Origin of the sequence: Psychrobacter sp. JCM 18903 (assembly GCF_000586475.1) — a bacterium.
Lineage (GTDB): Bacteria > Pseudomonadota > Gammaproteobacteria > Pseudomonadales > Moraxellaceae > Psychrobacter.
The window spans coordinates 173,015-230,685 of the sequence record NZ_BAWJ01000002.1; the positions used below are offsets into that span (position 1 = coordinate 173,015).

30 protein-coding genes and 12 pseudogenes (1 of these 42 cut by a window edge) are annotated in these 57,671 nt (G+C 43.0%); 29 read left to right on the forward strand and 13 right to left on the reverse strand.

Annotated elements, in window-relative coordinates; all coding sequences use genetic code 11:
- On the forward strand, positions 1 to 316 hold the 3' end of the coding sequence (gene lpxA / locus TT12_RS02260) for an acyl-ACP--UDP-N-acetylglucosamine O-acyltransferase (RefSeq protein ID WP_045444992.1). Its footprint begins 464 nt before the window's first position; the window shows 316 of its 780 coding nt (coding positions 465-780); the start codon falls outside the window, past its left edge; its stop codon occupies positions 314 to 316.
- A 310-nt stretch (positions 317 to 626) separates the two neighbouring features.
- On the forward strand, positions 627 to 1,979 hold the full coding sequence (locus TT12_RS02265; protein WP_045451800.1) for a sodium-dependent transporter: 1,353 nt from the start codon (positions 627 to 629) through the stop codon (positions 1,977 to 1,979).
- Between the two features lie 95 nt (positions 1,980 to 2,074).
- On the opposite strand, the pseudogene tgt reads toward TT12_RS02265, so the two are convergent.
- Positions 2,075 to 3,129 (reverse strand): annotated as a pseudogene (tgt, locus tag TT12_RS02270) (tRNA guanosine(34) transglycosylase Tgt).
- A 330-nt stretch (positions 3,130 to 3,459) separates the two neighbouring features.
- Here tgt and TT12_RS02275 point away from each other — a divergent pair.
- The gene (locus tag TT12_RS02275; RefSeq protein WP_045451802.1) at positions 3,460 to 4,110 is read left to right on the forward strand and encodes an SOUL family heme-binding protein; all 651 of its coding nucleotides are present in this window, start codon (positions 3,460 to 3,462) and stop codon (positions 4,108 to 4,110) included.
- A 163-nt stretch (positions 4,111 to 4,273) separates the two neighbouring features.
- Here the strand turns inward: TT12_RS02275 and asd are convergent, their stop codons facing one another.
- Positions 4,274 to 5,407 (reverse strand): aspartate-semialdehyde dehydrogenase, encoded by a 1,134-nt coding sequence (asd, locus tag TT12_RS02280; RefSeq protein ID WP_045451803.1) that lies wholly within the window; start codon positions 5,405 to 5,407, stop codon positions 4,274 to 4,276.
- Positions 5,408 to 5,790: 383 nt separating this feature from the next.
- Between asd and TT12_RS02290 the strand changes: the two are divergent.
- A pseudogene (locus TT12_RS02290) lies at positions 5,791 to 6,912 on the forward strand (endonuclease/exonuclease/phosphatase family protein).
- Between the two features lie 495 nt (positions 6,913 to 7,407).
- On the opposite strand, the gene TT12_RS02295 reads toward TT12_RS02290, so the two are convergent.
- Complete coding sequence (locus TT12_RS02295) at positions 7,408 to 8,811, reverse strand: peptidylprolyl isomerase (RefSeq protein WP_045451809.1); 1,404 nt, start codon at positions 8,809 to 8,811, stop codon at positions 7,408 to 7,410.
- Positions 8,812 to 8,961: 150 nt separating this feature from the next.
- Positions 8,962 to 12,104: pseudogene (locus tag TT12_RS02300) on the reverse strand (LPS-assembly protein LptD).
- Between the two features lie 417 nt (positions 12,105 to 12,521).
- On the opposite strand from TT12_RS02300, the gene TT12_RS02305 reads away from it, so the two are divergent.
- Together TT12_RS02305 and murU are read left to right on the forward strand one after the other, a co-directional pair.
- A complete protein-coding gene (locus TT12_RS02305; protein ID WP_227678909.1) occupies positions 12,522 to 13,604 on the forward strand; it encodes an aminoglycoside phosphotransferase family protein in 1,083 nt (360 codons plus the stop codon).
- A gap of 133 nt (positions 13,605 to 13,737) precedes the next feature.
- The gene (gene murU, locus TT12_RS02310; protein ID WP_045451815.1) at positions 13,738 to 14,481 is read left to right on the forward strand and encodes an N-acetylmuramate alpha-1-phosphate uridylyltransferase MurU; all 744 of its coding nucleotides are present in this window, start codon (positions 13,738 to 13,740) and stop codon (positions 14,479 to 14,481) included.
- A gap of 118 nt (positions 14,482 to 14,599) precedes the next feature.
- On the opposite strand, the gene TT12_RS19240 is transcribed toward murU, so the two are convergent.
- From TT12_RS19240 to TT12_RS02340, 7 genes and pseudogenes are all read right to left on the reverse strand, one after another.
- Positions 14,600 to 14,716: a DUF2474 domain-containing protein gene (locus TT12_RS19240; RefSeq protein ID WP_372815413.1), complete on the reverse strand. Its 117-nt coding sequence runs from the start codon at positions 14,714 to 14,716 to the stop codon at positions 14,600 to 14,602.
- A 93-nt stretch (positions 14,717 to 14,809) separates the two neighbouring features.
- Positions 14,810 to 15,826: a cytochrome d ubiquinol oxidase subunit II gene (gene cydB / locus TT12_RS02315; protein ID WP_045445007.1), complete on the reverse strand. Its 1,017-nt coding sequence runs from the start codon at positions 15,824 to 15,826 to the stop codon at positions 14,810 to 14,812.
- A pseudogene (locus TT12_RS02320) lies at positions 15,826 to 17,320 on the reverse strand (cytochrome ubiquinol oxidase subunit I). Before TT12_RS02320 ends, cydB begins: the two are co-directional and overlap by 1 nt.
- Positions 17,321 to 17,823: 503 nt before the next feature.
- Positions 17,824 to 20,270, reverse strand: a pseudogene (locus TT12_RS02325) (esterase/lipase family protein).
- A 347-nt stretch (positions 20,271 to 20,617) separates the two neighbouring features.
- Positions 20,618 to 21,787: a hypothetical protein gene (locus TT12_RS02330; protein WP_045451818.1), complete on the reverse strand. Its 1,170-nt coding sequence runs from the start codon at positions 21,785 to 21,787 to the stop codon at positions 20,618 to 20,620.
- A 279-nt stretch (positions 21,788 to 22,066) separates the two neighbouring features.
- Positions 22,067 to 22,704 (reverse strand): annotated as a pseudogene (coq7, locus tag TT12_RS02335) (2-polyprenyl-3-methyl-6-methoxy-1,4-benzoquinone monooxygenase).
- Between the two features lie 198 nt (positions 22,705 to 22,902).
- Positions 22,903 to 24,232 (reverse strand): annotated as a pseudogene (locus TT12_RS02340) (MFS transporter).
- Between the two features lie 464 nt (positions 24,233 to 24,696).
- On the opposite strand from TT12_RS02340, the gene TT12_RS16210 reads away from it, so the two are divergent.
- The 3 genes and pseudogenes from TT12_RS16210 (at position 24,697) to TT12_RS19245 (ending at position 33,434) form a co-directional block, all read left to right on the forward strand.
- Entirely contained in the window at positions 24,697 to 24,891 is a 195-nt protein-coding gene (locus TT12_RS16210) for a hypothetical protein (RefSeq protein ID WP_045451824.1), read from the forward strand.
- A pseudogene (locus tag TT12_RS02355) lies at positions 24,855 to 28,276 on the forward strand (autotransporter assembly complex protein TamA). The gene TT12_RS16210 and the pseudogene TT12_RS02355 overlap by 37 nt, the downstream one beginning before the upstream one ends.
- A 165-nt stretch (positions 28,277 to 28,441) precedes the next feature.
- Positions 28,442 to 33,434, forward strand: a pseudogene (locus TT12_RS19245) (translocation/assembly module TamB domain-containing protein).
- 256 nt (positions 33,435 to 33,690) lie between these two features.
- Here TT12_RS19245 and hemP read toward each other — a convergent pair.
- Positions 33,691 to 33,849: a hemin uptake protein HemP gene (gene hemP / locus TT12_RS15155; protein WP_227672156.1), complete on the reverse strand. Its 159-nt coding sequence runs from the start codon at positions 33,847 to 33,849 to the stop codon at positions 33,691 to 33,693.
- A 296-nt stretch (positions 33,850 to 34,145) separates the two neighbouring features.
- Here hemP and TT12_RS02365 point away from each other — a divergent pair, with 296 nt between their 5' ends.
- The 20 genes and pseudogenes from TT12_RS02365 (at position 34,146) to TT12_RS02455 (ending at position 57,197) form a co-directional block, all read left to right on the forward strand.
- Entirely contained in the window at positions 34,146 to 35,249 is a 1,104-nt protein-coding gene (locus tag TT12_RS02365; protein WP_045451826.1) for an NUDIX domain-containing protein, read from the forward strand.
- A 440-nt stretch (positions 35,250 to 35,689) separates the two neighbouring features.
- The gene (locus tag TT12_RS15160) at positions 35,690 to 35,917 is read left to right on the forward strand and encodes a hypothetical protein (protein ID WP_207803964.1); all 228 of its coding nucleotides are present in this window, start codon (positions 35,690 to 35,692) and stop codon (positions 35,915 to 35,917) included.
- A 40-nt stretch (positions 35,918 to 35,957) separates the two neighbouring features.
- Positions 35,958 to 36,869 (forward strand): lipocalin family protein, encoded by a 912-nt coding sequence (locus TT12_RS02370; RefSeq protein WP_243443272.1) that lies wholly within the window; start codon positions 35,958 to 35,960, stop codon positions 36,867 to 36,869.
- Positions 36,870 to 37,208: 339 nt separating this feature from the next.
- Positions 37,209 to 38,654 carry a glyceraldehyde-3-phosphate dehydrogenase gene (locus tag TT12_RS02375; protein ID WP_045451829.1) on the forward strand — a complete coding sequence of 482 codons (1,446 nt, stop codon included), beginning with the start codon at positions 37,209 to 37,211 and terminating at the stop codon, positions 38,652 to 38,654.
- A 285-nt stretch (positions 38,655 to 38,939) separates the two neighbouring features.
- Positions 38,940 to 40,157, forward strand: a complete 1,218-nt coding sequence (gene cgtA, locus TT12_RS02380) for an Obg family GTPase CgtA (protein WP_045451832.1) — start codon at positions 38,940 to 38,942, stop codon at positions 40,155 to 40,157.
- 79 nt (positions 40,158 to 40,236) lie between these two features.
- Positions 40,237 to 41,409, forward strand: a complete 1,173-nt coding sequence (proB, locus tag TT12_RS02385) for a glutamate 5-kinase (protein ID WP_045445028.1) — start codon at positions 40,237 to 40,239, stop codon at positions 41,407 to 41,409.
- A gap of 293 nt (positions 41,410 to 41,702) precedes the next feature.
- A pseudogene (gene hemE / locus TT12_RS02390) lies at positions 41,703 to 42,838 on the forward strand (uroporphyrinogen decarboxylase).
- A 110-nt stretch (positions 42,839 to 42,948) separates the two neighbouring features.
- Positions 42,949 to 44,015: pseudogene (gene argC, locus TT12_RS02395) on the forward strand (N-acetyl-gamma-glutamyl-phosphate reductase).
- 101 nt (positions 44,016 to 44,116) lie between these two features.
- A complete protein-coding gene (locus TT12_RS02400) occupies positions 44,117 to 44,983 on the forward strand; it encodes a hypothetical protein (RefSeq protein WP_045451836.1) in 867 nt (288 codons plus the stop codon).
- Positions 44,984 to 45,085: 102 nt separating this feature from the next.
- A complete protein-coding gene (locus tag TT12_RS02405; RefSeq protein WP_087814601.1) occupies positions 45,086 to 45,493 on the forward strand; it encodes an ATP-dependent Clp protease adaptor ClpS in 408 nt (135 codons plus the stop codon).
- Positions 45,494 to 46,255: 762 nt separating this feature from the next.
- Positions 46,256 to 48,790, forward strand: coding sequence for an ATP-dependent Clp protease ATP-binding subunit ClpA (gene clpA, locus TT12_RS02410; protein ID WP_045451843.1), 2,535 nt, complete (start codon positions 46,256 to 46,258; stop codon positions 48,788 to 48,790).
- Positions 48,791 to 48,970: 180 nt separating this feature from the next.
- Positions 48,971 to 49,708, forward strand: coding sequence for a uracil-DNA glycosylase (locus TT12_RS02415; RefSeq protein WP_045451846.1), 738 nt, complete (start codon positions 48,971 to 48,973; stop codon positions 49,706 to 49,708).
- A gap of 12 nt (positions 49,709 to 49,720) precedes the next feature.
- Positions 49,721 to 50,296, forward strand: coding sequence for a tRNA adenosine(34) deaminase TadA (gene tadA, locus TT12_RS02420; protein WP_201605303.1), 576 nt, complete (start codon positions 49,721 to 49,723; stop codon positions 50,294 to 50,296).
- 171 nt (positions 50,297 to 50,467) lie between these two features.
- A complete protein-coding gene (gene cmk / locus TT12_RS02425) occupies positions 50,468 to 51,250 on the forward strand; it encodes a (d)CMP kinase (RefSeq protein ID WP_045451849.1) in 783 nt (260 codons plus the stop codon).
- 307 nt (positions 51,251 to 51,557) lie between these two features.
- Positions 51,558 to 53,250: pseudogene (rpsA, locus tag TT12_RS02430) on the forward strand (30S ribosomal protein S1).
- 325 nt (positions 53,251 to 53,575) lie between these two features.
- Entirely contained in the window at positions 53,576 to 53,881 is a 306-nt protein-coding gene (locus TT12_RS02435) for an integration host factor subunit beta (RefSeq protein ID WP_045445047.1), read from the forward strand.
- Between the two features lie 172 nt (positions 53,882 to 54,053).
- Positions 54,054 to 54,467: a lipopolysaccharide assembly protein LapA domain-containing protein gene (locus TT12_RS02440; protein WP_045451852.1), complete on the forward strand. Its 414-nt coding sequence runs from the start codon at positions 54,054 to 54,056 to the stop codon at positions 54,465 to 54,467.
- Between the two features lie 136 nt (positions 54,468 to 54,603).
- The gene (gene pyrF / locus TT12_RS02445; protein WP_502685160.1) at positions 54,604 to 55,239 is read left to right on the forward strand and encodes an orotidine-5'-phosphate decarboxylase; all 636 of its coding nucleotides are present in this window, start codon (positions 54,604 to 54,606) and stop codon (positions 55,237 to 55,239) included.
- A gap of 155 nt (positions 55,240 to 55,394) precedes the next feature.
- Entirely contained in the window at positions 55,395 to 56,156 is a 762-nt protein-coding gene (locus TT12_RS02450; RefSeq protein WP_243443274.1) for a metallophosphoesterase, read from the forward strand.
- 204 nt (positions 56,157 to 56,360) lie between these two features.
- On the forward strand, positions 56,361 to 57,197 hold the full coding sequence (locus tag TT12_RS02455) for a histidine phosphatase family protein (protein ID WP_045452015.1): 837 nt from the start codon (positions 56,361 to 56,363) through the stop codon (positions 57,195 to 57,197).
- 145 nt (positions 57,198 to 57,342) lie between these two features.
- On the opposite strand, the gene rpsT is transcribed toward TT12_RS02455, so the two are convergent.
- On the reverse strand, positions 57,343 to 57,609 hold the full coding sequence (gene rpsT / locus TT12_RS02460) for a 30S ribosomal protein S20 (protein WP_010200097.1): 267 nt from the start codon (positions 57,607 to 57,609) through the stop codon (positions 57,343 to 57,345).
- Positions 57,610 to 57,671 lie beyond the last annotated feature (62 nt).

Sequence of the window (57,671 nt, forward strand, 5' to 3'; positions counted from 1 at the left end):
TCATCAGTTTTGTACGGTCGATGACTATAGCTTGATTGGGGGCGCAAGTCTGATTCTAAAAGATGTAGCCGCCTTTACCATGGTATCTGGTAATCCAGCAACGACTCATGGTCTCAATGTGGAAGGCATGCGTCGTAAAGGATGGTCAAAAGAGACAATTGAGGTATTGCGTCAAGCTTATCGTATGATTTTTAGATCGGGTCTGACGACCGTGCAAGCGCTTGAAGTTTTGAATAATGAGCTGCTACCAAAAGAGCCGAAAATCCAGTTGCTCATTGATTCACTACAAAAAAGCCGTCGTGGTGTGGTGCGTTAGAACGGCGATTGGGTTTTGCTGAAAATCATATATAGTATGCCTTTTTTAATTAGCCAAACTCTTGTCAGTTATAGATAAAATTACCAGAAGCCATAACCAATTGTTATGGCTTTTTATGTTTATGAGCGCTTGACTTTTTTGGTGGCTTAGCAGAAACTGAGCCTTTACGATATTGTAAACAATTCTTTCTTAATGTTGCTGGACGCCTCACATTGAGGTGTTTATTGAATAGCTTGATATTTTTCATGGCTATTTATGATAATCAAGGAAGATTATCAGTGATGTTAATTGAAGCACGAGGACGGAAAAAATGGCTATTAATAAACAAGAACATGCACAGTGGAGCTCAAGTTTTGGCTTCGTATTGGCAGCGGTTGGTTCAGCAGTTGGTTTGGGAAACATATGGAAGTTTCCTTATATGGTCGGTGAAAGCGGTGGTTCAGCTTTCGTTATCGCTTATTTATTCTGTATCGCGCTGGTAGGTTTTCCGATTCTAGTCGCTGAATGGCTGATTGGTCGCCGTGGGCAAAAGAACCCAGTCAACACTTTTGCGGATGTTGCAGCAAGTGAAGGTAAGTCGCGCAGTTGGGGCGTCATTGGGGCGTCAGGTATTTTAGGTGGTTTCTTAATTCTATCGTTTTATAGTGTGATTGGCGGTTGGGCACTCAACTATATTACTAAAGCAGGTACAGGCAGTTTTATTGGTCAAGACAGTGATTCTATTGCTGCGACCTTTGATGCTATGTTGGCTTCAGCAGGGACGTTGACGATTTGGCATACCGTGTTTATGGCTATTACTGCTTTGATTGTCGGTATTGGTGTGACCAAAGGTATCGAAACTACGGCTAAAGTCTTAATGCCACTACTAGGCGTGATTTTGTTCGTCATCGTTGGTTATAACGTGATTAACGGTGGTTTTGGTGAAGCAGTGGCTTATCTATTCACACCAGATCTTAGCAAGTTGACTGGCGATGTGATGCTTGCAGCATTAGGTCATGCCTTCTTCACTCTATCTATTGGTATGGGTATTATGATTGCTTATGGCTCATATTTGGGTCGTGAAGTGAACTTACTAAAAACCGCCCGTACTGTTGTGATTTTAGATACGGTTATTGCGTTGGCTGCTGGTCTAGCAATCTTCCCAATCATCTTTAGCAATGGTCTAGACCCTGCTTCGGGTCCTGGTCTTATCTTTGTCAGCTTACCGATCGCTTTTGGTAGCATGGGTGCAGGGACGATCATTGGTACATTGTTCTTCTTACTCATTACTTTTGCTGCTATTACCTCATCAATTTCATTGCTTGAGCCAACCGTTGAGTTTTTAGAAGAGCGTACACCGATGAGTCGTACGGTATCAACCATTGTTGCCAGTACAGTGATTTGGCTATTAGGTGTTGCGGCACTACTATCATTTAACCTATGGTCTGACTTTACTATCATGGGTAACGGTATCTTTGATGCATTGGATAAAATTACCAGTAAATTTCTTCTCCCGCTAACTGGTCTTGCTGCAATTATTTTCGTTGGTTGGCAAATGGATCAACGCAGTATTCAGCAAGAGCTTGGTCTGTCTAATGGTGCATGGCAATTATGGCAAATCGTTGCTAAGTTTGTAGCACCAATTGCCGTGCTCGTGGTATTTGTAACCTCGTTAATGGGCTAGTACTGATTAACTAGAAATAATAAAAGCAACACACTAAAAAGGCTTAAGATAATTCTTAAGCCCTTTTTATAGATATGACAATTGCAAAAATATGATTAGCGTAGATTTAACTCAGGTACTGTTTGTCCACGTTTGTTATAAAATTCGCTGACAAACTCATCAAATTTGTCTTGTTCAATGGCATCACGGATACCTTGCATCAAACGCTGATAATAGCGCAAGTTATGGATAGTCGCTAATTGAGCACCCAGCATCTCTTTACACTTATTAAGATGGTAGAGATAAGCACGGCTAAAATTTTGGCAAGTATAGCAGTCGCACTCAGGATCTAGTGGACCTTCGTCATTGCGATATTGGCTGTTACGGATACGTACCACACCAGCATTGTCTGCATCGCCTGTGACGAAGTAGTGACCGTTACGCGCGTTACGCGTCGGCATCACACAGTCGAACATATCGACACCGCGACGTACACCTTCAACTAAATCCTCAGGCTTACCAACGCCCATTAGATAGCGTGGCTTATCTGCTGGCATATCATCAGGGAGGTAGTCTAGGACATCTATCATTTCATCTTTTGGTTCACCAACCGACAGACCACCGATGGCATAACCATCAAAGCCGATATCGAGCAGGCCTTCAAGTGATTGCTGACGCAAATCAGGATACATACTGCCTTGAATAATGCCAAATAATGCGTTGGTGCTGCCCAGTCTGTTGTGCTCATCAACACAGCGCTGTCCCCAACGTAATGACAGCTCTAACGATGTCTTGGCTTCGTCATGAGTCGCAGGATAGGGCGTACACTCATCAAATTGCATGACGATGTCTGAGTTCAAGCTGTACTGAATCTGCATCGATTTTTCTGGCGACAGAAAACTTTCGCACCATCGATAGGAGATTTAAAGTCGACCCCTTCTTCGGTGATTTTACGCATGGCACCCAGACTGAATACTTGGAAGCCACCTGAATCGGTCAGGATAGGTTTGTCCCAATGCATGAACTTATGCAAGCCACCAAACTTATCAATAACCTCAGTACCTGGACGTAACCATAAATGAAAAGTATTGCCCAAAATAATATCAGCACCGATGGCTTCAATATCACGTGGCAGCATGCCCTTGACTGTACCATAAGTGCCAACAGGCATAAACGCTGGCGTTTGTACGTCGCCATGATTGAGATGAACCGTACCACGCGCGCACGCGTGTCACCGCTGGCCGTTTTATGTAAGACAAATTGCATATGATTATCGCTATTTACGCTATGAAAATGGTGCTAATTATAGCATTGTTAGCAGTTTTTTGGACATGGATGTTTATGAGGTATTGATATACCTGACAAATGTGTCTTTTGGTTAATAGTATTGTGTCATAACCAAAAGACACAGACAGTACTTATGAGTAGTTGGTAAAGTAGAAATCATAATGGCGAGACAGTAACCATTGCTAAGCGATGTTTTAACTGCTGGAGATATCCTATGAAAAAGGCAACCTACTTATTATTAAGTGGTTCATTATTAACCTCAGGAGCAGCTATGGCGACCGAAGAGCCGAATTATACAGTGTTGTCGCAAATGGATGACTTTGAGCTGCGTCGTTACGATAAGCAGCTAGTGGCGCAAACGTTGGTAAGTGGTGACCAAGACTCCGCCAGTCGCGAAGGGTTTAAAGTGTTAGCCGACTATATATTTGGCAATAATACAGCGCCAACTGACGGTAGTAGTAAAATTAGCATGACTGCGCCCGTTACAATGCAGCCTAATAACAAAAAGAGTGATAGCGAATCACAGAAAATTGCGATGACAGCACCAGTAAGCATGCAGCAAGATGATGGTAAGTGGCGTGTACAATTTACTATGCCCAGTCAATATACGATGCAAACACTGCCAAAGCCTAATAATCCAAACATCACGATTACTGAGGTGCCAGCACAGACGTACGGTGTGATTAAGTTTTCAGGGTTGGCAGGCAGTAAAAAAGTAGCGACTAAAACGGAAGAGCTACAATCTTGGATGCAAATCCAAAATTTGACTATAACGGGCGAGCCTGAACTGGCACGTTATAATCCGCCTTGGACGCTGCCTTTTTTGCGCCGTAATGAAGTGATGATTGCTTACAAGTCAAAGTAATACTAGGCTCAAAGTATAAGATGAGTATTGTCACATTTGTTAAGCTTATTATAAGTAGGACTTGCATTTGTTTGCCGTGCTATTCAAATTTTTGGAAATGATATGCCCATAAAAAAGACAGCAAATGCTGTCTTTTTTGTACTGAATTTTTAAGAAAATAAACTTAGTCTTTTTGCTCACGGATGATATTAAGCATACGACGTAGCGGCTCGGCTGCGCCCCATAATAGTTGATCACCAACGGTAAATGCGCCTAGATACTCAGGGCCCATATTGAGCTTACGCAAGCGACCTAGTGCAACTGTCAATGTACCAGTCACGGCTACTGGCGTTAAACGGTTCATAGTCGCTTCTTTGTCGTCTTCGACCAAGTCCAACCACTCATTGCCGCTGTTTTTAAGTGCTGCTTCGATTTCTTCTAGCGGAATGTCTTTTTTGAGCTTGATGGTAAGGCCTTGCGCATGACAGCGCATCGCACCAACGCGGACACACATGCCATCGATAGCAATCTTATCAGCTTCTGCGTTACCAAGGATTTTATTGGTTTCGACGCCGCCTTTCCATTCTTCCTTGGATTGCTTGTTTTCTAACTGAACATCGATATAGGGGATCAAGCTACCTGCTAGTGGCACACCAAAGTATTGCTTAGGAAAATCATCTGAGCGCTGAGTCTGAGCGATTTTTTTATCAATCTCAAGGATGGCGCTGGCAGGATCAGCCAATTCGTCTTTGACCGCATCGTGTAGCACGCCCATGCCAGCGATTAATTCGCGCATGTTGTTAGCACCAGAACCACTAGCAGCCTGATAAGTCATGGCGCTGACCCATTCTACCCAGCCTTTATTAAACAGCTCACCAATCGCCATGAGCATCAATGACACGGTACAGTTACCACCGATAAAGTCTTTTTTGCCATTGGCTAGGGCGCTGTCAATAACGGCGCGATTGACTGGATCGAGAATGATGATGCTGTCATCTTCCATTCGCAAGGTGCTTGCCGCATCAATCCAGTAGCCATTCCAGCCACTATCACGTAGTGGTTGATGGACTTGCGAGGTATAGTCGCCGCCTTGGCAGGTAATGATGACATCACAAGCAGCTAGCGCGTCAATATCATGAGCATCTTTTAATTGGCCGGTATGAATACTATCAAGGCTTGGGGCATCACCACCTGCGTTGCTGGTTGAGAAAAACACGGGTGTAATACCGTCAAAATCTTTTTCCTCAGTCATACGTTGTATTAATACTGAACCGACCATGCCGCGCCAGCCTACCAAGCCTACTGTTAAATTACTCATGAAACTCAATCCTTTTTACCATAAATTGTTGCATTGCCAGCCGATAACAATGCCGTGAATAGCCATAAAAAGCAAGGCGTTTTGGCTGTTTTTAGGGGTTTTTCATACACTATTAATGATGTTCAGTATAACTTTAAGTTATTAACCTAATGGCGATAGCGGCGATGCCTCACTCGCCACAAGTAGATAGCCCAAAAAATAAAGTTTGTCCGTAGTACTCGTTATGGTGGGCGAATTAAAAGTGTAATGTTTTATAGCGGTTAACGAATAATCCATGCTCATCAGTAGGCGATAACCTTCTGAAATGCTAAAGTAAACAGCTAACGTCAGTTCAATTAAAACCATGGCGATATTCATCATTTAATAGACGGCTAATACATACTATGGATCTCTCACTATTATATTACAGCATACAGTGGCTAGCAGGGTTCATCGCATTTGTGACGATTTGGGGCTGGATACCACTGGATAATTGGTGGGTGCGCGGTGTTGAATTTCCGCGTATTCAGATCATGGTGTTGGGTATCATCGCTTGGATTGGTATGCTGATTTTTTGGTCAGAGTGGCAGCTGGGACAGTGGCTGTTATTTACCGTCTTAAGCATTACATTAGCCTTTCAGCTAGGATGGTATTGCCTTATACCAAGCTATGGAAAAAAGAAGTTCAAAAGGCAAAAGACAAGCCAGAAGGCAGGCGCATCAACTAAAAATAATGGTATCAAACGTACTAACGCCCAATGATGACACCCAAAAACTGGTGGATTTGGTGAAGCAAAGACAGCCTGATATTTTAATTACGCTAGAGAGTGATGATAAATGGGAAAAAGCGCTGCATCAAATCGAGGCTGATTATCCTTACACCGTGAAAGTGCCACTAGACAATCTATATGGGATGCATCTTTATTCTAAGCTTGAGTTGATTGATCCTGAAGTTAAGTACTTGATGATTGATGACATACCTTCTATTCATGCCCAACTGCGCCTGCAAAGTGGTCGCGTGATTTGGTTGTATTGCTTGCATCCCATGCCGCCAAGCCCGACGGAAGCGGATAAATCTACTACCCGCGATGCTGAGCTATTGATGGTTGGCAAACACATCAAAGAAAACAAGCAAACGGCGATATTGGCAGGCGACCTCAATGATGTGGCATGGTCAAAGACGACTCGAGCTTTCAACGTATCTCAGGATTGTTGGATCCGCGTATTGGTCGACATTTTATCAATACGTTTCATGTCAGCTATCCATTTTTACGTTGGGCGCTGGATCATATTTTCCATAGTGCTTGCTTTACGGTAGTGGATATTCGGCGTATGCCGTCGATAGGCTCGGATCACTTTCCTGTTATGACGACTTTACAATACGAACCAGAAGAGGAGAGCAATCAAGCGCAAAATGCCCCTACTGCAGAAGCGGAAGATATCAAAGAGACCGATCATAAAATCATAGAAGGTAAAAAAGAAGGTGAAAAAGTCTCAAAGGAACATGCAGAAGAGCAGAGAAGTTAGGGTTGATAGCCTGCTAATACTATAGCTATCGTATGATGCAATGTTAAAAGAGGCTGTAAGCATATGCTTACGTTAAATAAGGTCTTTAGCCTCTAGTCGCATTAAACTGATTACCCTACAATACCACCATCAACACAAGGATACGCATGGATGCAGTGTTGAGACAGTATCAATAAAAGCACAGGTCAGCCCGCTGTCTTATAGGATACTGTTTATGACTTAGGATGAGTCAGCATGGAAGAAATAATAACAACAATATGAAGCGCCATAGCCCCGAACCAATCGCCCTAGGTTCGGGGCTTTTCTTTGTGTGCGTAATGCTTACATTTATTTTATTCGATATGCTTGTGTTTGGACATGCTGTAATATATTTGAGATGACCTTCTGATTATTTTTAGCGCATAAATGAACGTTAATAAAAAAAGGGTACATGCATTAGCATATACCCTTTTTGACAAGGCATTATTAGATTTGACTTATCGATGCCTATATCAGTTAGCCAAGTACTTGGATGTAAGCACCTGCGCGTAGCTCTTGTAGCCAGTCTTCTTTGGCTTGCGGTGCTAAGCGCTGATAAAGCGCTTGACGTGCCATATTGCGACGATATTGATCGCTAACATCTTGTTGGCGTTTGCCTTCTATTTTCAAGATATGCCAGCCAAACTGGGTTTTGAAAGGAGCAGAGTAGTCACCAACCGCCGTGTTTTTCATCATGGCTTCGAATGGACCAATCATATCTTCTTCACTCACCCAATCAAGATCGCCACCGCGGCCAGCGGAACCGGGATCATCTGAATAGGTCGATGCTAAACCAGCAAAATCAGCGCCGCTGCGTAGCTGTTCATACAAATCATTAATCTTTTGCTCAGCAAGCGCGTCTGTCTGTAGCTCATCAACTTTTACCAATATGTGACGAGTACGCCACTGCGGTATCAGCATGGTGTCGCTGGCTTTTTTGTCAGCCAGTTTGATGATATCGATGCCTTCAGGCGTTATTAGTGGTGCGCTGACCGCGCCAATCTCAAGTTTGGTAATTTCACTTGATAGCTCTGTAGGTAGAGACGCGGCTTTATGAAAGCCCATATCGCCACCTTGTAGCGGAATAGGATAGTTGCCTTGGCTAGCAGCGACCGCTTCAGCGACATCAACGTTTGGTGCAAGCAGGCGAGTACGCAGAGCTTCTGCTACCTTTAACGCCTCATTGCGTTGGGCTTCTGAGAGTCGGCTGTAGTCATCCATGTAAGGCACTCGTACATGAATCGTTTGATACTCACTTTGGTTTAAGCGCTTGGCTTCAGGCGAGGCCAAAAATGCATCAATATCCTGTTCGCTAATGCGCACGCGGTTACCGATTTGGCGCTGTTGCAAGGCTTGAATGGCTGCGTCTTCGATTAATTGCGCACGTAGCGCCGCATAGCTACCAGGTTTTGCTGCGTCCAAACGCTGTTGCAAAGCTGAGATGCTCGTCAGCCCTTCTGCTTGAGCGATTTGACCAAGGCGTTGATTGATAGCCGCTTCATCAGGGTTTAAACCGACGCGCTTGACCATTGATAGTTGTAACTCACGCAATATGAGCGCATTTAACACCTCAGACTGTAGCTGTGCTGAGTTTGCTATTGGTTCACCTGCTGCTTGTGCACGTGCTTGTGCTTGGGTGATAGCATCGATCAAATCGCTCTTTAAGATAGCATTTTCATTGACTAAAGCAATAATGCCGTCGGTGCTATTGGCTGGCGTCAAACGATTGACGTTATTCTGCGCGGTCATGGCATTTGCTTGAGGCGCTTGTGCTTTTGCAGGTTTAACGGTGGCAGCTTGGGCGCTCAATGTAAGCGCAAGGCTGGCACTCATAGATAGCAATACAGCACGGCTGGTTTGACGTAAAGAAAAAAATCTCATGATGCTCCTCATCAATGTCATCGCATCGGATGGTAGTTGGTCAACGCTGTTTAATACTTTTAACAGTCAAATATTAGACAGGGTTGACCATAATAGGGTTACAAACTGGGTTATGAAATATATAGTAAAAATATTTATACAAGCACGGTCTTAATCTTTCCAAGCAGTCTGGACAGGTTCAAAGCCCAAGATTTTATCAGAGAGTAAGCGAGTCAGGCGGCTGCTACCACTACCCAAACCATTCAATCTAATCTCTGCCATAATGGCTTGCGTTGGTTTGTCTTTGACATTTAAGTCATTATAGTAACGACGACCATAAACTGCAAAACCAAAACAGCAGTCTTCGTAATCAACGCCGACCAATGAATCAAGAACTTTATCACGATTGTAATCGTATTGACCTTGAGCCAAGATTCGCCAGCTGTTATTGATTGGAAAGACAGCCGACGCGGTAAAAGCAGAGAGTGGCAGCTGATCGGTGTTTTCATCACGTTGACGTTTGACAAATCCAACATTAAACAAGCTGTTGTCAGACGGCTGATAACGCAGCTCAGTCGTAATATAATTTAAATCATAATCATTGGTCAGTGCGCCACTAACATCAACCCAAAAATTGTTGTAAGGCTGTGTGCTGGTATCCCAAACCATCCCTGAAGATGAAGATGTGAAGACAGGTTGCTGATCATCAAGCGTAACACGTCCATTATCGATATAAAACTGCTCTGCAATGCTACCATCAAAACGTGTCACACCCGTTGCATCGATGTAACGATAATTGATACCAGGAGTAAGCGAATGCAAATCTTGCAAGCGATCATGTCCTAAAAACCAACTGTCAGAGAACAGCTGTTCATAGTTAATAGAGGCAATACGCGTATTAAAGTTCGGAATATCGTTTTGGTCTTCATATGGCGAGTAGGTGTATTTCAATCGCGGGCTTAGCAAGCGATAGCCACCCATGGTGTCGTCGAATGCGCCAAAAGGCGAGCCTGCTTGATAGAAATTCAGACCTGCATCGATACTGGCTTGCGGTACAAATACCGACTGGCTACCATCTTTATCACTCAACTGGTTGTCGGCTAAGCTATCCTCATCATAAGAGGTATAGAGATGTTGTAAGCTTAGTTTTGGCTTGATATAACCCCAAGATTTTTCCATTGGATAAACGGCGCTGAGTTTATTATAAATTCGCCCGCCACTTTTTTCATTCTCAGAGCCATCGTCGATGGATTTTTTGAAATAAGCGGAATCATGTACACCAGTGATATCGAAGCTCTTCGCCCAAGGCAGTCGATAATCGAGCTTGAGCTGCGGCAATCTTGAATAAGGTTTATCTTTGTCTTCTAAGGGTTTGCCATTACTGGTAAAAGCGTCTAGAGTTTGAAAGGTTTCTACCTTCAATTCACCATCAACATAGTCATTATAATAATTGACACGTGCACGGCGTGGTAAGTTTATGGTACTGTCTGATAGACCCAGCGTGTCAAAATCATTGAGGTAGTCTGAATCTGACACATAGCTGTATTTTGCATCACCGCTTAAGCGTGGAATGCTCTTAGATGACCAATAATGATCATAAAAGAAGCTAGAGCGGTCTTCGTCATTGTACTCTTTGTCATTAGGTAAATATGAACCATTAAAAATACCTTCGCCATAACTTTCGGTCAGATAGCGAAACTCGCCTGACACCATAGGATTACGATCGGTATAAATATGGGTATTGAGCGTGGCATCATAATTGGGTGCCAAATTGAAATAGTAGGGTATATCAACTTCAAGACCGCTTTCACTACTGATACTGGCATTCGGCAATAAAAAACCACTGGTGCGACGATTATCAATTGGAAAGTTGAAATAAGGCAAATAGAACACAGGCACGTCAGCGATACGGAAAGTGGTATTATAAGCTTCGCCGCGACCTGTATCGGTATCCAAATCAATGCTTTTGGCATCAAACTGCCATTTACGATTGGTTGGTGGACAGGTACTAAACATGACGTCATCTAGCTCATATTGACTGTCATTTGGTCTGTTCAAGCGCTTGGCATAACCATGAGCTTGCAATTCTACGCTAGCAAAAGCCACATCATTGGCTGTCGACTGTCCAGTTTCAGTATTATAATTTAAACTATCGGCGACCCCAATAAGTCCGCCTTTTGATGCTTTTTCAGTGAAATTGGCTTGGGGGTTATTCGATGAGCGGTTTGGCGCATTGCTATCTAGTGCGTTGCCGCGTGATACTTGCTGACCTGTCGCTTGGTCAGTAAACATGACTTTACCTTGAGCGGCGGCAATGCCATTGCTCAAATCTAACAAGACTTTTTCTGCTTCTATCTGTTGGGTACCCTGATTTATGATGACATTGCCCGACAGCTCTGCATAGTCGACATTGTCGTAATAACCATAATCTGATTCTGAAAACAGCGGCGCTTGATTATTTGGGAGACCATTTAAGTTTGGCGCAGGCTGTCCATTGGTTGCTCCCGCCTCATTGACCGCGCGTTGATAGTTGGGGTTGCTCTTTGGATAAACCATTGACCTTCGCAGCGTTGGGCGCTATCTACGGCATTCGGTAATAACTGTAAGTTTTTACCCACTTTTGGAATGGTTTGCGGGATAGGTGTTAGCTCGTTTTGAAGGGCATCTTGGTTAGCATTATCGCTATTGTTTAACGTTGAGGCGTCTGTATCGGGTGTCAGCTCATAAAACTCTGCTAAACGCAGCAGACTATCTTGAATACTTTCATCACTCACATCAACTTTACCAGTCTTCTGTGCGGCTTTAGGTGCAGTGGTTTCAGTAAGCTGAGCAGTGCTATTGTTTTGAGTGGTCGCAATCGTATCTACTGCTGGTACAAAACCTTGATCATCACTCTCGTTAATGGCGGTAATTTCTAGAGGGCGGTTGTCTAAAGGACTTTCATTAGTAGCATTCTCATTAGAGATGCTGTCGTTAAAGGCGCTTTCACTAAAGGTGCTTTCATTAAAAGTATTGTCAAAACTACTGTCTGAAATATTGTTATCAGCCTTTTGAGGCGTATTACGCTGAAAGTCAGTTTTTTGATTATTGCTATTTTGATAGCGGATATCATTATAGTCGCTGTCTTTTTGGACGCTACTGCGATTGGCATCAGGTGTAACATCAGAGACATAACGGGTGCTACTGTCAGTGATTAGCGACTCAGTTTGCTGTGTGTCAGCATTGCTGGGCGCAGCACTAACGGCTAGGCTGGACAAGCCTAAGGCACTAAATAAGATCAAACGGATGCTTTGGTAAAGCGGAGAATATAACAAGGGCACACCTATGATTGCAGAGCCTATTGAATTGCGATACTGAATTTAGTAACCATATTATTAATCATGTATGGCGGTTAATAAACGACTAAAAAATCACTGATTGATAATGCTATCTTAAGAATTTGGCTGTTTTACATATAATGACGACTAATCATAGTCAAAAAAAACCAAATCAGCTACACTATTTACCAAAATTTATAATATAGCCGAGCTGTTTTTTGAATGGTTGCTGAGGTTATGCTCAGCGCTAGATGTCGAATGATATCCCAATACGCCTGCTACCGCAGTTTTTTTGGCTCAAGACGTCGCTATTTTAACAAGGTTTTGCCTGACTTATCACTACTTTAATTGTTTATGACTTATATTTAACCTGCGATGCCCATTATGACTGATAAAATACTTTTAGAGCCTAATATGATCGATAACAAACTCAATAGCCGTCTACAACAATTAGAGAGCTGGTTGCAGCAAGTATTTGCTGGCCAAGCGTTCCAACTCGATAGTCTACCCGGTGACGCAAGTGCTCGCCAATACCATAGAATCCAGCTGTCAGACAGTAATGACACGACAGTCGCACATTATATTGTTATGGATTCAGCGGACGAACAAGACGCCATGCGCCAGTTTATCAATGTGACTAAGCTGATGGCACCGGCGATCAATGTGCCGACGCTCATTGCGCAAGACGTGACGAAAGGATTTTTGGTGTTACAGGATTTTGGTGCGATAGAGTTCGCTCATCTGCTCGTTGATGCGACGCCTGCGCAGATAGATGAGCATTATCAGTTGGCAATGCAGACGTTGGTCGCGCTACAGACCGTGCCAGTTGAAACAGCCAAGTCGCAACATCAATTGCCAGATTATGATACCGAGTTATTAGATCGTGAGATGGATTTATTCAGCGATTGGTTTATACCTTATATCGGTGTCGAGTTTGATAAAGCATTATGGAATACTTTAAAAGAAGCCTTAATAAAAGAGATTTTGCAGCAACCACAAGTCATCGTCCATCGTGATTATCACAGTCGTAATTTGATGCAAGACCAAGCGGATCGCTCGCGCTTAGGCGTGATTGACTTTCAAGACGCCGTCATCGGCTCTTATACGTATGATTTGGTGTCATTGCTGCGAGATGCTTATGTAGAATGGCCAGAGAGCCAAGTCTCTGCATGGATTAATGATTTTTGGCAGTTGCAAAAGCAGGCAGGCTTGACTACGGCAGATAGCATAGAGCAGCTCGAAAACGATATAAATGTCATGGGCGTGCAGCGACATCTAAAAGTGTTGGGAATTTTTATTCGCTTGTCTGAGCGAGATGGCAAAGACCGCTATTTGGCGGATATACCTAAGGTGATGCGTGATTTAATGTTCGAGTTAGAATGGTTAGAGGCGCACGGTAGACCGCATATGCAACGAGCAGTAGCGCCGTTTAATGAGAGTCTCAGGGATAATATACTGCCAGCTTATCAAAGTAAGTTCGTACAGCAATATATTTAGGGTGAATCACTTGCGAGCTTTATTTGACGCAAATGCTCATCTGATAAGTAATGCTCATTTGATAAGTTACGTTAAAACATTAGCAAGTTTTAATCTGAATGTATAATTCCATAAAATAAAAAAAGGAGCGCACATGTCTGAGATTGACCGAGCAATGATTACCCAAGCAATGATTTTGGCTGCTGGTAAGGGCACGCGTCTGCGTCCGTTAACACTGGATACACCCAAACCTCTGGTGGAGGTGGGTGGGCAACCGCTTATCGTCTGGCACATTAAAGCACTACAAGCGGCTGGTATCACTGATATCACCATTAATGCATCATGGCTGGCTGATAAGCTGATGGATACACTGGGTGATGGCAGTCAATACGGTGTCAAATTGCATTGGTCAGTAGAGGATGATGAGCCTCTAGAGACCGCAGGTGGTATTTTTCAAGCGTTACAAACTGGCAAGCTGCGCGATGAGCCATTTATCTTAGTGAACTCAGATGTATGGACGACCTATGATTTTGCGCAGTTGCGAGATTATAAGCTTGGCGCAGATCAGCGCGCACATCTGTTATTGATTGACAATCCAGAGCATAATAATGGCGGTGATTTTGCGATCAATAATGGTTTAGCCAGCGAGCAGCCGATTGGTGATGCAGACAAATACACCTTTGCTGGCATTAGTGTGATGTCACCACGATTGGTCGATGGGCTGGTATCAGGTCAGCCAGCGGCGTTGGCACCATTGCTCAAGCAAGCGATGATAAAGTTCCAAATCACGGCTGAAATCATTTCTGATAATTGGATAGATGTGGGCACGCCTGAACGCTTAGCGCAGGTAAATGAATTTATCAAAAGTAACGGTGTTGATCACCATCAAGGCGCTTAGATTAAGATGCCTAATTCTTATTAATCTTATATAAGTAATCACATAAAAAAGCAGCGCCGATTCATCGACGCTGCTTTTTATGTGATATAGCCATGGCTAAGTGGGCTGCAAATGATTGCTAGATGCCCATAGCCAACTTGATCAATTGAGCAATCGTAAAAATAACTGCAAACCCTGCTATATATAGCCCAATGAACCATGCCCATTGTGACTGTTTCTTACTGAGCTTCTTCATGCTCGCCTCCTACTATACGTGTTAATGCGCTTTAAAAAGTATAGTCACTGCTCATATTTGCAGTAGCCACATTTTTATATCCTCTATTTACCCTTAGTACATATGCTCATGTCCGGTTTTACCCTTAAAGGTGTAGTAGGCAAAAGCGGTATAACTCAGGATAATCGGTAGCATTATGACGGCACCAACTAACATAAAGGATAGTGAGGTGTCAGCTGCGGCTGCCTCATAAATCGTCATCTGATACGGTACGATGTATGGGAACATGGCGAAACAAACCCCGATATAGCCCATCAAAAACAGTGCCACAGTCAACAAGAAAGGACGATATTCGCGCTCGCCACTTAAGTCTTTACGCATCAAGAAAAATAATAGTAAAACTATAATTGGCATTGGCGCTAGATATAATAGACCTGGGAAGCCAAACCAGCCTTCGAGGGCATTAATGTCTGAAAAATACATAAACGCTGTGACGACGATCATTGCCACTACCAAAGCAGACAGCATCCAGCCAGACACTTTGCGTGCCCAGACTTGTAGGGTATGCTCAGTTTTGATAATGAGCCATGTAGAGCCAAGTAAGGCGTAACCAATAATCATGGCAAAGCCGCAGACAATCGAGAAAGGCGTTAACCAATCAAATGGCCCACCAGTATAGAGACGGTTGCTTGCCTCAAGACCTTGTACAAGCGCCCCAAGCATAATACCTTGAGAGAATGTAGCAACGACTGAACCAACAAAAAAGAAAGTGTCCCATACGTGACGACGTGACGATGCTTTGAAGCGAAATTCAAATGCCACACCGCGCATTATTAGACCGAATAGCATAAAAGTAACAGGCAGATAAAGCCCCGTCATAATGATGCCATAAGCCACTGGGAAAGCAGCGAACAAGCCGCCGCCGCCTAATACTAGCCAAGTCTCGTTACCATCCCAAAACGGGGCAATAGAGTTCATAATGCGGCTACGGTTTTTATCTGAGCCAGCAAAGGGAAACAAGATGCCGCAGCCTAAATCAAAGCCATCAAGCAATACATAGATAAAGACGGATAGAGCGATCAGTCCGCCCCAAATTAAAGGTAAGTCTAATACATCACCGTAGTTAAACATTAGCGTAATCCTCCGTCATCGACGTCGTTTGCAGGAGTATCTATATCTTCTTCAGTACTCTTAGCAGGATTGCTATCGCCACTGAGCGCACGACCTTGGCTTTCGGTCACTGAGTGCTCATAGAAATTATCATCGGCAGGGTCTTCGTACGGTTTTGGCCCTTGAGCGATCAAGCGTAGAATATAAAAACTGCCTGCACCGAAGACAAATATATAGAGAACAATAAAACCAATCAACGTGGTTGCTACTTGCTGTGCTGCGAGCGGTGACATACTTTCTGCGGTGCGTATCACACCATATACAGTCCATGGTTGACGTCCTGTCTCGGTCACAAACCAGCCCGCCAATAATGCGATAAAGCCAAGTGGCGTCATCATCATCCAAGCACGGTGGAACCAGACACTTTCGGGATTATATTGCTGTTTTTTAAAGTATTTATAGAGACTAAATAAGCCGACTAGCACCATTAACATGCCAATACCAACCATGATACGAAATGCCCAGAATACAATCATCACCGGTGGTTGGTCTTCAGGTGCCCAGTTTTTTAGACCTTTTACTTCGCCATCTAACGAATGGGTAAGAATCAAACCTGAAACATAGGGAATGCTTATTTCATATTTATTGGTCTGGTTTTCTTGGTCGGGAATAGCAAATAGGCGTAACGCTGCGCCGCGCTCATCCTCCCAAATACCTTCCATTGCTGCGACTTTGGCTGGCTGATGCTCTAAAGTGTTTAGACCATGCTCATCGCCAATCAATACTTGAGCGGGTGCGACAAATATCGCCATAATCATGGCCATACCTAGCATAACGCGACCGTGCTGGCGATGTTCAGTATGCTTTTTAGATTGAATATAATAAGCACCAACCCCGCCAATGACAAAGGCTGTCGTCAAGAATGCCGCTGTCATCATATGAGCATAGCGGTAAGGGAATGAAGGCTAAAAATGATCTCAAGCCAGTTGGTAGGATATAAAAGACCATCTGCGCCCATCATAAAGCCTTGCGGCGTCTGCATAAAGCTGTTGGCGGCTAAAATCCAAAAGCCTGAAATCAGTGTACCAATGGCGACAATGGCAGTGGAAGCAAAGTGCATACGTTTGCTCACGCGCCCCCAACCAAATAGCATAATACCTAAAAAGGACGCTTCTAAGAAAAACGCGGTCAATACTTCGTAGGCGAGTAGTGGCCCCAAGACGTTACCGGCTTTGTCAGAAAAGACCGCCCAGTTAGTACCGAACTGGTAGGACATTACTACACCAGATACCACGCCCATACCGAATACCACGGCAAATATTTTGACCCAATGCTTGTAGACTTCAGCATAGATAGCTCGCCTGTTTTGAGCCAACGAAATTCAAGTACCGTCAACCAGCTGGCAAGTCCGATAGAAAAAGCGGGAAAAACAATATGAAACGAGATAACAAAAGCGAATTGGATACGCGCGAGCATCAGCGCATCGAGCTGGTCAATCATAAACGTAGCGAACATAAACGGTTACCCTTATCTGTTAGCTGAATAGCGCTGGCTTCCATAAAACGCTCAAGTAACTGCCCGCAATCGTCTATAGATTAAGGTAAAAAGTAGTACGGGCAATGGCTCAGTGTTGATTAGCGAGCAATCTTAGGGATAGAGTGCGGCTAAGCTAACGACTGTTTAGCTGAATTAAGTAATTTATATCCCTATAAATTAATACATTACTGTCAGGTGCTGTCAATATATTATGCGCTTCCCTCGATACACACGCAAGCTGCGCAACAGATTGGTCGCATACCTGATAGTCATTAAAAACTGCTGAGATAAACCCAGATATATCAGACTAATCGCTTGGCAAAACAAGATGTTATCAAGTTCACCTTAATAACAGTAATGTTTTATTTTTGTCCTAGTATAGGCACAAATATCCAACAGAGTACAAAGTTGCAAAGCCATCTGCTTTACTCTTAATTTTAAAGTGCAAAGACCAGTGCAGTGCTATATGACACAAGCAATCATTATTCCTGCAATTGTTTATGTAAAATCTGGCGCAATGTCAAAATAGTTTGCGGGTTAGTTTGAATGCTATGACCACCGCTGATAATCGTCTCAGAGGCCGCGCCATCAAGATGAGCGCTGGTATAAGGAACAATACCATCTGAGAGACGTTCAGTTAGCGCTTGGCTGATATCTTCATTGACAGTGACGGCTGCAACCAGTGGTTGGGCAGAGAGCTTTGAGCTATCAGAAGGCTACTGGTAACGCCTGTCTCATCTTTGCTGTCTTCTTCTACTGCTTGCGATAAATCAACCTTTGCACCAGCTGGCTGCATTTGCGCCAGTCCTTTGGTAATATCGGCATCATTATTGGCAATGATAGAATGATAGGTCACACGATCATTGATGGTGATGTCTTTCGTCAGCTGTATAAAAGAGGATTTGTCGCTCAGCTGACTTGCGCCATTTTGTAAATATAGCGCACCCAAAGGATTTTGTGCCAAATCACCTTGCGTGGCAATGGTTGCTAAGTTGTCCGTGACAGTTTTTACCAAACCGACTGGCAAATAAACGATACGGCGCAGTGCCCGAGTGAACCAGCGATCTGCATAGTCAGTTCCGCGAAAAGGCGCTGATAAAAAGACAGCCGTATCTACTTGTGGTAAGGCTTTTAGCTCAAAGCGTTCTTTTAGCTGATCTTCGCCAAATGATGCTTTAAGTGCGTCACGAATCTTACGTTTTTCACTATCAGACAGCACATTTTGATCGTCTAGTCTATCTAGGTCATCGACCAAGTTTTCATCAGATAGCATCATGCGGGCGATAATGGCACCCATACTATGACTGATAATCACGCTGTTTTTGCTGGCGCGATTTTGTCCTTTAGGATCAGTTTGCTCGTAGGTGTTGTTGATTAACTGCTGTATTTGATAACGGTTTTCTAAAATGGGCAAATTGGTTGGATAGAATATCTGCCACACTTGATAGTTATCACGCAACTTATCGTCGTTGAGAATATCGTTGGTTAAATTGACCCAAGTGGCAGGGCTAGAAGCCAAACCATGCAGCATAATCAGGACGCGCTTATTGGGATCATAAGGCTCAAGCATGAATAATTTGGGCAGTCTGGCCTCTGGCTGGCGAGTGATTAAATTGAGATAACCGACGCCATCTAGCTGGTTCTCAGACAGCCACAAGCCATAACCTGCAGAAAAGTTAGCCGCCAGTGGATAGTCACTATTAAGGATATTGACGCTTTCGCTTTGGTATGGGTTGTATAAATGAATATCGAGCTTGCGACTGCTTAGTACATCCAGCACGCTATCGCCGCTTGGTTCAATCAATCCTGTTAATAGCAAATGTCCAGTAGGGTAGATGCGCGAACTTGGCTTGCTCTCATCTGTGTCTCCATCTTTCTCATTGGTCAATCGACCTGACAATGATGACACTAATAATTGGCGAATCGTGGTGGTATAGCGGTCATCCAGTGAGGCCACCAAGCTGATACCTAAGCCTGGACGTTTGCTAATTGAGTTAAGCCCAGAGAGGCGTAATTCGTAAGTGGAAACCAAGTCTGCTAGTGCAGAGGTTTGCTTATGTGCATTTTGCAAATAGTTATTTTCATTAGGCAAATAAACACCAAGATCATAATCATCAATTTGTATTTTCATGACGTTGACTTGATCGGTAGGTTTGCCCTTGAGCGGTGAGTAATTGGCAATCGCGGCTTGGCTACTGTTATTAAGATTGCTAGCGGATGTGGGCAAATAGTCTACTTTGGTGCCGCCCATCAATTTATTTGAGCCGTTGGTTGATCTATAAAGCTGGGTTATCACATCATTACTGGCGGCATTATAGATGTCTTGGGTCTGAATATCGGTGTCATTTGGAATACGGTTCTGTGACTGAGAGGGACTTTTATCTTGATCTGCGCCCTCAAAATCATGCGTCAAACTGTCATAAAATAAATAGGTATAACTGGATTTGATAGCATCGAATAATCGCTCTTGATAACCTGTTAGACAGCGATTGGTGTTTTCTTGCTGGACTTTAGCTTCTGTATCTTCTAAAGGTGCGTTGGCATAATAAGGATCAAGTGGCGGGCGAGCCAGCGCATTACGGCAGTCCTGAGAGGCAGAAAGCTGTCGCGCTTTTGCGTAGTGTAACTCTGCAAAAACTGCTAAAGCAGGACGGTAGTGTTCATTCAAAATACTATCAGTAAGCTGAGTGAGGCATAAATCAAACTGCTGCATACAGGCTTGCTCATTGAGCCCTGCCGATAAGAGCGCTGATGCCGTGTCACTGCTTAATTTTTTGGTAGTGACGATATTACCGCGCTGCGCAGTAATCGTCTTCGCTGACGCTTGCTTATTCACTGATACCGTACTGCACGCAGGTAGTAATGCTACCGCGGCTATCAAGGCGACTGATGTGATCGAAAATGGGGTTTTCTTAGCATGCGTCACCATATTTTTGATAGGGCTAGCGAAAGTCATAGGTGAGTCCAGTTAGTCGTAAAAGCATGATTGAGTCAGTAATTTATAAGAAGAAGTGTAGCGTAACTTTTCGCATTAAACTATTTTATTTAAATTTCAAAAATACGGTTTAAACTTCGATAATTGAATCGAACACGCATTTAAATAAGGTAGACAGCAAGTTGGATTCAATGGAGTTTTGCTAGACATAAAAAAGCCCCTGACTCTATATTGAAGTAATTTCTATATAAAGTCAGGGGCTTAGTCGAGTCAATCTAGCTTATGGAGCAATCATGGAATTTGGTAAATTTACTTAATGAGATTTAAATACCCAATCAATGTTAAGCACTAGGCTTAACATTGATGTCAGGCGCAGGTATATCCCAGATGTAGAATTTACCCTCTTCAATAAGTTTGATTTGCTGACGAATGATGTCATTGTTAGGGTTTTTCTGTTCAAGACGACGCAAGCGCTCTAATGCATTATCGCGGCGGTCACTTAATAAGTCTGACTGTGCCAAGCTTTGCTCTGCTTCGGTATAGCCAAGAGACACTGCGCGGTCTAGGTATTTTTGACCTTCTTTGAAGCCGCCGCCTTCTGACAACATCATGCCGTATAAGAAGTTGGCTTCGCCGCTATCAGGTTGCAGTTTAATGGCACGGTCAACATATTTTCCACCGCGTATCGTATAGTCTGATCCCAAATCTAAGTTACGTCCCATGCCATTGAGTTTAGCGGCACGAATCAATACATCATAAGAGGCATTTGGTGATTCAGCATAAGGCTGTATCCATTCAGCCAATACTTTGATTTTTTCACGCGTATAATGGCGCTGTGAGCGGTTAGGGAAGTTTGGTGGGTAATGACGGGCATTAGGTGAGACGTCTTCGATGAAGTCATCAAGCAAGCTCACGTCTAGCTGATCGTTGTTATTACCGTTTTGCTGAGGAATCAACACAGTCGGTACAAAGCTTACGTCTGACAATTGCACTTGCGGCGTTGGTATATTGGCAAGCTGACCACTACGCAGGTCGACACCAGTAGCGGTCAATGGACCAGGCTCATAAACTCGAGTGGTGCCAGTGAACTCAGGTATTTTTGGTGCTGGTACAACATCTTGTGGTTGCAATGTACTCATTGGCGCACGATACGGCTGAGCATTATTTGGCAAAGGAGCGCTTTGTGGAACACTACTGCTTTGAAGGTCAGTTGGTTGAGTATTGGCTGTCACCGCCGCAGTCGGTAAAGTGGATGGAGTACCCTCTTGTGCTGTACTAGCCGCAGTCGGTCGAGCAAGGCGAATCACACGTTTGCTAGAATCCATAGCGCTAGGCACCGATGTGGCAGTAGTATCGGTCTTTGCAGCATCTGTTGCCGCATTGGTTTCAGCCGCATTGACAGGCGCTGATAATAGCATGGCACAAGCTGTGGCCAGTGCTGTCAGAGTTGCCAGTTTAGGCGACTTGCTAGACGAACGGGCAGAGAGAGTCGATTGGTTGATGGCTTTCATAAAAATCGTTACCTTAATTTATTTAGTTGTTATTTAGCAATTGAATGGTTATTAGCTCATGTCTTTGCGGCAAAATCATACAAATTTTTAATACCCTAACAAATTCAACTGAGCGCTATCAGTAGTAGGATTGTTAATAGTAACGCGATAGCGTGTACGTTATGCCAGCGACAGCAGGGTAAATGAGAGCAATATCAATAATAAAGCGCACTGCACTTACCATCACAACGAACTTACCATCACAATCTATCGCTCAAAACCTGCTATCACAGATGGCAATTACAAGTGATATGCCGTGGCTTTCATGCGATTGGCCATCCAGCGCATAGTATGACGTACAGGCGGTGATAACGCTGCGCCGCCACTTGCTAATGCCAGCTCACGATGATGCAACTCTTCAATATCCATTTGTGCCAGTATCTCTTTTGAGCGTTTATCGTGCTCTGGTAATTGGGTGATATGGTCTTGTAAATGTTCGCTGACTTGAGCTTCTGTCTCTGCGACGAATCCCAAGCTAAATTCATTAGAGATGCACCCGCGACTGCGCCAAGACCGAAAGACATGCCATACCATAATGGCGTAAAGACACTGGCATGACTGCCAAGCTCGTCTAATCGCGTCTCGCACCAGACCAAATGATCGACCTCTTCTTCGGCTGATTGCTGCATGGCTTGCTTGACGCCGTTGTCTTTGGCGGCAAATGCTTGACCATGATACAGACCTTGCGCGCATACTTCACCAGTATGATTGATACGCATCAATCCGGCGACATGTCGCGCCTCGGTGATAGTGAGCTCAGGAATCTCGTCACTGCTGACTGGTAGTGGACGAGTGCTAGGGTTTGAATGTGGTACGACAGCTCGTAATGCCTTATCGACCCCAAGTAACAATTGGTCGACTTTGGATAAGGGACGCAGGGCCATGATTCACTCCTGATGGCTTAAATACGATCAAAAAATTAAACTTATCTGTTCTGCTAAAAACATTATCTGTTTTTCTAAAATAATGATAGTGATTAACGCATAGGTATTACTATAGCAAACAATCCAAATTATCAGCATCAATATTATCGGTTTGATAACACATTGATTGCTATAGCAGCATGTCAATCTTACTTATGGAGCCACTTCATCATGCGTTTGGATGACCGCATTTTTAATATGTTTATTGAGCTTACTGTATAAAAAGGCACCGAAGGCAATGTTTATGAGTCCTGTCACTAAAAATAGCTGAGGTAAATTGAATCCCAAAGCGTTCAAGATCACGATAGAGAAAATCGCTGAGGTGACCATAAATATCGCGTTAAAGATATTGTTGGCACCAACGACGCGCGCGCGGTGGCTCTTGGGTGCATAGGCCTGCATAGAGGCATATAACGGCACGATGTATAAACCGCCGCTAAAGCCCAAAAAGAATAAATCAGCAAACACGCGCCAGCTGCCACTCACCGCAAATAACTCACTGATGCCAAACAGAGTTGCATTATTCACATTGATGTTGAGACTTGACAGTGAAAAATACAAATCAATCGCAAAAATACTTAAGCCCGTGATACCAAAGGGCAAAAGACGTAAGCTGACTTGGTTTTTGGTTAGTGATTTGCATAATAATGAGCCAATCGACACACCAACAGAAAACAAGGTTAATAGGAAAATAACCACTGATTCATCACCATGTAAGATGACCTTGCTGAATTCTGGCGTTTGGGTCAAAAACGTCGCGCCATAAAACCAAAACCAGCTATTACCAAGGATGACAAAGAACAAAAAAGGCAATGAATATAAGTAGCGCACCGTCGCCACACTAGTGGTCACAATGTTCCAGTTGATTTTTAGGTTTGGCTGCATCGCTGGCATGTGGGGTATCAATCGTGCGACAAAATAACCCAATACGGCGATGACCAATACGGTCACACTTATCCAATAGAGCGGCTGTGTTATCTGGGTTAAAACACCCGCGATAATCATACCGAGTAAGATCGCTAACGATGTTCCCATTTGAAACAAACCATTAGCACCAACCAATTCATCTTCTTTCATCGCTTGTGGTAAGTAGCGTATTTAATAGGCCCGAAAAAAGTAGATTGAGTACCCATGAGAAACAACGCGACAAATAACAATGCATACCATTCAAACACGAACCTACTGCCGCAATCACCATAATTACGAATTCAAGCAATTTAATCAATCGTGTGAGTTTTGATTTTTCAAATTTATCCGCGATTTGTCCTGCCAGTGCAGAAAATAAAAAATAAGGTAAAATAAACAACATCGCGGCCAAGTTATTCAAAATACTGACTTCCATGCCCAACTGACTCGCAGCGGTGTAAGTCAAAACCAGTATGAGTGCTTGCTTAAAAATATTGTCATTAAACGCGCCCAAAAACTGGGTAAAAAACATGGCGCTAAAACGGCGGTGCTTAAATAATTGAAACTGATTGGCCATGAAAATTCCTACAGACGGGTCGCGGTTGCTAGATCAAAGAAAAGCGCTGTATACCGCTTTTCAAGTGAAAGTAATTATCGATATAATTATTAACAGTATCAAAAACTTATCGAAATATAGCATAGGTTTTATCAATATTAAGCCGTATAATAGCAAGGCTTTGGTAAAAATACATGCGCTCGACGCTATGATTTCATAATTATCTAAGTTATGATTTGTAAATTTTGCATGGTTGCGTCGCGAGGTGTGAGTAATGGCAAAGGCTTGCTACCACTTACGCATGTCCATATCTTGATAAAAACATGGTGCTAATCTGACACCAAGGTTTGCGTTATAAATGGTCATTATCCAAAGCAAGACAGTAAACCATAATTCAGCCAACGGCTATAAGTTTATTCACCGGTAAGACTAGGCGATTGTTATCGTTCATAATATTGTGCCGCGTGAGGTGATAGGAAATACACATGAAACACCAGCCTTCAACGCTCGCGCGCAATGTATCGATGATGCAGTGTGATACGGATAATGTTCGAGAGGATATTAAAATTCAAGATTTTCAGAGTGACCGTTTTCAAAAAACACGTCGTACAGCAGCTATGACAACTCATGCAATGCGCCGCGCATTCATTTTACGCGTTCAGTACTTTTCACTGCGCTAGCGACCAGCCTAGTGGGTTTCGGTATGGCACCTGCTGCATTGGCTGATACCACAAATAATGTCAGTTCTCCTAAACCACCTACGAGCAATCAAATAGCTGTCGATCAATCAAACAATCAATCAACCAGCACTCAATCGACCACACTGTCAGATGATGATACTCAGCTCGATATCGCTTTGGATGCATTGCGCCTAAAAAAGGCAGTAGAGCAGGGCATTATCGATCAGTCAGTATTGGATGAGTACAGCGAACAAAGCCTAGGCATTAAGAAGTCTGATGCTCAAGATAAAAGCGCTAAAAAACCAGATGCTCAGGGTATGGTCAATTCTCAGGTAAATGCCATGGATAATATGGCTGGCGCAAATGATGCTCAGCTCGATCTTTCTAATAGCGCCAATGATGACTTGTTGCAACAAGCCGCAGCCATACAGCAGCAGGGTTATCAGATGATGACGCCCGAGGAGATTAATCGTGAGCTGGCTGCGATGGACATGCAGAATGCCCAAGATATTGATGACATCACTAATAGTACGGACGTTAATAGCAGTACTGACATTAATAGTACCAACGTTAATAACAATTACAGTAACAATAATAATGATATCAGCAATAACGATCGCGATTTTGACGCGCCAATTGCTACATTAGATGATACAACCCCGCCTATTGGTTTAGATGTGGATTTGGATGCGACCAATCTGCCAGCTCCTAACAATCTTGAGACATTAGGTAGGAATGAGAGCGCCGCTGAACGCGCACAGACGGCTGAAGTTATGTCGCGTCCGATCGATGTTAGCGACTCTGTCAGTAGTGGACGCGTGGATGGAACCGGTACTTTCGATAATGAGATTGTCGCCAATGCCAGTGATGAGACCAATGAAGATGGTACAACGTCAGATATCATCAATCCTGATGACTACTTGCCAGACTATCAAGCGGACTCTCAGGGAATAAACCAGAGTATCGAACAAGCGAGTAAGCCCAAGCCAATGGCGCGTAATAAAGGCAATATCGTGAAACGCCTTTATAACCGTTTATTCAATGCAGGTGTGATGGCATTACCACATGTAGATACCACAATTTATCTACGGCAGGCGACCGCTGAAGGTACTGTCAATGGTAAGCCAAAGCTCACCAAAGCGGACAATGACGTTCAGCCCATGAAAAACATCAAGGCTGCCCTTGATGATACGACAGTTCAGTCAGTTACCGACTTTACGGCCGCCTTGCCACGCCTGCGCCAAACAGCATTAGAGGCAGCCCAAGCAGTAGGTTACTATGATATTACGTTACGCCTACGTCAGCGCAATGCTGACACGATCGATGTCATTATCGAAGAGCTGGGCGAGCCAGTACGTGTGGACAGCCGTATTGTTGAGATTCGCGGTGAAGGCAGTGAACAACCAGAATATATAGCACTTGAAAAAGACTTGCCGCCACAAGTAGGCGATATCTTCAATCACCGTGTTTATAAAGATAGCAAGGCGGCCCTTGAGTCGCTGAGTAATACTTATGGCTATTTTGATCAATATTGGCTCAACAAATCCGTCGATATTATCTTGCCAGATAATACTGCAGATGTGTCGCTGGTCTACAACACTGGGGATCGTTATGAGTTTGATGACGTTGTGTTTTTTACATACGATGAAGAAACCAATACCTTAACCCAAGATCCTGACAAGCTACCTGTTGAGTTGTCACTATTACAACAGTTGTTCGACTTTAAGCCCGGCGATCCTTTTTATCGTCCAGCGGTGACCGAGTTTAGCAATGACTTATCAGCGACTCGTTATTTTAATACAGTCAACGTTGAGTCGATATTGCCGCCAGATGAACGCAGTGAAGCCAGTACTTTGGCTTTTGATAACACACCTACCAATGATAGCGGCACACTCGACGACGATATTAATAGTGATGGCGCCTCAGACATTGCGGGCAATAATGGTGCTGAAAGTTCAGCTGCTTCTAATAGTAGCCGTGTTAATCAAGACAATAACGCTGATGATGGTGATGAAAATAACACAGAGAGTGAGGGTAATACGACTGCCAATAGCGGTGAAACAGTCAATCCCGCCGACATCGCGGCGATCGATTTTGAAGCTGATGCAGCAACACTTGATAAACTACAAGCTATCAAACAAAAAGCAGAGCGCTTGAGCCGCTTACCAAATGATCGTGTATTGGATGAAAAAGACCAAGAGGCGGACAATCTTTTGGGTAAAATAAGCGACGGCATCAGTAATATTGCGCAAAAAATATTCCCTGATGAAGAAAGCTTAATCACTGATGAAAACTTTGTACCACCAACGTTGGCTGGTCGAAAAACACCGCAACAAGTGGCAGAAAGTAAAAAAGTACCGTTGTATGTTTTTGTCTCTTCAAGTAAGCCGCGCGATGCCCAAGTAGGTCTTGGTTACGGCACAGATACGGGCGTGCGAGCGACGGCAAAAATAGACTATAATTTGCTCAATCGTAAAGGCTATCAAGCCGGTGCAGAGACCGAAGTTTCCAGAATTACTAAAAACGTCGCTGTTTATGCCAGTCGACCTTGGAAACATCCACTTAACGATAAATTAGATGCGCGTCTTACCTATGAAGAAGAGGTCATCGACCAAGGTGAAGGCAACTTCGACTTATCTACTACGACGCTAAAAGCAGCATTGGCGCGTAATATTCGCCGTGACAGTGGCTGGAATCGCAGCTACTCTGTGAATTACCGTTTAGATGAGCTAGAGACTGGGGTCGATGAAACAGAGTTGGACGATCTACCTATTCGCTTTACTTCCTCTAAGCCTAAGCAGCAAGCGCTGCTATTTGGTTATGGTATGAACAAAACCGACGTAGACAGCGTGACCAATCCGACTCGCGGTATGCGTCAGTATTACTCGCTTGAAGCAGGAGCTGATAAAGCCTTAGCGACACTAATATGGCAATCATTCGCGCGGGTGTCAGCGGCATTTATAGTTTTGGCGATGAGCAAAAGCATCAAGTGCTGGGCAGTCTGAATACAGGCTACATCTGGGCAGATGATTTTTATGATGTGCCTTATAAATTACGCTTCTTTGCGGGTGGCGATCAAAGTATTCGTGGTTATGACTATGAGAGCTTGTCACCGCTCGACAAGGGCTATTTGACTGGTGGGCAAGTGCTTGCGGTTGGTAGTGCAGAGTATAACTATGAATTTAAACCAGGATTCCGTGGGGCATTCTTCACTGATGTGGGTAATGCTTACGACAAAAACTTCGAGACTGAGACAAAGGTCGGCGTCGGTGTTGGTATCCGCTGGGCATCGCCAGTCGGTGTGGTACGAGTTGATGTGGCTGCTGGCGTGACAGAAGAAAGCATACCCGTTAGACTGCATTTCTTTATTGGCTCGCCTTTATAGCCATGTAATCCAGTAGTGACATCATTTAGCGCGTATTGAACATTATTAAGTCGTCTCCGTTAGTGACATAGAGACAGGTTCAATACGCGCTATTAGCAATATCCGTTGTATTTCTTATTTATCGTGCCGATTGCCGGTGACCATTCTTTAACGTAGTTGAGTGTCATGCTGACAAAAAATACCCCGCCTAATAACGCCCCAGATGAAGATCCAGCACAGCGCGACGCTCGTGCCGTCAGACGTTGGTATCCGCTGTCATTTTTGCTCAAATTACTGGTGCTTATTTTAATTGTGCTGGCCATCATGTTTGCCGTGTTTTTTTACGCAATGGGCACAGAGTCGGGTACGAAGTTTATATTAGAGAAAGTCAGTGCTGAGACGGGCATTGATTTTAAATATGGTCGCGGTAATTTACGTGATGGAATCTGGGTCACTGATATCGATATCAAGGCGACTGAAGACCTTGAAGTATTGGTTGATAAAGCTTATGTCAAGATAGGCTGGCGTGCGATATTTGCCAAAGAAGTGCATCTGCGTGATGCAGACATACAAACCATTGAGATTATCAATAACAAGCCACCAACGGGTGAGCCGTTCGATTATAAAACGTTACAGCTACCAGTGAACTTACGCTTTGATCACGCTAAAATAAAAAATATTACTTATAAACAAGTGACCAAAGAACCCATTGTTGTGCATGATATTGTTGCCCGTAATTTGACATGGGTCGGTAGCATGGTAACGGTTGGTCGCGGCGATTTACAATATGCTGATATCGTCAAAATCAGTGCCTTACAAGGTGAAATTGATTTACAAGGCGACTATCCGCTAGATTTAAGCGCGATTGCAGAAGTCAGTGCGCTAGAAAAAGCCTATGTTGACCCATTGAATATCACGGCAACAGGGACGTTAAAACGTACGGTTGGTAAAGTTCGTAGTCGCTACAATGACAGCGATGTTAGCGGTGATTTTGTTGTCCAAGGATTGGATCAGGATTCGCCATTCCAGGCAAAATTGCAATGGGATGATATTTTGATCCTTATGCGGAAAGCCAAAAAATTCGTTTAAAAAGTGGTACTGCTACCGCGACAGGGGTTATCTCTGAAATACGTCTGCGTATCAATACTGAGCTGACAGCTAAAGACATTCCGTCCGGTCACTATCAAGGTCGAGCCGTTATTGCAAACAGTCAGTTGCGTATTGATCGCTTAGATGCTCAGGTGCCAGCTGGAAATTTAATTCTGCAAGGTATTTTAGATTGGCAAGACAGTTTTGATGCAAAAGTGCGAGCGACAGGTAGCAATTTTGATATTCGCCGCGTTATTCCTGATGACTATGCTGATTTCAAAGCATATGCACCGCAAAAGCTGAATGGTCGACTTTCATTACATTATCAGCAGAAAAACAGCACTGGTAACATAGAGCTTGATGCAGATTTGCGTCAACGTGATGGCGAGCATGTGAATGCTAATATCGTCCAAGGCAAAACATCAGCGAAGTCGACACAGGTAGCGCCTTGGTATATCGATGCCAAATGGCAAAACCTAATCCGCCGCGATGTGCCTAATATCGGTAATATTGATAGTCCGCGTGGACAGGCGGATGTCATCATTCGTGGCTCACGGTTATCAGTAGATGCCAATGCGGTCATTAATGAATTGAATGCCGCTCCTAAAGGCAACTATGATGTGCGCGTGCGCAAAGCTGGGGATGTCATCGACATCAATCGCCTGAATTATAAAGGAGTCGTGGGCGACTTATCAGGTACTGGGCAGATTCAATTGGCAAATAAAAAGCGTCCGCTCACATGGCAGATAGATGCGCGTACCAATGGATTATTGCCCAAACAGTATCGCAGTGATTTGCCGCTTGAGCGCCTAACCGGTAGTGTCAGCGCGCGTGGTCGTTTATTGACTATTACTAAAGGTGGCGTTAGTGGTCAGCGTCATATTATCACCTTAAACAAGACCGACTTGCAGGCGCAACTTGATGCGACTCAAGATGGCCGTGCTATTGGCATAACGGGTGCAGGTGATGCCAAAATCGATATCGTTGGTGGCGAGCTGTCTATGTTCGATGCGCGCTTCAAGGGACAAGTCGATACTGCAGATGTACCAAAAGGACGCCTATCTATTGATGCGGCTGGCACGCCAAAGTTTATCAGTATTCGTAAGCTCAATTACAACGGTGAAGCGGGCGCAGTGAATGCCAAAGGTGTCATCGATTTGCGTAAAAATATCGGCTGGACGATAGATGGTCGCTTCGACAAGTTTAATTTGGGTTATTTTTTACCCAATAATCCCGCGATTATTACTGGTGATTTGAAAACCAGTGGCGAGTGGCAAACTGCGCCTAAGAATAGTAAAAATGCCGCAGGCAAACTGCAACGTTTTGCGGTGAATTTCGATGGAGTGCTAGATGCTGAGCAACTGCCAGCAGGCAAGCTAACCATTGATGCCAGTGGCGATGACCAGCTGATTCGTATCAAGCGTTTCCGTCATGTGGGCGCGGCAGGCAGTATTGATGCCAAAGGGACGGTTGATGTACGTCAAGGCATTGCGTGGATATTGACGCAGTGATGGATCGTTTTAATATTGGTTATTTCCTTAAAGATACCCCAAGCCTTATCACCGGCACTATCGATACGGATGGGCGCTGGAGTGACTCGCAGCAAATCATTAATATCAAAAAAATTGATTTAAGAGGCATGTTAAAGGGTCAACCGCTTAGTGCCAAGGGTAGCTTAGCGGCGAAGATGCGTCTGCCAAAAGATTTGGCAAGCTATTTCAAGCGCCTACAAACGCAAGATGCACAGGCGCAATATAAGCAAGTAAATGCCTTGATAGACAGCTTAAACGCGGATAATTTAGTGCTACGTTGGGGTGATAATTATGTTACTGCTAATGGCAATGCTAAGCAATTACAAACCAAAATTAACATCACCAGTCTGGATCAGTTGTCAGATAAATTGGCTGGCAAAGTCACTGGCGGTGCGACCTTATCACAGCCAGTAGGACAAGCGCTGCCAACCATTTATATCGATTTAGTCGGTGAGCGAATTGCACTGCCGGGCTTTATTTTGCGCCAAGGTCGCGTGCGCGGTAAGCTGGTCAATTTAGCAAACAGCCCAAGTCAGCTTATTATCACCGCTGAAGGTTTAGATGCAGCTGGACAGAGTTTTAAAAGCGTTAAAGCGACTTTTAATGGTACTGAGCAAGCGCATGTGGTCAATCTTGACGTTGCCAATGAGCAGCTCACGATTGGCGCAAGGCTTAAAGGCGGCTTCAATCGAAATAAACTGAGCTGGTCTGGCGTCATCGGTAAGGGCCGTGTTCAATCTAAATATGCGACCTTAAATCAGTTACAGCCAGCGCAGTTAATTGTGAATTTACCCAACAATCAAAATGGCAATACTACCGATTTAAAAGTACAGTTGGCAGCGCACTGCTGGCAAGCCACCGATCAAACGGGCAAGGTGTGCTTACGTGAAAACTTAATCGCGTCACCTGATAAAGGTGAGGTGAATATCGCCTTGCAAAATCTAGATACGTCATTACTATCGGTCTTTTTACCCAAAGATATCGACTGGCATGGCAAAATTAATGGTAAGGCGATTGTTGGCTGGCAACGTGGTCGTCCACCGACGATTAATACTACCCTGTATTCAGACAACGGCAAAATCGGTTTGATTCAAGATGGTGATAGTTTACCCGTCACTCTGCCTTATAAGCGGGTCTCACTGATTGCACTGTCCGTCCCTGAAGGCATCAAACTACGTACCGATATCAATACTGGTGGCGGTGCGCGTGGTTATGCTGAAGTGGTCGTTGATCCTTATAAGACGCCTAAGCCAATTTCGGGCGCTTTAGTATTGAATGAGCTTAACCTTGCGATATTCAAGCCTTTCTTCCCAGGTATGCGAGTGCTAGAGGGCAATGTCACGATGGCAGGAGGATTGGGCGGTACATTAGATAAGCCGCAATTCTATGGCGATGTGAAACTTGCTAATGGCCGTATTGCGATGCTTGATTTGCCCATTAATTTAACCAATGTAAATACTGACGCCAAAATTCGTGGTACGCAAGCGACTATTGATGGAACCTTCAGCAGTGGTACGGGTAAAGGGGTTTTGACTGGTACCGTTAATTGGCAACAAAAACTCCAAGCCAAGCTTAGCGTTAGCGGCGAGCGTTTGGTGATTACTCAGCCACCATTGTTAGTGGCAGAAATCAATCCTGATATTGATATCATCGTGCGTCCAGGCGATCGTTATGTCGATATTAAAGGGGCGGTCAGCGTACCGTCAGCGACCATTCGTCCGCCAGAAGCCAGCGAAGATATCATTACTCAAACTGAAGATGCTGTGGTTCTTGATCGTCGTCTTATTGGCAATATTGACGAGGTATTGGCAATATCGAAACCTTGGTCAATCAATGCGGATATCGGTGTCGACTTGGGTGATGATATCAACTTCCGTGGTTTTGGTGCCGTTATTCCTTTAGCTGGTGCGATTAATATCACTCAAAATGGCACGGGTGTCATGCGTGCAAAAGGGGTGGTGCAAGTATCACGTCGTACCAATATCAACGCTTTTGGTCAGAACCTAGAGCTTAACTACGGACAAGTGCGCTTCAACGGTGATGTGATGAAACCTAACCTCAGTATTGAGGCGGTTAAAACGATCAGTGGTAAAACCGTAGGTGTGCGTGTCAAAGGCAATACAGAAAGCCCCAATATTATTGTCTTTAATAATGCAGGTTTGACCCAACAGCAGGCGATGAATGCTTTGGTGACAGGTCGAATTAATAACAAGGGCGCCACCCAAATCAGTGAGCAAGGCTTTAAATCGCAAGTGACGAATAACCTAGCCGCCGCGGGCTTAAGCTTTGGACTGAGTGGCACGCGCAATCTAACCAATCAGATCGGTCAGATTTTTGGTTTTCAGAGTTTGACCGTTGATGCCTCAGGCAGTAGTGAAGACACCAACGTCAACGTCACCGGTTATGTGACGCCTGACTTGTATATACGCTACGGAGTAGGGGTGTTTAATGCTCAAAATAGCTTATCCATTCGTTATCAGTTAACTCGACGTATTTATGTAGAGGCAACCTCAGCGGCAGAAAACGCGGTGGATGTGGTTTACAGCTGGCAGTTCTAAATCGCATTGTCTTATCCAATAAAAAACGCCTTTGAATGAAGGCGTTTTTATAGGTAGGCTAGGGCGTGTCCTCAATTCAATCGATAGTTATCTAAATGGGTTAAAAATGGCTAAATCTTGCCAAACGGCGTCAAATAGCTGACTAATATCTCGATATTAGTCAGCTATTTTCCTTGTTTGACTGCAATTTATCTCATTTTTATCACCATTTTTAAAACGAGGACACGCCCTAATATTGATGATCAATGATATTAATCTATTTAGTCAGGATTAAGCGATTATTACGTGTTAAACGTAATCGATACTCTTCACCCTCATGCTCGATACGCACTTCTTTAGTGAGTGCAAATAAGTGTTGTGATTGCAAAGTTGGTAAACGGTTTTCACGGCAATTCAAGTAACGAGAGATAACCATGCTCATAGTAAATTCCTTTTGATAAAAAATGGCTGAATAGTAATGGCGATACAGTAACTATCTTTAACGATAATAATTATCATTTACATTGAAGGATTTTGCAAGGTAATTGATAAAATAAAATGCAGTCATTGTGTAAACTTATCTAAAGCAACTTTTGTAAATGAGATCTAACTAAATAAAAATCAGCTAATTGTTATTATAAATCAATAGGTTGGTTTTAAATCGACTTGGTTTTTTGAAAATATAAACCAATCAGATTACACTTTAAAAAAACAGTAATAAAGGAGACGCCGATGCCAAATGAAGCAGACAACTACGTTGATAGCTCATTTAATAGCGAAAAAGTACTTATCGTAAACGTGGCAGTTGCAGTCATTCATCATAAAGCCCAATATTTACTTGGCTTTAGAAACGCCGCCCAGCATCAAGGCAACCGCTATGAATTTGTAGGTGGCAAAATAGAAACCAATGAAAACGCCGAGCAGGCATTAATTCGGGAAGTCGCTGAAGAGACAGGCATTGAAATTTGTGACAATACGATGGTCAAGCTTGGACGTCTGCATCATGATTATGGTGATAAGCAGGTCAGTTTACAGATTTATAAGGTTGAGCTGACCGCGCAGCAGTATGAGCAGCATAAGCATCGCCAATATGGGCTAGAAGGTCAGGCGCTAACGTGGGTAAATAAGTCAGATTTATTAGCAGGAAAGTATCATTTACCCGCTGCTAACCAGACGATTCTCGAATGGTTGAGTGTGCCAACAACGATAGCAATTACCTATCCATTGACGCATTTTGATGCCTCACCTGATCCAATGGCCGCATGGCTGACTTTTCATCAAAACAAGCTAACAGCCAATGCTTGGGTATATATTCGAATAAAGGCAGCTGGCTCAGAAAGTATAGCAGCGCAGTTGATGCATATGCGTCCAGATATTAAGGCGATTGTCCCTTGTGATGTCAATGGACAGACCCTAACCACTGAAGCGCCGCTAGCAATGAAAGACACAACCATTGCCAATTCAATCGTTGCCAATCATCTGTCTCATACCGCATTGTTACAATGGTCGAAGGATACACAAGATAGAGTGCTGTCTAAAAATTATCCGTTAATAGTCAGTTGTCATGATGCCGCCAGTATTGATGCTGCCAATAAACTGGCTCATGCTCGGTTACAACAGCAATTATCGCCCGTCATTGGCGCCTTTTTGTCTCCTGTACTAGTCACCCATACACATCCTGATACTGTGCCACTTGGTTGGGAATCATGGTCAGCATTGGCACAATTGGCTGATATGCCGATTATCGGTTTGGGTGGTTTATCACCTGTGATGATTGATCAAGTATTAGAGCATGGTGGTATCAGTGTTGCTGGTATTCGACAGTTCTTTGAATAGTAAAAAACTAATAGAAGGAGTGTTGGCACCAATGCTGACCAGTTCTGAACCAGAATTGCCATTAATTGGCATCTATCAGGGCAAATAATTGATTTTTAATATATTTATCCAATCAGTAACTATGTGTTTATTCGGTATTTATTCTACTGCATAAACGCATAGTTACTTACAAACCGTTGCTTTTTCCTACATTGCGACACTGTTTTAATAGTCGAGCTGCCATTAATATATATCACCTAACCAAAGAGTACTTACTCTATATTCTCATAAGCGAATTGCTTATCAACATATCTCTTAACTGCTCTCATAATATTTGGTTTTTACAGCGCCAGCTTTTACATTCAATATATTTTTAAAAGTTGAAGACCCACAGAAGATGAGAGTACATATGGGGCATATAAGAAGAATAGTTAACAGTCACTATCAATAATGGTACCTCTATGAAAACCAATAAGTTACCTCAATCAGCATGGTCTGATACAAAGGAAGCTGGTTCTCAATCTAAGCAGACTACCCAGTCGCGCCACTATCATCTGAATGAGGATAGTACACGGCAGACAGGTAACGCCAGCAACGATGCTAGCTACAACCATGATAATCTAAATGACCAATATTCTACCCATTTGGCAAAAAAAAACGTCTTCGCAAGATCACTATTTTGGATATAAAAGCGCCGATAAGAGCCTTGTACAGGCAAAAGAGTCTGCTATGATTAACAGCAACAATAACAAAGACGGCGATTCAAAACATAGCGAAAGCAATGATTTCGTTAGTGATTACTGTACCAAGAATAGTGGTCACTGCACTAACGATTATAAATGGTCACAAGAGTTGAGCGAAAAAGAATATGGACAGAACCACCATTCAAAGCAAAATGCTGATTCATCATCAACCTCTACTTACTCATCATACAAAGAAATACCGGAGCGTATATTTATGAATGGACTTATCAAGCATACGGGTATAGCCCTAGCTATTATCATACCATTAGCCGCATTTTCAGCGTATGCGGCGACGCCACCGGTTAATGCTACAGCTGATATAACTGCTAACGCCACTACCGATAGAACCACCACAGAGACGTTGTCAATTAAGCCAAGCGCCATCATTCATAAGTCTGCAAGTACACCGACCACAGTGGATAGCGTTGATCTAAAAAAGTATGCAGGAACATGGTATGAGATAGGTCGTTTGCCCATGTATTTTCAGCGCAATTGTGCCAGTGATGTCACCGCCAATTATACGGAAAAAACCGACGGTTCAGGTATCATAGTCACTAATAAATGCGTACAGAAAGACGGTTCTGGTATTACTTCTGAGGGTATCGCTAAGCCTGTTGATGAGTCAGGCAGCAAGTTAAAGGTCACATTTTTACCATCGTGGATTCGTTGGTTGCCAGTTGGTCGTGCCGACTATTGGGTACTAGCACGTGATGCTGATTACAAGACTGCTTTAGTAGGAACACCTGATAAAAAACATTTATGGTTATTGGCGCGTTCGCCAAACGTCACTCAAGAAACCTATGCCAAATATCGTCAAATCGCTCAACAGCAAGGCTATGACTTAAAAGAATTTAAGTTAACCTCGCAGACCAATCAAACGGTTAGCCTCGTTCCATAACAAGCATCACTTACTAGATACTGGGTTAAATAGTAGTGTTACTTCATCGTCCACTATTTGATACTGGCAATAATGAACAATAAGGCAGCATAATTGGCTGCCTTTATTTTCATAATAGCCTGCATAACTCAATAAAATGCTTTATAAGCGCTAGCAGATCGGTTATCACTGGCAAAATAGGCCGTTTTAGGCTAAAATCTAGGCGATCTCAATACTCTATATCAATAACTGACACCAATATCGTGCGGTTGCCATACTAGAGTGATTGCGTAGACCACACATAATCTATCTAATCTGTATTCTCTATCATTTACTGATCACACATTACTGACCATAAGGATGTTTCTCGTGAGCAACGCTGATACCTTACGCCAATTACATCAAGACCACTTAAGCAACTACAACAATCAAGAACAACAAGCGATTGAGCTGATGGGGCTATTGAATAAGCTCTATAATGAGCAAGACGTACAAGTGACCTTGTTCGGTGATACGTTAAATACGACGTCAGTTGGTCAAATATTGGCATTGCATCAAAAAGTAGCCTTGCGTAACCAAGACGCTAAATCTATTGATATCGCTGACACTCTAGCCATGGTTAAAGCGCTAGCGGCTAATGATAAGCTTCAGTCTGCACAGGTTGATGTTGGTCAGTTAATCGCTAATGACAGTGATTTACAAGCAGCACTTCAAGCCGTTAATAGTGATGACACTACGGTTAATCCGGCGACTGATGTCGTGCTATACGGTTTTGGTCGTATCGGTCGTATTTTAACTCGTCTGCTATTATCACAAGCGTCAAGTGCTAAAGGTATGCAGTTAAAAGCCATCGTTGTACGTCCTGCGGCATCTGGCGATTTGGCCAAGCGCGCCTCATTGCTAGAGCGTGATTCGATTCATGGTAGCTTTGCTGGTGGCGTGGTGGTTGATGATGAAAACAACGGCTTGATTATCAATGGTCGCTTTGTTCAGGTTATCTACGCTAAAGATCCAAGCGAGATTGATTATACGGCTTACGGTATTAATGATGCGTTAGTGATTGACAATACGGGCATTTGGAAAGATGAAGCGGGTCTTGGGAAGCATTTGCAATCGACTGGTGTGAAAAAAGTCCTATTAACAGCCCCAGCTGGCGGTGAGATTAAAAACGTTGTTTATGGTGTAAATAACGAAACAGTCGGTGAAGATACCATCGTCAGTGCGGCGAGCTGTACCACCAACGCAATCACCCCAACGTTAAAAGTATTGAACGATGAATACGGTATCGAAAACGGTCACGTTGAAACGATTCACTCATTCACTAACGATCAGAACTTGATTGATAATTATCATAAAGCGGATCGCCGTGGTCGTAGTGCTGTATTGAATATGGTTATTACCAGTACGGGTGCGGCTAAAGCGGTTGGTAAAGCGCTGCCAGAGCTTAGTGGTAAACTAACGGGTAATGCCATCCGTGTACCAACGCCAAACGTCAGCTTAGCGATTTTAAATTTGAATCTTAAGTCAGCACCAGAAAATGCTGATGCGTTAAACGAGTTTATGCGTAAAGTATCTAATAGCAGTCAGTGGCAAACACAAATTGCTTATACAGATTCTACTGAAGCGGTATCGACGGATTTTGTTGGTGATACCCATGTAGGTATCGTTGATGCCCAAGCGACTATTTTGACCGACAATCATGCCATTGTTTATATCTGGTATGACAATGAAGTTGGCTATAGTACGCAAGTATTACGTTTAGCCACACAAATGGCAGGCATCAGTTATACACAGATTCCAGCTTAATACATTTGTACAGCAGTAGTGAGTTTTTAATATTGAGGTACTCTTTATAAGAAAGTATTTCAATAGTCACTTTTAGCATGGACAAATAGATGTGATTTTTTAAGTTAATATATACCGCACCCGATAGTCCAATTGGTTATCGGGTGTTATTGTCATAAATAAAGCAATGATATATAGCAACATAGACGTAAGTCTCCTATTTTTTAAAAGATACCTATAGGCAAAAGAAGCAGTATATGACTGCTATTGAGTCTATAAACTAGAGTGTAAATAAAGGAACGTAAGATGCGATTTATTGATGAAGCCGTCGTAACGGTAAAAGCAGGTGACGGTGGTAACGGAATCGCCAGTTTTCGCCGAGAAAAGTATGTCCCACGTGGTGGACCTGATGGTGGAGATGGTGGCAAGGGCGGAGATATTTACGTCATTGCAGAGGATAACACCAACACCCTAGTGGACTATCGTTATACCCGTCGTCACGATGCTATGCGAGCAGAGAATGGCCACAGTAGAAACTGTTCAGGCAAGGGCTCTGATGATTTGTTTTTACCAGTACCTATCGGTACCACGGTAGTTGATACCGAAACTGACGAAGTGTTGGGTGACTTGATTGAACTTGGTCAGACGTTACTGATTGCCAAAGGTGGTGATGGTGGTTTGGGCAATACCCATTTTAAGAGCTCTACCAACCAAGCACCGCGTAAATCGACGTCTGGTTTTGAAGGTGAGTTAAAAGTTCTTAAATTTGAGCTAAAAGTTGTGGCTGATGTTGGCTTGATTGGTTTGCCTAATGCTGGTAAATCTACCTTTATTCGTCAAGTCTCTGCTGCTAGACCAAAAGTTGCTGACTATCCGTTTACCACCCTCGTTCCGAATCTAGGTGTGGTTGATATCGGTCGTCATCGCTCATTTGTGATGGCAGATATTCCAGGTTTGATCGAAGGTGCTTCAGAAGGTGCTGGACTTGGCATTCGTTTCTTAAAACATGTGGCTCGTACTCGTCGTCTGTTACATGTGGTTGATGTAAAGCCAATTGATGGCAGCGATCCGGTAGCCAACGCTCGTGTTATCTTGAATGAACTTGAGCGTTTTTCGCCTGAGTTATCCAACTTGCCCCAGATTTTGATATTAAACAAAATTGATCAGGTGCCTGACGAAGAGTTAGATGAGCTTTGTACTCATATTGTCGCCGAGCTTGATTGGACAGGCGATGTATTTCGCACGTCAACCTTAATGGGTGAAGGGACGGATGCAGTTAAATATCATTTAATGAATGAGATTGAACTAGAGCGTGAGCGTGAACTAGAAGATCCTATCTTCGCTGAAGCACAAAGAACCCGTTTTGAGCGCTTAGAAGTAGAAGTACGTCTAAACACTGAGGCGCAGCGTGAAGCATATCGTGCGGCTCGCAAAGCGGCTCGTGAAGGTGTAGATTTAAGCGACGGCGATGCTGATTTTGACGATGACGACGAAGATGGTGTTGAGGTCATTTATGTTCCTTAAGCTAACAGGCTTGAGCTGATATACTTGAATTTTTTAGATCAATCCCCGTAATCAATTCACATGAGAGACAGGAGTTTATATGGCAGGTGACATAGAAAACACGACCGAAGAAGCAAGGTTTATTAAACAAACTCGCAACTTTGATATTCAGCGCGTTATTGTCAAGATTGGCTCATCGTTGTTAACCAATAACGGTCGAGGGCTGGATCGAACTGCCATATACGAGTGGGCCAAACAGATTGCCAAGCTGCATAAGCAGGGCGTCGAAGTGCTATTGGTATCGTCAGGTGCTGTTGCTGAAGGTGTGGTACGAATGAACCTTGAGGAGCGACCGAAGAAATTAGCAGCACTACAGGCCTGTGCTTCTATTGGTCAAATGGGTTTGATTGAAACGTGGTGGTCAGCATTAATCCAACATGGTATTCAAAGCTCGCAGCTGCTACTGACGCATGATGATTTGTCTAATCGTAGCCGTTATCTCAATACGACGGGCGCGTTGACACAATTACTAGAGTGGCGCGTGCTACCAGTCATCAATGAAAACGATACCATTACCATTGATGAAATTAAATTTGGTGATAATGATACTTTGGGCGCGATGGCGGCGGCGATGGTCAATGCCGATTTATATATCATTTTAACCGATCAAGATGGGGTGTTTACGGATAATCCACGTGACAATCCTAATGCAAAAATGATTCGCCAAGAGCGTGCGATGGCGGATTACTTATTTGATATTGCAGGGGATGGTGGCAAGCTTGGTCGCGGCGGTATGCTGACCAAAATTCGTGCTGGTCGTCTTGCTGCAATGGGTGGTTGTCCAACCGTTATCGTGAGCGGTGCTATCGATGATGTTATCACTCGTGTGGTATCAGGCGAAGCGGTTGGTACTTTGTTGACCACCAATGATCAAGACAAAATCATTGCACGCAAACAATGGCTTGCCGCACATTTGCGTATGTCAGGCACTCTAATAGTCGATGCAGGCGCAGCAAAAGCAGTAGTTGAGCATCACAAGAGCTTGCTACCGGTCGGTGTTGTGGAAGTACGCGGTGATTTCGATGAAGGTGACGTGGTTGAGGTGGTACACCAAGATACGGGCGAGCGTTTAGCAGTTGGACAAGTGAACTTCTCCTCTCGTGATGCTTGCCGAGTCGCTCGCGAGCGTACTGAACAGTTTGATAGAATTCTTGGTAATAATGAAGAGCGTGTGGTCATGGTACACCGTGATAATTTAGCGCTGACCATGTAGACCATTCATGGTATTCATCTAATTTCAAATATGAGCACGATATTATTGATTAAAGACTAACGGCAAATGACGCTCTAAAAAACACAAATACTTTTAATGATTACTGTTTTTATGATTGTTAACACGAGAGATATTAACCAATAAATTGTTATTAACTAATATCTCATTATTTGTGGCTTTTCGTAATAGAGTGTCGCTATCTGAACGTTTTAATATTCTTTTATTCAACTTATTTTATCCAGCACCGTATTCATTGATAATTATGAATGCGGTGTTGTTTTGGAGATTTGTACATGAGTGCTTCAGACAATAGTAACTCGATCCAGCAAGAATTTGCGCCTTTAAAGAACGATAGATTATTACGGGCATTACGCTTTGAATCAATAGACACCACACCAGTCTGGATGATGCGTCAAGCAGGTCGTTATTTACCAGAATATAAAGCCACTCGTGCGGAAGCGGGCGACTTTATGAGCTGTGCAAAGATACGGACCGCGCCACTGAAGTTACTTTACAGCCACTACGCCGTTATGATTTAGATGCCGCTATCTTATTTAGTGATATTTTGACCATACCTGACGCTATGGGTCTAGGCTTATACTTTGAGGCGGGTGAAGGTCCTAAGTTTAAACATCCTATTCGTACACAAGCAGATTTAGATAGATTGCCAGTACTGGAACCCAATGACTCTCTTGATTATGTCATGCGTGCAGTGACTAGCATCCGAAAAGCATTGAATGGTCAAGTGCCTTTATTTGGTTTCTCTGGTAGTCCATGGACATTGGCTACCTACATGATCGAAGGCGGCAGCTCAAAAGACTATCGTTATACTAAAGGCTTTTTGTATAGCAACCCTGATTTTTTGCATCAATTATTAGATAAATTAGCCACTTCTGTCATTGATTATCTAGATGCACAAGTGGTCGCTGGTGCTCAAATTTTACAGATTTTTGATAGTTGGGGTGGGGCGCTTGGTCATCGTCAGTTTATCGATTTTTCTCATGCTTATAATAAGCGTATCGTCGCTGAATTAAAAGTACGCCATCCGCAAATACCAGTGGTATTATTTACCAAAGGCGGTGGGTTATGGTTGGATGTGCAAGCAGATAGTCAAGCTGATGTTTTAGGGTTAGATTGGACGATGCCCATTGATCGTGCACGCCAAGTATTGGCTGAAAGTCAGCGTCAATTGACCAAACAGCATAAAAAACTACAGAGTAGTAAAGCCATTCAAGGCAATTTGGATCCAGCAACATTGTATGGTTCACCTGCGACGATTCGTGCTGAAGTAAATGCAATGCTTGATAGTGCTTATGCAAGCGGCGAAAAAACGGGTTATATAGCAAACTTAGGTCATGGTATTACGCAATGGGTCAATCCTGACAATGCCAAAGTATTTATCGATGCGGTGCACGATTATAAAATCTAAAGCCGCTAGAATCTAAAAATGACAAAGTTCAGGCATATAAGCGAGCTTTCTATCTAAGATTTGTTTAACAAACACTGATATTTACCAAGTAAAATAAAAAGGAATATCTTATGATTTCAGCAGCGATTGTTGGTGGTACAGGTTATACGGGTATTGAGCTGATTCGCTTGTTATCTGCGCATCCTGAAGTATCTATTGATTTGCTAACCTCGCGTAGCGAAGCTGGTACACGCGCTGATGAGATATTTCCAAGCTTACGCGGTATATCAGATATTGTCTTTAGCGACTTGGGCGATGAGACGCTTGCAACGCTGCAAAAGTGTGATGTGGTCTTTTTTGCCACGCCACATGGCGTAGCGATGAAGCAAGCAGAGGCGCTAACGCAAGCCGGTGTGAAAGTCATTGATTTGGCTGCTGATTTTCGTTTGCAGTCACTGTCCGATTTTGAGCACTGGTATCAGCAGTCGCATGCTTGTCCTGAGCTATTAAAGACAGCTGTCTATGGTTTACCTGAAGTCAATCGCGATAAACTTGCCACTGCTTTAGTCGTCGGTAATCCGGGTTGTTATCCGACCACTGCTATTTTGGGTTTGAAACCAATAATCGATATGCAAAATAAGCAAGCAGAGAGATTGGTGGAATCACGCATCGTTATCGATGCAAAGTCTGGTGTTTCTGGCGCTGGTCGCCAAGCTTCACTTGCGCTTAATTATGCTGAAACTACTGATAACTTTAAAGCTTATAGTGTCGAAGGGCATCGTCACCTGCCGAGATTGAGCAAGGCGTGGCGCAGTTATTAGACAGCCAGTTCACCCATCGCATTCGTTTTTTACCGCATCTTGTGCCGATGATACGTGGCATGCTGAGCTCTATTCATCTTGAGCTGACGGATGCGGGTGCTGCTATTGATTGGCAGCAGATATTTGAAACATGCTATGAATCAGAAGCGTTTATTGATGTCATGCCAAAAGGTATTTATCCAGATACCCGTAGTGTCCGCGCCAGCAACCGTTTACGCATTGCTGTGCATCAAGACAATGAACGTGCTGAATTAACAGTGATTGTCGTACAAGACAATTTGGTAAAAGGCGCAGCAGGACAAGCGGTACAAAATATGAATGTCATGTTCGGATTCGATGAAACAATGGGTCTAAACTTTGCACCTATTGTTCCGTAGCAGATGTTTAGCTGTGGTCAAATCATTCACATTTATGGTGCTAGGTATTGATTATAAATTCCGCTATAATATTGCCATTACTGTTAAGAGATATTGTCTAAATGCGTGTCAAGCTTGTACGACGCTTTTGCTCACAGCCCGCACTTTCATCGTGCAAAGACTCTGATTTGTATCATTTAGAGCGTAGTCCGCATTCTCTTAAAACCAATGCTAGTTCAGTAACTAAGGTAGGTGGTACCCAACAAGGGGCATCCACATTGGTGTTGGCTCTCTTTGTCGTTGTCATATTGGTGACTGCCATTGTTGGATTGATATTCGGTCATAAATTAGGATATCAGCGTGGCTTTCATTCTATGCAAACTGAAACCAAGCAAGCGATGATCAATAGCACTGAGGCAACAGAAGCGCTTGAAGATTTACGTCTTAGTCATAAAATAGCGGCCAATCAAGCGGCTACTGCTAAGCAAGAGCTGGCGATTAGCTTGGCTAATATCAAAGAGTTGCGTGAAAACCAGCAAGAATTAACGGTTGAGAATAGACAAGTCTCTCAACTGAATGAATTATATGCTGATGTCCTTCGTGACAAAGGCGGCATGCCTTTACAGGTAATAGCAGCAAAGATTGAGCCATTACCTGAAAATGCCTTTGAATATGGTTTCGATATAGGCATGCTTGCTAGCGATGGCAAAGCCAAACGCCTAAAGCCAACGTTGACGTTGCTCAATGACGATGATTTTGTAGAGGTGCCGCTAGATCTTCCAGTTTATACTATTGAAGGTATCGTTCGTATTCGTGGTCGTTTCATGATGCCATCAGGCTTTAAACCGTTACAAGTCAAACTCAGCTTACAAGCTGGCGGGCAACAAGTGGAGCAGCTCTATGATTGGAAGCTTGGCGAGCGAGTTGATAATATGCCGCTATCACTTTTAGATTTACCTGAAGTCGACGAAAGTCCGATTGAGCCTTAATCTATTCATATTTAAGAGCGCTATAATAAGCATTGCGTTTGCCAACCTCTGCTAGCACCCTTTATTTTGTTATAAATATAACCATTAATTTGTATGCTAATTATGATAAAACAAACTCTATTGCAAGCGTTGCCAACTGTTGCTGATTGGCACTTTCCAACTATACCTGCTCATCGTGCACAAGATGGTGATACGGACGGCGAGACCTCGCCACAAGCAGATGTATTGGTAGCAGAGCCAGAAGTGGCTAAGCCGCCTATGTATGCAGTCGTTATGTATAATGATAATTATACGCCGATGGAGTTCGTTGTTTATATTTTACAGTCTGAATTTCGTCATAGTATGGATTCGGCAGTCGAAGTTATGCTAACGATTCATAACAGTAGCAAAGGCATTGCTGGTATCTATCCTAAAGATATCGCTGAGACCAAAGCCAAAAAGGTAAACAGTCTGGCACATCGTGAAGGCTATCCATTATTGACCCAGATTGAGCCACATCAAGGCGAATAAGGAAATAGCGTAAACATGAATTTAAAGTTCTATCTTCTTTTCGTGTTTCTATCTTATTATTTCCAATGGTTTTATCGTTTAGAAACCCTGTCAAGCTCTAAAAACCGCTCATTGTGAGCTTGATAGGTACTCTGTATCCAAGCAGTCACTCATAAATTCCTTATTATAAAAATGTCCTAACCTTGATGTGATTACTTAATATACCCTTATCTATATTAAGTAATCACATCAAACAGCTGTCTGAATTTTATAGAAATGATTGCTGCACTCGTATCATTTTCTAGTCATCCTATTAACTTGAATTTTTCTATAATTTAATCAGCTGATGGCTTAAAAAAGTCATTTGTATCTTTCACTTTCTCACTTATTATCATATTACCCATTTCTCCTTTATTTGCTCAGCTTTTGAAGCTTTCATACTATTTCTTTACTATAAATATTGATGCGCAGTACGCCTTGATACATTTTAGTCTGTGTTAATAGATTGACTCTGCTTAAGTATCGTGTTGAGATAAAGAAAAGCAAGTATGAGTGATCAAAACGCTTAATTGGTGATAAGTAGATAGCACTGCTACTTGAGTAATACATGGTCAATATCATTTAGCGCTGTCTTTTAATAATACAGATTTAGCCCTTGAACAATCCATCTGTCGCCCTGATTTACTTACTAACTCATTCATAAAGCTATCAATTATAAAGATAGGTATAACCGTAGGAAGTCGTTATGTTAAGTCGTCATCTTGAAGTTTCTTTGCGTTTAGCATGACACTTGCGCGCCAAAAATCGCATGAGTACCTCACTGTTGAGCATCTGTTATTGGCGTTATTAGAGAATACTCACGCTGCCAATACATTAACTGCCTGTAATGCCAATGTTTCAACGCTGCGCACCGAGTTAGAAGCTTATATCAATAAGCATACGCCAACGGTAGACGCAGACACCGAGCAGTCACCGCAGCCAACCCAAAGCTTTGATCGTATTCTACAGCGTGCTATTTTCCATGTACAATCTATTGGTGGTGGTCGCCTTGTTGAAGGCTCAGATATCCTAGTGTCTATGTTTTCAGAGCACGATACTTATGCCGTTTATTTGCTCAAAAAGCAGGGTATTAGTCGTCTTGAGCTGACCCAATACTTATCACATGGTCAAGATAAAGACGAGCCATCTGAGCCACGTGCTTCTATGACGGGTGAACGCCGTAGTGCCTCAGAAAAAACCAGTAGAGATCCCTTGGTTGAGTTTGCGACCAACCTAAACCAGCGTGCGGCTGAAGGTAAGACGGATCCATTAATTGGACGTGGCCCCGAAATTGAGCGAGCCGCTCAAGTGTTATGTCGTCGCCGTAAAAATAACCCGTTATTGGTTGGTGAGCCAGGCGTCGGTAAAACCTCGATTGCTGAAGGCTTGGCGTGGTTGATTATTAATGATAAAGCACCGAAACCATTGAACGGCTGTGTGATTTATAGCCTTGATATCGGTTCATTAATCGCTGGTACTAAATACCGTGGTGATTTTGAAAAACGCATGAAGTCACTGCTTGATGCGCTAAAGAAAAAGCCCAATGCAATCTTGTTTATTGATGAGATTCATATGATTATTGGCGCAGGGTCGTCAATGAGCAGCAATATGGACGTATCAAACTTGATTAAGCCAGCACTTGCTAATGGTGAGCTGCGCTGTATCGGCTCAACTACCTTTACCGAATACCGTCAAGTGTTTGAAAAAGACCATGCACTGTCACGTCGCTTTCAGAAGATTGATGTCAAAGAGCCAAGTGTCGACGATACAATTGATATTTTACGCGGTCTGAAGCCTCGTTATGAGGAATTTCATAACGTCGAATATACCGATGAAGCGTTGGTCACCGCCGTTCAGTTATCTGCTAAGCATATTCACGAGCGTTTTTTACCAGATAAAGCGATTGATGTGATTGACGAAGCAGGTGCCTATAAGCGTTTAGGCGTGATTCCTGATGCTGATGATATTGATGCAGAAGAAAGCTTCATTGCGGATATAGAGCAAGATTTTGATGCTCAGATTGATGCCGATGTTGAGGGTCTCGATGGCGACACGTATAGCGATAGCGAAATGCAGGATGAAGCGGAAACTGCAAAAGCCAATGATCGTACCAAATCGTTCAGTGAGTCAAAAAGTGCCAAAGCTAAGAAAAACCCACCGATGAAAATTGATGTGGCAGATATTGAAGCTATTGTTGCCAAGCTTGCACGTATTCCCCCCAAGTCAGTATCAAGTGATGATAAGAGTATTCTTCAGCACTTAGATCGTGATCTTAAGCATTTAGTGTTTGGTCAAGATGAGGCAATTGAAACATTAGCCGACGCCATTAAGCTATCGCGTGCCGGTCTCAAAGCACCAGACAAACCAATCGGCTCGTTTATGTTTGCTGGCCCTACTGGGGTGGGTAAAACCGAAGTTTCACGTCAATTGGCAAATTTGTTAGGCGTAGAATTGGTTCGTTTTGATATGTCAGAGTATATGGAAGCCCATACTGCATCGCGTTTGATTGGTGCGCCTCCTGGCTATGTCGGTTATGATCAAGGTGGTTTGTTGACTGAAAAAATCAATCAACATCCACATTGTGTTTTATTGCTTGATGAGATTGAAAAAGCGCACCCTGATGTCTTTAACTTGTTATTGCAAGTGATGGATCATGGTACGTTGACTGATAACAATGGTCGTGTGGCTATCTTTAAGCAAGTCATTGTGATTATGACGACCAATGTCGGTGCTGATAGTATTAGCCGCTCTTCAATGGGCTTTACTCAGCAAGACCATAGCCGTGATAATACGGAGTCGCTCAAACGTGTCTTTACGCCAGAGTTCCGTAACCGTTTAGATGCCATCATCCAGTTTAACCCATTAGATACCTCCGTGGTGGTATCTGTGGTTGATAAATTTTTGGTTGAGCTACAAGTCCAGCTTGATGATAAACAAGTCACCTTAGAGATTGATGACGAAGTACGCGATTACTTGGCTAACAAAGGCTATGATCGCCTAATGGGTGCACGCCCAATGCAGCGTCTGATTCAAGATGAGATCAAAAAGTCATTGGCAAGTATGATTTTGTTTGGTGATTTGGTCAATGGCGGGGTAGTACATCTTACCTTAGAGCCTGAAGCTAATGATGAACAAGATGGTGATTCTGTTAAGCTTGATAAGTATAGTGGTAAGACGGATTATAAGTCTACAGATAAAGGATCAGCAGATAGTCGTATTATCTTGACGGTCGTTGAGACTCATGAGCCACATCCAGACTCTGAGTCACTCGCCAGCTAAGTTTTTGCTACTAATGTAATAACAACGGTTACCATGTTACTGTGGTAGCCGTTTTTTTATTGCTATAATTCATAACAAAACCAACGTATGAAATCGCGAGCTCCCATTCATGTGCGAGATTGGTTTACGCATCATTATCCGATATTTATCTAATCGATAACAAATATAACAGGACATACTATGGAATTATTCGATGAACAAACGCCAAAAACGCCAGCACAAAAGCAGGCGATTTTAGATAATGTACGCTTGCCAGAAGATTGGAAAACGGCGTTAAAAGACGAGTTAACTTCTAACAATATGGACGACTTGCGTGCGTTTTTAAAAGAAGCCTATCAATCAGAAAACAGTATCTATCCGCCAGCACCCTTAATATTTAACGCGTTAAATCTGACCCCTTTATCACAAGTTAAAGTCGTGATACTAGGTCAAGATCCTTATCATGGACCAGGGCAGGCAATGGGCTTATCGTTTTCGGTGCCCAAAGCCATTCCAAAGCCACCGTCACTCAATAATTTATTAAAAGAGATGGCGAGTGACGTTGGTATCGCACCCTCAAAACATGGCGACCTGACTTACTGGGCGCAGCAAGGAGTTTTGCTATTAAATAGCTCTCTGACCGTGCGAGAAAGTGAGCCAAACAGTCATCAAAATAAAGGCTGGGAGCAGTTTACCGATGCGGTGATTGATGTGGTTAATGAACAGACAGAACATACCGTATTTATATTGTGGGGCAGTAAAGCACAGAAAAAAGGCAAATATATCAATACTGATAAGCATCTTATTCTCACCGCTGTACACCCATCACCACTTGCTGCCAATCGTGGTGGATTCTTTGGTTCCAAGCCGTTTTCTAAGACCAATGATTATCTAGTACAGTATGGGCAAACGCCTATCGATTGGCAATTACCGCAATAGTTGTCAAAATAAATGAAACATAGACAAAATATAAGCTTGAAGCCACATCCAACTGCAAATAGTCAGTTAGTTATTGAAGATATGCAAGCCAGCACATTTTGGTCACTTCAAGATATGAGCTGGATGAACATAGCTCTTAAACTTGCTAGGCAAGGTGCTGAGCGTGGAGAAGTACCGGTAGGGGCGATACTGGTACACGATCAGCAGATTATTGGTCAAGGATTTAATGAACCAATTGGTCGTCACGATGCGACCGCTCATGCCGAGATTGTCGCATTAAGAGAAGCGTGTGCGCGCTTAAAAAACTATCGTTTACCATTAAAGACAACGTTATACGTTACCTTAGAGCCTTGTACGATGTGTATCGGAGCGCTCATTCATGCGCGGGTAGATAGATTGGTTTATGCAGCAAGCGAGCCACGAGCGGGTATGGTTGGTAGTCAAATAAATTTACCGATACAGCCTTTTTATAATCATGCTATCGAAGTACATAATGGCTTATGTCGTGAGCATAGCAGCCAGATGCTTAAGACCTTTTTCCGTGAACGACGAAAAGCGGTAAAAAAGAAAGACAATATAAGCAATTAACAAGATATCAGTCTTGCTGCTAGTGATGGGTAGGTTTCTTTGCTATAATATCACCCTATTTGATGACGAAATGATGAATTAATTGTCAAGCGTTTGATAAATAAGTAAATATTGTTCTGCAGCTAGCATGCACTAAGCCGTATCAGTATCGTCTACTATTAAGTGAGTATTATGACCGTTTCTACAGCTGATAACGCTATACTTGATAACTTTAGTGCTGGCAGTAATGATAACCAAGCGTCAGTGTTGCGCTATCCAGTTATCTGCATTGATGGACCAAGTGGGGCAGGTAAAGGTACGGTGACGTGGCGTTTGGCCCAAGCATTGAATTATCAACTGCTAGATTCAGGTGCTTTGTATCGTATTGTTGGACTCAAAGCATTTGAAGCTGGATTAGTGGCGGCAGACGGAAGCCAAGCCATTGACGAGATGGCTGTATTAGCACTAACGCAGCGCCTAGAGATTGCTTTTGTACCTAATAATGCATCAGGACGTGTTGATATTTTAGTGAATGGTGAGGCGGTTGGTGAGCAGGTTCGTAATGAAACCGTGGGTGGCTATGCATCACAAATAGCAGTATTTCCAAAAGTTCGCCAAGCATTACTACAGTTGCAACAAGATATGGCAACTCGCTCTGGATTGGTCGCTGATGGTCGCGATATGGGGACGGTTGTGTTCCCAGATGCGGATGTTAAGGTGTTTTTGACTGCCAGTGCTGAAGCGCGTGCCGAGCGCCGCGTAACACAGTTAATAAATGCTGGTCAGACGGCAGATTTTGACGTGATTCTAGCGACGATTAAAGCTCGTGATGATCGTGATGAGAATCGGTCGACTGCACCCTCAAAGCCTGCAGAAGATGCTCTACTACTAGATAGCTCTAACTTAGATGCTGATGCAGTTTATGCACAAGTGAAAAGACATTGTCAGGATAAAGGTATTTTCTTTAATAGTTAATAAAAACAAGTTAGTAAGTATGAAAAAGTTTCCTATACGCTTGATTTTAGTATAAAATCACAGTAGTAGACGCTAATAACCTCTAGAGATTGATAAAAATATTCTTTCTAAATCATAGAGATTTAAAAGTATAAGGCATTGCAATATAAGACAGTTGTTGCTAGTAAGTTTAATAAGTTATGTGCTTACTAACAACAAACGTTTTTATATATGATTGTATGGGATATAAAACCAGTATTCTCGTTTTATGCAATCATAAATTTGATCCGTACTGTGCTGGACAGGATACGGCTATACAAAGGTAGACATAATGGAATCATTTGCTGAACTATTTGAAGCGAGCATCGAAGAAACAGGTCTGGATATCGAGCGTGGCTCGGTTATCACTGGTACTGTTGTGGCCATTGATAACGACTGGATCACTGTTGATACTGGTCTGAAATCTGAAGGTATCGTCGCTCGTGAAGAGTTTTTAAGCGAAGAAGGCGAACTTGAAGTTGAAGTTGGCGATAGCGTTGATGTCGTGGTTGAAGCGGTTGATAACGGCATGGGTCAAACCTTGCTTTCACGTGAAAAAGCCAAACGTGTTGAAACTTGGAACTTCCTTGAGAAAATCGCTGACAATGATGAAATCGTAAAAGGTATCATCTCAAGCAAAGTTAAAGGCGGTTTCACTGTAGATATCGGTTCAGTACGCGCGTTCCTACCAGGTTCATTGGTAGATGTTCGTCCTATCCGTGACACCACGCATCTTGAAGGCAAAGAGCTAGAATTCAAAGTCATCAAACTTGATCAAAAACGCAACAACGTTGTTGTTAGCCGTCGTGCAGTTATGGAAGCTGAAAATCAGCTGAGCGCGAAGAGCTATTGAACAAGCTTGAAGAAGGCATCGAGATCGAAGGTATCGTTAAGAACCTTACTGATTACGGCGCATTCGTTGATCTAGGTGGTATCGATGGTCTATTGCACATCACTGACATGGCATGGCGCCGTATCAAGCATCCATCTGAAGTTGTTGAAGTTGGTCAAGACCTAAAAGTTAAAGTATTGAAGTTTGACCGTGAGCGCAATCGCGTTAGCCTAGGTCTAAAACAACTTGGTACTGATCCTTGGGATAACGTCGGCGGCACTTACCCAGTAGGTAGTGTGGTTAAAGCACGCGTCACCAACTTAACTGATTATGGTTGTTTCGCTGAGATTTCTGAAGGTATTGAAGGTCTAGTACACGTGTCAGAAATGGATCATACCAACAAAAACATCCACCCATCAAAAGTTGTTCAAGTGGGCGATGAAGTTGAAGTAATGATTCTTGATATCGATGAAGAACGTCGTCGTATCAGCTTAGGTATCAAACAAACTCTAGCTAACCCATGGGATGAGTTTGATAAGAAACATGAGCGCGGTGATAAAATCACTGGTACGATCAAATCAATCACTGACTTCGGTATCTTTATCGGTCTAGACGGTGGTATTGATGGTCTTGTTCATCTATCTGATATCTCTTGGAACGAAACTGGCGAAGACGCTATCCGTAACTACAATAAAGGCGACACCGTTGAAGCAATGGTATTGTCAGTAGATGCAGAAGCAAACCGTATCAGCTAGGCGTGAAGCAGTTAAGCTCTGATCCATTCAACGAATACCTAGTCAACAATGACCGCGGTGCTATCGTTAATGGTAAAGTAAAAGAAGTAGATGCTAAAGGCGCTACTATCGAGCTTGCTGACGAAGTTGAAGCGTATCTACGTGCCTCTGAAATTCAACGTGACCGTGTTGAAGATGCGACTAAGCATTTGAGCGTTGGTGATGACGTTGAAGCGAAAATCATCAGTGTTGATCGTAAAACTCGCAACATCAACTTGTCTATCAAAGCGAAAGACGAAGCTGAAGAGCGTCAAGCGATTAAAGAGCTAAGCAGCACTAGCACGACTAGTACTACTGCCAGTTCTGATGCACAGCCAAAAACAATTGGTGACTTGATCAAAGAGCAAATGCAGTAAGCTGCACGTTATTGATATAAGATTATAAAAGAAGCGACTATGGTCGCTTTTTTTTGCTTAAATTTTAAGTGCACTATTAATCAACGAGGTTTTTGCTTAAACGGGCAAACTCTTATTTCCATTTACCGTAATATCCGCTATCATTTGCAACATTGAGTAACGAGATGTGAATTATTACTTATTTAAGACACTGAGATTATTTTAGTCAATGGCTACTTATCCTTATGATCTTGATGTATAGCTTGTCTTAAAAGTAACCAGCTATCGAAAATGATGGCCCAATTCACAGTCATCTTATCCATTAATCAACAAGGCAAGCGTAATAATGCAGCAAGCGATTAACAAGTCCGAATTTATTAGTAATTTAAGTGCGAACTGTGACAATATGACTGATACTGTAGTCGATGATGCAGTACGTGAAATATTAAACTTAATGACCGATACGTTAGCCAATGATGGACGCGTAGAAGTTCGTGGTTTTGGCAGTTTTTGTCTGCACCATCGTCGTGCCCGTATGGGTCGAAATCCTAAAACAGGAGAAAGCGTACCTGTACCTGCCAAAGCGATACCGCACTTTAAACCAGGTAAAGCATTACGTGAAGCAGTCAATGATACAGTAGCAAATAGCTAAGTGTGTTATAAAGTATTTATTGGGTAAAATTGTCAGCAAGAGTGCTTGCCAGCCACCTTTTCTAGAACTTATCACTAGTGAGTTTATAAGCATATAAATGTGTGGGTTGATGAAGGTTTTAGAGTGCTATTTTTAAAACACTAACGACATTCCAAATCGAGGTAGACGTCTCATGCGCTTTTTACTATTTGTATTGCTGTTTTTGAGCTTTGCTTATGCACTTGGTTTGGTGTTGGCAAACAATACCGAAGTTGGCGTAAATTTATTATTTTCTCAAGCACCGACGATGAATCTAGGATTGCTGCTGATTTTATGCCTTATGCTTGGTATTGTTATTGGCATCTTGTTGGCACTGCTTATCTTCCGTGTCTTACAGAATAAGTGGGAAATCTCGCGTTTGCAAAAAGCGAATGTGAACTTGCAAGCGCAACTGACACAAGCCAATGCTGTCATTGATCGCCAAGCAAGTGCGCCAACGGTGGAAGAAGCTGTTTATGGTTCGACAGCAACCAATGTGCAAGTGCAAGACGCAGAAGTACTTACTGTAGATGAAGGCGCGACACTTACCAAACAAAAGCGAGAATAAATTATATTTTGTACTGATCTATGAGCAGTCCATATGTAGTGTTTTGATAATTCTGATATAGATATGGTAAAACCATGAATAATACAATGAATTCCCCAGTCATCGTTGCCTTAGATAATATGACGATGGAGCATCGATAGCATTAGCTGATCAGTTAGATCCAACATCATGCCGCTTAAAAGTGGGTAAAGAGCTATTTACTCGCTGTGGTCCTGAGATAGTTAAGGCGCTACATCAGCGTAATTTTGACGTATTTCTAGACTTGAAATTCCATGATATTCCTAATACTACCGCTCAAGCGGTACTAGCGGCAGCTGAGCTTGGCGTATGGATGGTGAATGTGCATGCCAGCGCGGGCTTAGAGGCGATGTCATTGGCTAAACAGCGCTTGTTAGACGGTAATTTTGATACCTTGCTGATAGCCGTCACCGTGCTGACCTCTATGGATAATCAAGCATTGATGCAAACAGGTATTACCGATGGTCTAGATGCGCAAGTGAGTCGATTGGCACAATTAACCAAGCAAGCAGGTCTTGATGGCGTGGTCTGTTCAGCGCAAGAAGCTAAAACGCTCAAGACACTATATGGTCAGGATTTTAAATTGATTACCCCTGGTATTCGCTTGCTAGACGACAATGCAGATGATCAAAAGCGTATTTGCACGCCAAAACAGGCGTTAGATGATGGTTCTGATTATTTGGTGATTGGTCGTTCAATTACTCAGGCAGCAGATCCTGCGGCTAAATTACAAAAGATACTCCGAGGTATTTAGATACTTATAAAATATTTGGATATTTACAAAGCGTTTAGCATTTTATAGTGTCAGCATGATAAAAAAGACAGCCTAATCCGCTGTCTTTTTTTAATTTTTGCGGGTATATCAAAAAGTGCTAAACTATTTACGTTTATTTAATGATATTAGAACTTATGAAATTACAGATTTTAAGTGACTTACATATTGACAGTTATGCGCGTCAGTCACATCCGCTAGGGCATATTCCCAAAACTGATGCAGACGTGGTATTAGTCGCGGGCGATACTGCTAACAGTGATAGTGGTATGCCATGGCTACAAGAGCATGCAGCACGTTTGCAAGTGCCTGTGATTACGATAGCTGGTAATCATGAATACTTTAATGAAGATGTGCTACATTTTGATAAAAAGCTTGCGACTTGGGATAATTATAATGCCCAGTCGCAGCAAGGCGTCCGTTTTCTACAGTGTCAACATATTGATATTGGTGACATACGTATCCTAGGTTGTACTTTATGGACAGATTACCAATATCAGGCCAATGAAAATACTATAGCTGCTGCTATGCGCTTTATGCGTGACTATAAACAAATCTATGCTGGAGGCGAGCTTTTTTCACCTGAAGTATCGATGCAAATCCATGCTAAGCAGCGTCAATGGTTAAAGCAAGCATTGATCACCGCAAAAACACTTGGCAAAAAAACTGTTGTAATGAGTCATCATAGTATTAGCCATTATCGGTGTCTGAGAAGTATGCGAATCTACCAAGTAACGCAGCTTTTATCAGTGATTTATCTGGCTGGATGCATGAAGATTGGGCACCAATACTATGGGTACATGGACATACACACGAAGCATTTGACTACCGTATTGGTAATACACGAGTCATTGTCAATCCACGTGCGTATCCAAATGAGGTCAGTAGCACTGCATTAGCGTTTGCGTGGGACAAAGTCATTGATATCGGCTAAGTAATTTTAATCATTCAAAAGTAAATATCTTTTTAGTTATTTGTCACCTTGATCTGTCTTTTTAAAATAACGCTTATTTTAAAGTCTAACCGCCTAGACTCGTAAGCAATATTACAATCGAACTGATATTTTGTTCATTCATATCAAAAAATCTGCTACGCTTGCTACCATGAGCAAATATCTCTATAACACTCCCTCAAAACTGTCGGCTGAAAAACTTGCGAGTCATACTCCAAGTGCTCCGGCGCCTTCGCACTTGCCTGATAGTATGATTTCCTCAGTCAGCTTATTGCCTGAAGATAAACGGCTGATTTTATTTACCAGACATTCCTTACGTGAACGCTCTGATGGCAATGGTTTTGCCAGTTATCAATTACCCCTAACACCTAAAGGTCGAGTACTAGCGAAGTCTTGGGGGCGTTGGTTGGCAGGGCATTTACCGTACTCGCTTGATGTAGACAGTATCTCAAGTCCGATTGGACGCTGTATTGACACGGCGCAGCTGATGCAAGCAGGTGCGGGACTACAACGTGATATTACGCATCAGTCATTGTTGGTCGAGCCTGGTAGCCTAGTGACTGAGCCTGAAATAGCAAATCCAGTATTTAAAGAAATTGGCGTGCTCAACTTTATCAATCGATTTTTGCAAGGCAATCTTGAAGGTACCAAAAACGCTTACCAAGGCGGTCTCGATATTTTATCGCTGTTTTATCAATATCAGCCGCAGCAAGGGCATCTCATGCTTGCTGTTAGTCATGATACTTTGTTGTCTGCTTTTTTAGCAGTGATGTTTGATGTGGTCGAGATTGATTGGAATGATTGGCCAAAGATGATGGAAGGCGTGTTTTTGTGGTTTGATGATAAGCCGTTTGAACAAGCCAGTGCACACTTCGTTTGGCGCGGTGAAGTGTATGTGCGCCCGATTCATACTTTATTAGAAGACTACCGTGCTGCCGGCTTTCATCCTAATACATTGCTCTTACCACCAGAAGTGAAATGGATCTAAATACTATTTAATCTAAATACTATTTAAAAGATTACTACTCATTTTTTGATCAGACATAAAAAAACCTTGCCCCAGTATTAGAACCAGTGACAAGGTTTTAGTCATCACGCTATAAAGGCGAGATGTGGTCTAAACGTTAACAATCTTAAGCTTGTAGGCCTTTGATAGTTTTGTTCAGGCGGCTCTTACGACGAGCAGCTTTATTCTTATGAATAATACCTTTGTCAGCCATACGATCAAGAACTGGTACCGCTTTTTTGTAAGCTTCGGTAGCCGCGTCATAATCTTTAGCTGCGATAGCCGCATCAACACGTTTTAAGTAAGTACGAACCATAGAGCGTTGTGACGCAGAGTTCTGACGACGTTTGGTGTTTTGACGGGCGCGTTTACGAGCTTGTGCAGTATTAGCCACGCGAATCTCCTTGATAAAGACAGATAAAAATATGAATGTGGATTACAATAAAAAAGGGTTTA

Bases quoted from the DNA above. Each gene is read 5' to 3' on its own strand.
- TT12_RS02265 (WP_045451800.1), top strand. From the start codon at position 627: ATGGCTATTAATAAACAAGAACATGCACAGTGGAGCTCAAGTTTTGGC.
- TT12_RS02275 (WP_045451802.1), top strand. From the start codon at position 3,460: ATGAAAAAGGCAACCTACTTATTATTAAGTGGTTCATTATTAACCTCA.
- asd (WP_045451803.1), bottom strand. From the start codon at position 5,407: ATGAGTAATTTAACAGTAGGCTTGGTAGGCTGGCGCGGCATGGTCGGT.
- TT12_RS02295 (WP_045451809.1), bottom strand. From the start codon at position 8,811: ATGAGATTTTTTTCTTTACGTCAAACCAGCCGTGCTGTATTGCTATCT.
- TT12_RS02305 (WP_227678909.1), top strand. From the start codon at position 12,522: ATGATCGATAACAAACTCAATAGCCGTCTACAACAATTAGAGAGCTGG.
- murU (WP_045451815.1), top strand. From the start codon at position 13,738: ATGTCTGAGATTGACCGAGCAATGATTACCCAAGCAATGATTTTGGCT.
- TT12_RS19240 (WP_372815413.1), bottom strand. From the start codon at position 14,716: ATGAAGAAGCTCAGTAAGAAACAGTCACAATGGGCATGGTTCATTGGG.
- cydB (WP_045445007.1), bottom strand. From the start codon at position 15,826: ATGTTTAACTACGGTGATGTATTAGACTTACCTTTAATTTGGGGCGGA.
- TT12_RS02330 (WP_045451818.1), bottom strand. From the start codon at position 21,787: ATGAAAGCCATCAACCAATCGACTCTCTCTGCCCGTTCGTCTAGCAAG.
- TT12_RS16210 (WP_045451824.1), top strand. From the start codon at position 24,697: ATGAAACACCAGCCTTCAACGCTCGCGCGCAATGTATCGATGATGCAG.
- hemP (WP_227672156.1), bottom strand. From the start codon at position 33,849: ATGGTTATCTCTCGTTACTTGAATTGCCGTGAAAACCGTTTACCAACT.
- TT12_RS02365 (WP_045451826.1), top strand. From the start codon at position 34,146: ATGCCAAATGAAGCAGACAACTACGTTGATAGCTCATTTAATAGCGAA.
- TT12_RS15160 (WP_207803964.1), top strand. From the start codon at position 35,690: ATGAAAACCAATAAGTTACCTCAATCAGCATGGTCTGATACAAAGGAA.
- TT12_RS02370 (WP_243443272.1), top strand. From the start codon at position 35,958: ATGATTAACAGCAACAATAACAAAGACGGCGATTCAAAACATAGCGAA.
- TT12_RS02375 (WP_045451829.1), top strand. From the start codon at position 37,209: ATGTTTCTCGTGAGCAACGCTGATACCTTACGCCAATTACATCAAGAC.
- cgtA (WP_045451832.1), top strand. From the start codon at position 38,940: ATGCGATTTATTGATGAAGCCGTCGTAACGGTAAAAGCAGGTGACGGT.
- proB (WP_045445028.1), top strand. From the start codon at position 40,237: ATGGCAGGTGACATAGAAAACACGACCGAAGAAGCAAGGTTTATTAAA.
- TT12_RS02400 (WP_045451836.1), top strand. From the start codon at position 44,117: ATGCGTGTCAAGCTTGTACGACGCTTTTGCTCACAGCCCGCACTTTCA.
- TT12_RS02405 (WP_087814601.1), top strand. From the start codon at position 45,086: ATGATAAAACAAACTCTATTGCAAGCGTTGCCAACTGTTGCTGATTGG.
- clpA (WP_045451843.1), top strand. From the start codon at position 46,256: ATGACACTTGCGCGCCAAAAATCGCATGAGTACCTCACTGTTGAGCAT.
- TT12_RS02415 (WP_045451846.1), top strand. From the start codon at position 48,971: ATGGAATTATTCGATGAACAAACGCCAAAAACGCCAGCACAAAAGCAG.
- tadA (WP_201605303.1), top strand. From the start codon at position 49,721: ATGAAACATAGACAAAATATAAGCTTGAAGCCACATCCAACTGCAAAT.
- cmk (WP_045451849.1), top strand. From the start codon at position 50,468: ATGACCGTTTCTACAGCTGATAACGCTATACTTGATAACTTTAGTGCT.
- TT12_RS02435 (WP_045445047.1), top strand. From the start codon at position 53,576: ATGCAGCAAGCGATTAACAAGTCCGAATTTATTAGTAATTTAAGTGCG.
- TT12_RS02440 (WP_045451852.1), top strand. From the start codon at position 54,054: ATGCGCTTTTTACTATTTGTATTGCTGTTTTTGAGCTTTGCTTATGCA.
- TT12_RS02450 (WP_243443274.1), top strand. From the start codon at position 55,395: ATGAAATTACAGATTTTAAGTGACTTACATATTGACAGTTATGCGCGT.
- TT12_RS02455 (WP_045452015.1), top strand. From the start codon at position 56,361: ATGAGCAAATATCTCTATAACACTCCCTCAAAACTGTCGGCTGAAAAA.